46 protein-coding genes and 1 pseudogene are annotated in these 55590 nt (G+C 55.3%); 30 read left to right on the top strand and 17 right to left on the bottom strand.

Annotated features, from left to right (window positions below):
- The first annotated feature begins 484 nt into the window (after positions 1-484).
- The 5 genes from IQ241_RS14235 (at position 485) to IQ241_RS14215 (ending at position 2889) form a co-directional block, all read left to right on the top strand.
- The gene (locus IQ241_RS14235; protein ID WP_193908278.1) at positions 485-823 is read left to right on the top strand and encodes a hypothetical protein; all 339 of its coding nucleotides are present in this window, start codon (positions 485-487) and stop codon (positions 821-823) included.
- Positions 824-965: 142 nt separating this feature from the next.
- A complete protein-coding gene (locus IQ241_RS14230; protein ID WP_193908285.1) occupies positions 966-1397 on the top strand; it encodes a hypothetical protein in 432 nt (143 codons plus the stop codon).
- Positions 1398-1444: 47 nt separating this feature from the next.
- On the top strand, positions 1445-1876 hold the full coding sequence (locus IQ241_RS14225) for a hypothetical protein (RefSeq protein ID WP_228021717.1): 432 nt from the start codon (positions 1445-1447) through the stop codon (positions 1874-1876).
- A gap of 47 nt (positions 1877-1923) precedes the next feature.
- Positions 1924-2397, top strand: a complete 474-nt coding sequence (locus tag IQ241_RS14220; RefSeq protein WP_228021716.1) for a hypothetical protein — start codon at positions 1924-1926, stop codon at positions 2395-2397.
- Positions 2398-2511: 114 nt separating this feature from the next.
- Positions 2512-2889 (top strand): nucleotidyltransferase family protein, encoded by a 378-nt coding sequence (locus IQ241_RS14215; protein WP_193908276.1) that lies wholly within the window; start codon positions 2512-2514, stop codon positions 2887-2889.
- 32 nt (positions 2890-2921) lie between these two features.
- Here IQ241_RS14215 and IQ241_RS14210 read toward each other — a convergent pair whose 3' ends face one another.
- The 12 genes from IQ241_RS14210 to IQ241_RS14155 all read right to left on the bottom strand — a co-directional run bounded on the left by IQ241_RS14210 (position 2922) and on the right by IQ241_RS14155 (position 12405).
- Complete coding sequence (locus IQ241_RS14210; protein WP_193908274.1) at positions 2922-3866, bottom strand: hypothetical protein; 945 nt, start codon at positions 3864-3866, stop codon at positions 2922-2924.
- A gap of 315 nt (positions 3867-4181) precedes the next feature.
- Complete coding sequence (locus IQ241_RS14205) at positions 4182-5366, bottom strand: D-Ala-D-Ala carboxypeptidase family metallohydrolase (protein ID WP_193908272.1); 1185 nt, start codon at positions 5364-5366, stop codon at positions 4182-4184.
- A gap of 88 nt (positions 5367-5454) precedes the next feature.
- Positions 5455-5829, bottom strand: a complete 375-nt coding sequence (locus IQ241_RS14200; RefSeq protein ID WP_193908270.1) for a DUF1818 family protein — start codon at positions 5827-5829, stop codon at positions 5455-5457.
- A 5-nt stretch (positions 5830-5834) separates the two neighbouring features.
- Positions 5835-6239, bottom strand: a complete 405-nt coding sequence (locus IQ241_RS14195) for a hypothetical protein (protein WP_193908268.1) — start codon at positions 6237-6239, stop codon at positions 5835-5837.
- Between the two features lie 80 nt (positions 6240-6319).
- Positions 6320-6544: a DNA-directed RNA polymerase subunit omega gene (locus tag IQ241_RS14190; RefSeq protein WP_193908266.1), complete on the bottom strand. Its 225-nt coding sequence runs from the start codon at positions 6542-6544 to the stop codon at positions 6320-6322.
- Positions 6545-6639: 95 nt separating this feature from the next.
- A complete protein-coding gene (ispE, locus tag IQ241_RS14185) occupies positions 6640-7590 on the bottom strand; it encodes a 4-(cytidine 5'-diphospho)-2-C-methyl-D-erythritol kinase (RefSeq protein WP_193908264.1) in 951 nt (316 codons plus the stop codon).
- Positions 7591-7736: 146 nt separating this feature from the next.
- The gene (locus tag IQ241_RS14180; protein ID WP_193908262.1) at positions 7737-7976 is read right to left on the bottom strand and encodes a hypothetical protein; all 240 of its coding nucleotides are present in this window, start codon (positions 7974-7976) and stop codon (positions 7737-7739) included.
- Positions 7977-7984: 8 nt separating this feature from the next.
- Positions 7985-8848, bottom strand: coding sequence for an ABC transporter permease (locus IQ241_RS14175; protein WP_193908260.1), 864 nt, complete (start codon positions 8846-8848; stop codon positions 7985-7987).
- A gap of 52 nt (positions 8849-8900) precedes the next feature.
- Positions 8901-10259, bottom strand: a complete 1359-nt coding sequence (gene glnT / locus IQ241_RS14170; RefSeq protein ID WP_193908258.1) for a type III glutamate--ammonia ligase — start codon at positions 10257-10259, stop codon at positions 8901-8903.
- Between the two features lie 19 nt (positions 10260-10278).
- Positions 10279-10503, bottom strand: a complete 225-nt coding sequence (locus IQ241_RS14165; protein ID WP_193908256.1) for a creatininase family protein — start codon at positions 10501-10503, stop codon at positions 10279-10281.
- Positions 10504-10507: 4 nt separating this feature from the next.
- A complete protein-coding gene (locus IQ241_RS14160; protein ID WP_193908254.1) occupies positions 10508-11665 on the bottom strand; it encodes an aromatic ring-hydroxylating oxygenase subunit alpha in 1158 nt (385 codons plus the stop codon).
- Positions 11666-11766: 101 nt separating this feature from the next.
- Positions 11767-12405: a Uma2 family endonuclease gene (locus tag IQ241_RS14155; protein ID WP_193908252.1), complete on the bottom strand. Its 639-nt coding sequence runs from the start codon at positions 12403-12405 to the stop codon at positions 11767-11769.
- Between the two features lie 129 nt (positions 12406-12534).
- On the opposite strand from IQ241_RS14155, the gene IQ241_RS14150 reads away from it, so the two are divergent.
- The 4 genes from IQ241_RS14150 to IQ241_RS14135 all read left to right on the top strand — a co-directional run bounded on the left by IQ241_RS14150 (position 12535) and on the right by IQ241_RS14135 (position 15506).
- Positions 12535-13566: an aldo/keto reductase gene (locus tag IQ241_RS14150; RefSeq protein ID WP_193908250.1), complete on the top strand. Its 1032-nt coding sequence runs from the start codon at positions 12535-12537 to the stop codon at positions 13564-13566.
- Entirely contained in the window at positions 13563-14471 is a 909-nt protein-coding gene (locus tag IQ241_RS14145; RefSeq protein WP_193908248.1) for a class I SAM-dependent methyltransferase, read from the top strand. The genes IQ241_RS14150 and IQ241_RS14145 overlap by 4 nt, the downstream gene beginning before the upstream one ends.
- Positions 14472-14630: 159 nt before the next feature.
- Positions 14631-14966, top strand: a complete 336-nt coding sequence (locus IQ241_RS14140; RefSeq protein WP_193908245.1) for a hypothetical protein — start codon at positions 14631-14633, stop codon at positions 14964-14966.
- Between the two features lie 138 nt (positions 14967-15104).
- Positions 15105-15506, top strand: coding sequence for a hypothetical protein (locus IQ241_RS14135; RefSeq protein WP_193908243.1), 402 nt, complete (start codon positions 15105-15107; stop codon positions 15504-15506).
- Between the two features lie 11 nt (positions 15507-15517).
- Here the strand turns inward: IQ241_RS14135 and hisA are convergent, their stop codons facing one another.
- A complete protein-coding gene (gene hisA, locus IQ241_RS14130) occupies positions 15518-16291 on the bottom strand; it encodes a 1-(5-phosphoribosyl)-5-[(5-phosphoribosylamino)methylideneamino]imidazole-4-carboxamide isomerase (RefSeq protein WP_193908242.1) in 774 nt (257 codons plus the stop codon).
- A gap of 234 nt (positions 16292-16525) precedes the next feature.
- Between hisA and tnpC the strand changes: the two are divergent.
- Positions 16526-18038, top strand: a pseudogene (gene tnpC / locus IQ241_RS14125) (IS66 family transposase).
- A 12-nt stretch (positions 18039-18050) separates the two neighbouring features.
- Here tnpC and IQ241_RS14120 read toward each other — a convergent pair.
- Positions 18051-18842, bottom strand: a complete 792-nt coding sequence (locus tag IQ241_RS14120) for a hypothetical protein (protein WP_193908240.1) — start codon at positions 18840-18842, stop codon at positions 18051-18053.
- A 761-nt stretch (positions 18843-19603) separates the two neighbouring features.
- Positions 19604-20005 carry an Hsp20/alpha crystallin family protein gene (locus IQ241_RS14115; RefSeq protein ID WP_193908238.1) on the bottom strand — a complete coding sequence of 134 codons (402 nt, stop codon included), beginning with the start codon at positions 20003-20005 and terminating at the stop codon, positions 19604-19606.
- Between the two features lie 223 nt (positions 20006-20228).
- Between IQ241_RS14115 and IQ241_RS14110 the strand changes: the two genes are divergently transcribed.
- The 20 genes from IQ241_RS14110 to IQ241_RS14015 all read left to right on the top strand — a co-directional run bounded on the left by IQ241_RS14110 (position 20229) and on the right by IQ241_RS14015 (position 52443).
- The gene (locus tag IQ241_RS14110) at positions 20229-21305 is read left to right on the top strand and encodes a phosphotransferase (protein WP_193908236.1); all 1077 of its coding nucleotides are present in this window, start codon (positions 20229-20231) and stop codon (positions 21303-21305) included.
- Positions 21302-22240 carry an ABC transporter permease gene (locus IQ241_RS14105; protein WP_193908234.1) on the top strand — a complete coding sequence of 313 codons (939 nt, stop codon included), beginning with the start codon at positions 21302-21304 and terminating at the stop codon, positions 22238-22240. Before IQ241_RS14110 ends, IQ241_RS14105 begins: the two co-directional genes overlap by 4 nt.
- Positions 22186-23028 (top strand): ABC transporter permease, encoded by an 843-nt coding sequence (locus IQ241_RS26185; RefSeq protein ID WP_322743661.1) that lies wholly within the window; start codon positions 22186-22188, stop codon positions 23026-23028. Before IQ241_RS14105 ends, IQ241_RS26185 begins: the two co-directional genes overlap by 55 nt.
- The gene (locus tag IQ241_RS14095; RefSeq protein WP_228021714.1) at positions 23021-24208 is read left to right on the top strand and encodes an ABC transporter ATP-binding protein; all 1188 of its coding nucleotides are present in this window, start codon (positions 23021-23023) and stop codon (positions 24206-24208) included. The genes IQ241_RS26185 and IQ241_RS14095 overlap by 8 nt, the downstream gene beginning before the upstream one ends.
- A 67-nt stretch (positions 24209-24275) precedes the next feature.
- Complete coding sequence (locus IQ241_RS14090) at positions 24276-25055, top strand: ADP-ribosylglycohydrolase family protein (protein ID WP_193908281.1); 780 nt, start codon at positions 24276-24278, stop codon at positions 25053-25055.
- Positions 25056-25083: 28 nt separating this feature from the next.
- Positions 25084-26115, top strand: coding sequence for a cysteine hydrolase family protein (locus tag IQ241_RS14085; RefSeq protein WP_193908229.1), 1032 nt, complete (start codon positions 25084-25086; stop codon positions 26113-26115).
- A 75-nt stretch (positions 26116-26190) separates the two neighbouring features.
- Positions 26191-26439, top strand: a complete 249-nt coding sequence (locus IQ241_RS14080; protein WP_193908227.1) for a DUF433 domain-containing protein — start codon at positions 26191-26193, stop codon at positions 26437-26439.
- Positions 26440-26644: 205 nt separating this feature from the next.
- A complete protein-coding gene (locus IQ241_RS14075; RefSeq protein WP_193908225.1) occupies positions 26645-29482 on the top strand; it encodes a helicase-related protein in 2838 nt (945 codons plus the stop codon).
- The gene (locus tag IQ241_RS14070; RefSeq protein ID WP_193908223.1) at positions 29479-33492 is read left to right on the top strand and encodes an Eco57I restriction-modification methylase domain-containing protein; all 4014 of its coding nucleotides are present in this window, start codon (positions 29479-29481) and stop codon (positions 33490-33492) included. Before IQ241_RS14075 ends, IQ241_RS14070 begins: the two co-directional genes overlap by 4 nt.
- Before the next feature lie 35 nt (positions 33493-33527).
- On the top strand, positions 33528-34103 hold the full coding sequence (locus IQ241_RS14065) for a Uma2 family endonuclease (RefSeq protein ID WP_193908221.1): 576 nt from the start codon (positions 33528-33530) through the stop codon (positions 34101-34103).
- Between the two features lie 38 nt (positions 34104-34141).
- Complete coding sequence (locus IQ241_RS14060) at positions 34142-34399, top strand: DUF2281 domain-containing protein (protein ID WP_193908219.1); 258 nt, start codon at positions 34142-34144, stop codon at positions 34397-34399.
- A 30-nt stretch (positions 34400-34429) separates the two neighbouring features.
- Positions 34430-35236, top strand: coding sequence for a hypothetical protein (locus IQ241_RS14055; RefSeq protein ID WP_193908217.1), 807 nt, complete (start codon positions 34430-34432; stop codon positions 35234-35236).
- Positions 35237-35293: 57 nt separating this feature from the next.
- A complete protein-coding gene (locus tag IQ241_RS14050; RefSeq protein ID WP_193908215.1) occupies positions 35294-35467 on the top strand; it encodes a hypothetical protein in 174 nt (57 codons plus the stop codon).
- Between the two features lie 9 nt (positions 35468-35476).
- Entirely contained in the window at positions 35477-35800 is a 324-nt protein-coding gene (locus tag IQ241_RS14045) for a nucleotidyltransferase domain-containing protein (RefSeq protein WP_193908213.1), read from the top strand.
- A 316-nt stretch (positions 35801-36116) separates the two neighbouring features.
- Positions 36117-36974 carry a ParA family protein gene (locus IQ241_RS14040; protein ID WP_193908211.1) on the top strand — a complete coding sequence of 286 codons (858 nt, stop codon included), beginning with the start codon at positions 36117-36119 and terminating at the stop codon, positions 36972-36974.
- A 2-nt stretch (positions 36975-36976) separates the two neighbouring features.
- Positions 36977-37699 carry a ParB N-terminal domain-containing protein gene (locus tag IQ241_RS14035; RefSeq protein WP_193908209.1) on the top strand — a complete coding sequence of 241 codons (723 nt, stop codon included), beginning with the start codon at positions 36977-36979 and terminating at the stop codon, positions 37697-37699.
- A gap of 62 nt (positions 37700-37761) precedes the next feature.
- Complete coding sequence (locus tag IQ241_RS14030) at positions 37762-39870, top strand: 3'-5' exonuclease (protein ID WP_193908207.1); 2109 nt, start codon at positions 37762-37764, stop codon at positions 39868-39870.
- Between the two features lie 9 nt (positions 39871-39879).
- Positions 39880-45225, top strand: a complete 5346-nt coding sequence (locus IQ241_RS14025) for a DEAD/DEAH box helicase (RefSeq protein ID WP_193908205.1) — start codon at positions 39880-39882, stop codon at positions 45223-45225.
- A 142-nt stretch (positions 45226-45367) separates the two neighbouring features.
- Positions 45368-48550: a hypothetical protein gene (locus IQ241_RS14020; RefSeq protein ID WP_193908203.1), complete on the top strand. Its 3183-nt coding sequence runs from the start codon at positions 45368-45370 to the stop codon at positions 48548-48550.
- Positions 48550-52443 (top strand): helicase-related protein, encoded by a 3894-nt coding sequence (locus IQ241_RS14015; RefSeq protein WP_193908201.1) that lies wholly within the window; start codon positions 48550-48552, stop codon positions 52441-52443. The genes IQ241_RS14020 and IQ241_RS14015 overlap by 1 nt, the downstream gene beginning before the upstream one ends.
- 225 nt (positions 52444-52668) lie before the next feature.
- On the opposite strand, the gene IQ241_RS14010 is transcribed toward IQ241_RS14015, so the two are convergent.
- Both IQ241_RS14010 and IQ241_RS26180 read right to left on the bottom strand, forming a co-directional pair.
- The gene (locus IQ241_RS14010; RefSeq protein ID WP_193908199.1) at positions 52669-54072 is read right to left on the bottom strand and encodes a GTP-binding protein; all 1404 of its coding nucleotides are present in this window, start codon (positions 54070-54072) and stop codon (positions 52669-52671) included.
- Positions 54073-54081: 9 nt separating this feature from the next.
- The gene (locus IQ241_RS26180) at positions 54082-55545 is read right to left on the bottom strand and encodes a slr1306 family protein (RefSeq protein WP_193908196.1); all 1464 of its coding nucleotides are present in this window, start codon (positions 55543-55545) and stop codon (positions 54082-54084) included.
- Between the last annotated feature and the right edge of the window lie 45 nt (positions 55546-55590).

Below are 55590 nucleotides of genomic sequence, written 5' to 3'. Positions count from 1 at the left end.
CAAGAGGAGCAACGAAGAGTTCGAGAAAGATACCGCAGCGCTGAGGAAGCAGAACGAGCGGCTCGCCGAGCTAGAATCGAAGCTGGATGCCGTGCTGGCCAAATCCGATTCCAGCTTGAGCCCAGCGAAGACCACCGAAGACAGCTAGCCGCCGTTTTAGCCCTGCTGGAGGAATACCGCCAGACGCTTTGAAGGTTGTGTACCGTGATTCCTGGCTGACGTGATGCGATCGCGCCTTCTCACCTCAAAAAGCGTCTTGTCGCTCCCTGGGCTAAAATTAAAGTAGAGATGCCCATTGACTTCCAAACCTTTGTCGCCATTTTTGCGACCCTTCTGGTCTTCCTGACTAGCGTTGTCCTCAGCTATGACACCCTCGAATTCACCGCATACCGAATCCTCCTGCCCCAGTGGGTCGGCCTCCTCCTCGCCACCGTCACGTTTTTCACTGTGGCAGTGGATCAGGTCCTACGGGGGTTTATCCGAGTTGAAGAAGTACAACGCCGAGCTGAGGAAGTACAACGCCGAGCTGAGGAAGCACAACGAAACGCTGAGGAAGCAGAGTTCCGAACTCGCCAAACGAACTTTATCGCTGAGGAAGAGCAACGAAGAATTCAAGAGGAGCAACGAAGAATTCGAGAGGAGCAACGAAGAATTCGAGAGGAGCAACGAAACGCTGAGGAAGCAGAGTTCCGAACTCGGCAAACGAACCTTATCACTGAGGAAGCAGAACGAGCAGCTCGCCGAGCTCGAATCGAAGCTGGATGCCGTGCTGGGCAAATCCGATTCCAGCTTGAGCCCAGTGCCGACCACCGAAGAGAGCTAGTCGCCCTCCTGGCTCTGCTAGAGGAATATCGCCAAACGCTTTGAGTATTATGTACTGTGATTTCTAGCTGACGTGATGCGATCGTGCGCCCTCTCACCTAGAAAAGCGTCTTGTCGCTCCCTGGGCTAAAATTAAAGTAGAGATGCCCATTGACTTCCAAACCTTTGTTGCGATTTTTGCGACCCTTCTGGTCTTCTTGACTGGAGTTGTCCTCAGCTATGACACCCTCGAATTCACCTCATACCGAATCGTCCTGCCCCAGTGGGTCGGCCTCCTCCTCGCCGCCGTCACGTTTTTCACTGTGGCAGTGGATCAAATCCTACGGGGGTTTATCCGAGTTGAAGAAGTACAACGAAGCGCTGAGGAAGTACAACGAAGTGCTGAGGAAGCAGAGTTCCGAACTCGGCAAACGAACCTTATCACTGAGGAAGCAGAACGAGCAGCTCGCCGAGCTCGAATCGAAGCTGGATGCCGTGCTGGCCAAATCCGATTCCAGCTGGAGCCCAGCCCAGCCCACCGAAGACAGCTAGCCGCCGTTTTGGCCCTGCTGGAGGAATATCGCCAGACGCTCTGAGCGCTGCACCGTGACGCTCAACTTCCTGGGTTAAAATCACAGCAGAGATGCCTATTGATTTTCAGACCTTTGTCGCGATTTTTGCGACCTTACTGGTTTTTCTGACTGGAGTTGTCCTCAGCTATGACACCCTCGAATTCACCTCATACCGAATCGTCCTGCCCCAGTGGGTCGGCCTCCTCCTCGCCGCCGTCACGTTTTTCACTGTGGCAGTGGATCAGGTCCTACGGGGGTTTATCCGAGTTGAAGAAGTACAACGCCGGGCTGAGGAAGTACAACGAAACGCTGAGGAAGCAGAGTTCCGAACTCGGCAAACGAACCTTATCACTGAGGAAGCAGAACGAGCAGCTCGCCGAGCTCGAATCGAAGCTGGATGCCGTGCTGGCCAAATCCGATTCCAGCTGGAGCCCAGCCCAGCCCACCGAAGACAGCTAGCCGCCGTTTTGGCCCTGCTGGAGGAATATCGCCAGACGCTCTGAGCGCTGCACCGTGACGCTCAACTTCCTGGGTTAAAATCACAGCAGAGATGCCTATTGATTTTCAGACCTTTGTCGCGATTTTTGCGACCTTACTGGTTTTTCTGACTGGAGTTGTCCTCAGCTATGACACCCTCGAATTCACCTCATACCGAATCGTCCTGCCCCAGTGGGTCGGCCTCCTCCTCGCCGCCGTCACGTTTTTCACTGTGGCAGTGGATCAGGTCCTACGGGGGTTTATCCGAGTTGAAGAAGTACAACGCCGGGCTGAGGAAGTACAACGAAACGCTGAGGAAGCAGAGTTCCGAACTCGCCAAGCGAACTTTATCGCTGAGGAAGAGCAACGAAGAATTCAAGAAAGGAACCGAAGCGCTGAGGAAGCAGAACGAGCAGCTCGCCGAGCTAGAATCGAAGCTGGATGCCGTGCTGGGCAAATCCGCTTCCAGCTTGAGCCCAGCGAAAAGCACAGACGACAGCTAGCAGCCGTCTTGGCCCTGCTAGAAGAATATTATCAAACGCTTTAGCCTATACCGTAATTCATAGCTGCTTGATGCGATCGCGCTTCCTCATCCCAAGAAGCGCCCTGCTTCCTCACTTAAAATACAAGGGAGATATCCTCTTTCCTCTCATTCTGCTCTATGGGTTCTTCTGCTCTAACCTCCCAGGCAATGGCGATTTACCGTGCCTCCGCCCAGCGTCGCAGTCAATCAACTCAGCGGCAGATTATTCGGCGCCGTCAGCGGGCTTGGCTGCTAGCACATCAGGCCGCTGATCTGCTGAAGCAAAACTTCGCGGCGGAAAAAGTTGCCGTGTTTGGGTCCCTACTGTGTCCCTGGTTTTCGCTGAATTCTGATATCGACTTGGCAGTTTGGGGAATTGCTCCTCAAAGCGATTGGTCAGCCGTTGCCCAGCTGCAGGATATTGACTCAGACTTTAAGATTGATTTAGTGGATATGTCCTACTGTCCTGACTCGCTTAAAGCCGCGATCGCTCAAACAGGGCAAGTTCTTTCATGATGAGTGCTTATTAGCTTAGCCCATCGCTACGTTTAATTCTGTTTCTCTACTTGTGACCAAATGAAAGGATGAGATTCTTGGTCTAAATACTCTTCAGAGACTTTTCGATTTAGAGGCTTATATTGTCTCAACAGGGCATCTTTATCATCGGGGGCCAGTATTTCATTGCTGAGCAGCCATTCGGGTATCCATGACACGACGGTTTTAGGACGCTGCCTTTGTAGCGGGTGTAGATAGAGCCAGAGGCACCAAGCTTTCGGCAAGGAAAACCGTTCGAGCAGCCAGCGGTTTAAGAAGCGCATAATTTTTAGCGACTTTCCAGAAAGACTGACATTAAACGCTTTTTTGCCATGGGTCAGCTGACTGGGCTCCAGGGAAATATTTAAGGTCTGCAAGAAATCGCTGATCAGCCAGTCCCGAGGTCGGCTTTCAGGATATATCTTAATAACTAAGTTCTCATCACCAAATACCGTACTCCAGCTTTTAAGAATTTTGTAGTAGTTCCCTCTTTCTTCAAACTCTTCACAAAAATCCTTAATATCTTTTGCATATCCCTTTTTGACCTGCTCAGAATAAAGCGAAAGAAAGAATTTGTCCTGTCTTCTCAGGTATAGAATGATGACGACCTTAAAGCCATCAAACATCTGCTTAACCTGAGCAACCTGCTCGGTACTGAACAAGGAAAAATACTCTGAGCTAATAATGATATTGTCTGCATCATGGGCTTCAATATCTGCTAGTGCTCTTTCTCGAATGTCTCTCAGATCAAAGGTTTTATAGGGGAGAACGTAAAAGTCTTTGTCGTGGGTAAATGACCATGAAAGGGCGATCTGACCGGGGTTATACTTATTGGGAATGCCGATATCGGGATAAAAGTATCCGTTCTCAAGCAGCTTCTGACGATTGGCAAATAGTATCTTTTGCAGCGCTGTCGTACCAGTTTTGAAAGTTCCTATATGAAGATAAACTGTTTTCATAGATTGCCTTGCGCAGGTAAGTACCTGAGCATTAAAATTTACATAGAAGGAATTGTCATTCCGAGCATAGAGAGGAATCTCTCAATCACTGACGCTGCTGGGATAGATGCCTCGACAGGCTCGGCATGACATCAGGCTCTCCTTTGTAAAAAATGTGTAATTAATTTTGTTCGACTACTTATGTCAGCGGTTGACGCTTCCGTCCTCAGCATAAGCGCTCCAAAGGACAGACTCGACCGCCCATCGCCCAGAGGCCTAAATCTTCAGCTGGCCTTAACTTACATTAAGCTAATCTAAAAGTTAATCTAAGATTTTTTAAAATCCATAGCTCCAGCGGGCGTAGTAGCCGCGGGCGTCGATGTGGGTAAAGACCGTAGCGCTGGCCAGACCGCCGCGGGAGCCCCACCAGCTGCTGAGCTGATCGTATACATCATAGGGATGAATGCCCGCCACCACAAAATCGACCGCATCACCGACGATATGGCGGGAACGGCTAGCACCGCCGACGGCCTTGTTCGTCGCTGAGTCACGGTACCATGAGTTAACCCTAATGGGGCGATCGCCTAGCCGCGATCGCACCGCCTCCATCGCTTTGGCAATGCGGATAATGCCATAGACGGCATTGCTATCTACGGGAATGCGGCTGCCGTTTTTAGTGGCTTCGCCCCAGGTAAAGTTACCGTTAGGAAGAATTGGATTAGAGAGATAGAAGGTACTGCTAAAGCCCGGTAGCCGAATGGCGTCACCCGGTGAGGGTTCAGGGGGCGGCGGCGGGGTTTCGTTTTTAGGCTGATTGTCCGGTTCGTTGCCCTCGATAACGACATCTGGGGCGTAGGCATACCAAGTTTTAGCATCGTCAGGTCCCAGGCCGGTGCTGGCTAAGATCACTTTAACGTGATTATTTTCGGCCTTCTCGTGGGCAATCAGCTCGAACGTCGTACCGTTGTTGACAAAATAGCGCTCGCCGCTCGGGAGCTGAGACGACAGCAGCGGTCTAAGCTTAAAAATCGTATCGCTGACCACCTTCAGGGCAATCGTCGAGCCGCTGATTCGCACGTCAGGGCGGTAAACATACCAGGTGTTGCGATTGTCGGGACCAAGGAAAGTATCGGCGATCGCAACTTTCACATGATTGCCCTCGGCCGGCAGGTAAGACTGGAGGTCAAACTGGGTGCCGTTTTTGACAAAGACCTTTTCCGAGTCGGACAGCTGGGTTGACAGGACGGGTCGGAGCTTAAACAGGGTATCGCTGACCACGGCAAGCTTGACCTGAGAGTCGATCACTTTGATGTCGGGATTGTAGGCATACCAGACCTTTTGGTCCGCTGCCAAAGTTTTATTCGCTAGCGCTAGCCGGGTATGGTTGTTGTCTGCTGGCAGATAGGACTGAAGCTCAAAGGACGTCCCGTTTTTAACAAAGACCTTTTCCGAGTCGGGCAGCTCACCCGAGAGCCTGGGGCTAAGCTTAAACAGCGTATTGCTGGTCACGTTGACTTTCATAGGGACACCCCAATCCTGAAATTTACCAAGCTTGAAATTTGAGATTTAGGCTGTGCCCCCATTCATGGCACAGCTCGGCTGCGAACGTCTATTCTGCTTCAAAAAAATTTGAGTTGGCTAGAGCCTGGAGCAGCTGCTTTGTCGCCGCCACCGCCCAGCCACCTTCGCCTCGCCGTCCGGTCAGCAAGATAAACCGCAGACTGTAGCGGTCGGCATAGCCCTCGGCCTCCAGCCAAATGCGCGATGTCTCTTGCTCACAGGTGAGCCGCTCCTGGTCGGATAGCGCTGCCGACATCGCTGCCATGGTTGCCGCTAGCTGAGTGGCCAAGCGACAAAAGTCGGCGAACTCGGCAGCCGTCAGCTCGATCGCCCAATCGTCACCGCCGACTAAGCCCTGGAATTCTGAGGCAGCGCGATCGCACCCCAGCCGCCAGCCCGATCCCGACTGCAAGTTCTTTACCATGTCTGCTAAATAGCAGTAAAGGCTTGAAACAGCGCGAACACCAGCTGATTTCGCTGCTCGCGGCTGAGCGCCGCGATCGCGGCCCTATCCCCTTCAAGGGCGTTGGTCCGCAGCGTCTGTGAACTCGGATAGCGCTCTGGTCGAATTTGCTCAAACGCGCCCAGATAGTCGGCCATGGTTAGCTTCCAGTCAAAGCGAAAGTGGGGCGGACGGTTCTGGATATACAGGTGATAGCGGATCAGCCGACTCACGAGCGTATCCTCCGGCAGGGCAGTGCCGTCCCGGCTGAGGTAGTCATTTTCTAAAGGCAGCTCAGGCAGCTGCTGATAGATTTGTGCCGCAATCTCCTGGGGATTAGAGCGGCGGTAGGCTGGGGCGGGTTGAGATTGGGCCTGGGCGGCTGAGAACATGCCCGCCCCAGTTTGGGGATGCGAAAACCTGCCCCAGACGAGGACGCAAGCTACCGCGCAAGCCGCTAGCCAGAAGCGCTTCATTCCCCAATAATTTCGGGCTGGGTAAGTTCGTCCGACATTTCGACGATGGCCCGCAGCACCGGCTTCATCTTCGACTCATCGATGCTGTCAAATTCCTCATAGCGCCGTCGCTGCGCCCGATTGGCAACCTGTACCGTAATCCGATAGCGGTTGGAGGCCGCGCCGATTAGCTCTTCGGTTCGCCGCATAATCTGCTGATTGTCAAAAGGTAAACGCTTCATACGTGAGTTCAAAGAAAGGATTAGCTGGCCGGAGGGCGTCTCAGAAGATCTATCCGAGAAGCTATCCCGAGCCTGCTGTCCTATCTTAGCAGCCCCTAATCGACCAGACGAATCCCGGTGGGCGAAAACTGGGCCACCCAAAACTTTAGGCTGGGATGGGCGAGCTGCGATCGCACCTGAGTTTGAATCACCTCAGCCTCGGTCTGGGTCTCCGCCAGGGTAAAAATAGTTGGCCCAGAGCCCGTCATCAGCGTCCCCAAACCACCGTAGGCAGCCATCGCATCCCGCAGCTGGGAAACCTCCGGATGGGTTGGCAGTACCACCTTTTCCAAATCGTTGTAGAGGTGCCGGCCAATAGCCGCACCGTCCTTAGCCGAGATGGCGCTGACCATGGGACCAGAGTGAATCCGGGCCTGGCGCTCGGCCAGGGTGCTCTGATCGGAAGCCGAAATGTAGGTGGGGTGAAACTGCTGGCGATAGGTTTTGTAGGCCCAGGGCGTCGCCACCGAGAGGGTCTCAAACTTAGCTAAGACAACCCAGAGGGAGTCCAGGCCAGTCAGCGGGTCGAGCTCTTCGCCCCGGCCGGTTGCGATCGCGGTTCCCCCCATGACGCAAAAGGGCACATCCGACCCCAGTTCGGCCCCCAGCTCTTGCAGCTCCATCTGAGTCAGCCCCAAATCCCACAGCAGATTCAGCCCCACCAGCGCCGCCGCCCCATTGCTAGAACCGCCCGCTAGCCCAGCCCCCACCGGAATCCGCTTATCGATAGTAATTTCGACGCCGCCGCTCTTGTTGGCGACGTCGGGAAACTTTTCCTGTAAAAGCATCGCCGCCCGATAGGCCAGATTGGTGGCGTCAGTCGGCACCTGGGGATGGTCGCAGCGCAGCTGAATCATCGGCATATTCAGCCCCCGGACAGTCACTCGATCCGCCAGGCTGATGCTCTGCATCACCATCACTAGCTCGTGAAAACCGTCGCAGCGATCGCCGAGAATTTCTAAGTAGAGGTTGATTTTGGCTGCGGCTAAGAGGGTGTAGAGGCGCATGGTGGCGTAAAGGGAGAAAAGATTATCTTATAAGGAGCAGGGCGCTGAAAAAAGGGTCGGTAGACCTTTGGCAGCGAAGCCCACAGCTGCTTGGCACTTTCCCGGCTGCGATCGCACAGGCTCCGAACATCTCTCTACTGTGCTTGTCAAGCGCTAGCCACACCGTTTCTTGGCCTTATTGTCCGCAGACGACCATAGCTCGTCTGACATATTAGAGGAATGCTTAATAGCCAAACCAAACACACTACTGTAGAACTTTGTAATAGCTGGGTGAGGCTGTGATGGCGGTGGCGCTCTAGCCAGTCGCTGATGGCGTTGCCGTAGCGCTTTTCAAATTCGGTTTCGGCCACGTGGGGATTGCCCTGGGCATCGTAGGGCTGAGGCATGGTGAGCACTAGTTGCGGGTTTGGTCAGCCCAGGGGGTGAGCATCCTTGAAATAAATTTTAGGCCATAGTCAATCGCCAGGCCAATGATGCCAATCAGAGCGATGCAGAACAGTACCTTATCGGTCTGGAGAAAGCGCTGGGACTGAACAATTTTGTAGCCGAGGCCCTGCTGGGCAGCGACCAGCTCGGCGATTACGAGATAGTTCCAGGCCCCGGAAATGTTTACCCGCAGCGTATCCAGGACGCTGGGGAAGACGGCGGGAACAATTACCCGAGTCAGCACCTCAGCCCGATTTGCCCCCAGGGTATAGGCGACATTGATCATCTCATTGGGAATAAACTTTACCGCATCCGCCACCATGATGGCGTTGTAAAGCACTACGCCGAGGAAGATAATGATGATTTTAGACGGTTCCCCCAGGCCGACCCAGATTACAATCAGCGGCACGAAAGCCATCACCGGCATATAGCGCACCGTCCCCACAATGGGGGCAAACAGGCTTTCCATGCTGTAGAAGGTGCCCATGGCAATGCCGATGGGGACGCCAATAATTCCGGCGACGAGAAAGCCTGCGGCGACGCGAGCGCAGCTCACCAGCACATCAATCACTAGCCCGCCGCTGACGAACATGTCCATCCCCGCGCTGAAAACAGCAGTCGGCGTGGGCAAAAAGGCTGGCGTCACCCAGCCGGCATAGCTGACCAACGCCCACAGCGCGATGGGAACGGCCAGCGCCAGAGCGGAGATCAGCATTCCCAGCCATTTGGGAAAGTCCTGGCGGATACTCCAAAACGTAGAGGGTTCTAGATAGCGCTGTTCTTGAATGGGAGAAAAGTCGTGGGTAGTCGGGTTGATTGTAGATTGAGCCATGGTCAATAGATCTCCCGATCAAAATATTGTTGAAATTGAGGATAGTTGAAGATTAAAAGAACTTGAGATAGCGTTGAATTTCCCAGTCAGAAATGTGAGAGTGGTAGTCTTCCCACTCCTGCCGCTTGAAATCAACGTAGGTGTCGAACATCAGCGGCCCCATCACCGTTTTACTCAGCGGGTCGGCGGCAAAGGCGTCGATCGCGTCTGAAAGCGTTCTGGGCAGGGTCTCTATCCCCTTTTCCTGAAGCTCTGCCTGGGAATATTCGTACATATTTTCCGTATGGGGTTCGCCTGGGTCGAGTCCTTCCCGAATGCCCTCTAGCCCCGCCGCCAGAATCATTGCCGCCCCCAGATAGAGGTTGGTGGCAATATCGGCGGCCCGACATTCCACCCGGCCTCCGGCCATGGGGATGCGCAGCATATTCGTGCGATTGTTGTTGCCATAGCAAATGTAGACCGGTGCCCAGGTAAAGCCCGACATGCTGCCCTGGGGCACCAGTCGCTTGTAGCTGTTAACGGTGGGGCAGGTGACCGCAACAATCGCCGGCGCGTGGCGCAGCACGCCCGCAATAAACTGATAGCCCAGCTGGGAGAGCCCGCAGCGGCGCGGGTCGTCTGGATCTTCAAACAGATTTTCGCCGGTTTTCAGATCGGCCAGCGACATGTTGTAGTGGGCACCGCTGCCGGTGCGATCGCTAAACGGCTTGGGCATAAAGGTGGCGAAATAGCCGTGCCGCCGGGCAATTTCCTTCACCATCAGCCGAAAGAAGGTGAGCCGGTCGGCCATCTTCAGGGCGTCGCAGTAGGTGAAATCGGTTTCAAACTGACCGTTGCCGTCTTCATGGTCAAAGGAATAGACGTCCCAGCCCAGCTGGTTCATCGCTTCGACGATTTCGCTCACCCAGGCAAAGTTGTCGAGCAGCCCCTGCAGGTCGTAGCAGGGTTTGGCTAGGTTGTCGAGATCGCTAACCGGCAGTACCCCCTGCTCGGTCTCTTTCAGAATAAAAAACTCGGTCTCAATCCCCAAATTAAAGCGATATCCCATCTCCGCCGCCTGGGCCAGCACCTGCTTGAGAATGCTACGGCAGCAGGCGTCAAAGGGCCGATCGCCCAGATAGAGGTCGCTGGCAAACCAGACCTTTTCTGAGTCCCAGGGCAGCACCGTAGCGCTGTCCGGGTCGGGCATGGTCGCTACTTCCGGGTCGCTAATCGCCTGCGGCACCCCGTCTAGGGCCGCCCCAGTAAACAGCTCCGACCCGGACATCATCTGCCCCAGGTGAGCCAGGGGCACGACTTTGGCTTTGCACATGCCGTGGATATCGACAAAGCTGGCGATCGCATATTTCACCCCTCGTTCTTCCAGGGAGGTTTTGAGGGACTGGAGTTCAGGCGAAAGCGTTTCAGACATAGGTCTATCCAGTTAGAGTTCAGAACCCCACAGGATTGCGGGGCAGGACGGGGATACCGGTTTCCGCTGAGACCTCCTGAGCGACGGCACTGGCCGAGAAGGTATCGACCCCGACCGGCAGATGCAGGGCGTGCTGCTCGGTGGCGCCCACCGGCAGGATGGCCATATCCATGCCGCTGTCTCGCAGCTGCGCGATCGCGTCCCAGGTCAGTTCTTCCCAGAGCAGAGGAGCAGTCTGAGCCATAGAACTAAGGTGAGACCCCGGCAGCTAATGCCCGCACAATTAGCTCCTGAAACAGGTGCGTCCCCATTTCTCGCCGAGGCGAGAGCCGACCGGGCCGATAGCCGATGGACTGAACCCGCTTTTGGATCTCCGGCAGCAGCGTCAGGTCTTCTTTTTGGATGTCGTCGTAGAACTGGATTAGCGGCTCTAGGTTTTCAGCTGACTTCGCCGCGGGCTGATCGGGCACCAGCCAGTCCCAGCGCACCCTGGTACGAGACGGCCCTTGGGGATCAATCAGGTAGATGATGGCGCAGTTGGGCGCGATAATCCAGGCAAAATTGGGGAAGAAGCTAACGGTAGAAACGCCGGTCATCTCTTTCTCATTTAGCCCGGGCTGAAAGGTGCCCTCGGGATAGACCGACAGGACTTCGCCCGAGTCGGGCAGCACCGGCGTGTATTGCAGGTAGTAGTGATAGCGGGCCTCTGCGGTCACCTGCCGATAGTATTTGGCCAAAATCGGGTGAACGGTGGGCTCGTGGTAGCTCTCGGTATTGTTTTCTACATAGAGCTTCCAATTGGTGTCGGTCCAATAGTCCACACTGTGCGCCCGATGCCAGGTCTGGAGCTGGTAGCGCTGCATCATCTCGGGCAGCTCACCCATCTGCACCGCCAGCGGGTCGGACTCTGGGTCCAGGTTGACGAAGATAAACGGCCCCCAGGTCTCGACCTTCACCGGCGTTAGCGCGTGCTCGGCCCGGTCAAAATTCTCGGCGGCCTCCATGTCGGGCAGCCCGCGCAGGTTGCCTTCCAGGTCAAAGCTCCAGGCATGGTAGAGGCAGGTCAGGCGCTTGCACTGGCCGCTGTCCAAAGCGACCGGCCCGGCCCGGTGGGTGCAGATGTTGAAGAAGCCGCGCAGGGTTCCGGCCTTGTCCTGAACGATGACTAAAGGCTGCTCGGCAATGTCTACGGTGAAGTAGGAGCCTGGCCCATGAAGCTGGCTGAGGTGGCCGACGTAGTACCAGTATTTGCCGAAGATTTGCTGCTGCTCTAGCCGGTAGAGTTCCGCTGAACTGTAGAATTCGGAGGGCAGGGTGAGGGCGGATTGGGAGAGCGATCGCGGCTGCCAGTCCCGCAGCCAGTCGTAAATATCGGCCTGCCTTGGCTGAGTTTCCACAGTGACCATCGCCGTACCCCAAACTTGTCATAACCTGCTTAGGCGCTAGTCTACGGGCTCTGCTCCAAGCTTTTTGTATCGGCAGTTACCCGCCTTAGCCGTAATTTTTCCTACCTGAGCGCCTGAATTCTCCGACGTAAGGCTCGCAAAGCAGGACTTCTGCCAAGCAGAGAGCTCTGCTCAAGCAGCTCTGCCACCAGACCGAGGATCGGCAAGGTCGGAAACGTAGGGCTGACGTTGACTAGCTGGTACTGACCTGCCCGCAAAACATAAATACTGAGCTGTTTCTCATAGCGCCAGAGTTCAGGAACGCCGAGGGCAGCATAGGCATCGAGCTGAGTTTTAGAGGTAACATCGACCTCAATGGCAAGATCGGGTGGCGGGTCAACGGTCAGGTTAATTCGGCGCTTTCCTCGCATTTGCGCCTGATTTTGAATATAAAAACACTGATCGGGTTCAATCCCACTTTGCATCGCTTCCTGCTTGAAGGTCGTCGAGCCGAAACACTCGCAGTCTATCTCTAGCTCATCCAGTAGAATTTTGACCAGGTCACCGATCAGCTCTTTATCAACTTCATGCTCTGGAGTCGGCATCCTGATTTCCAAAGTGCCACGGCTATAGGCAATGCGTGCAGACCGGCTTTCGCCCAGCTCTGCTAAAATGCGCTCGAACTGTTGCCAATCGAGGTTGCGGATCAGCAGCCGCTGACCCGGCGGAACATCGAGCTGTCGAAGCTGGAGGGTGACCATAGTTTGTTCGGAGGCTGGTCTTAAGAGCAGCACCGCCATAGAACAGCAGAATTGTTCTAAGCTAGTATACCGTAAGAAAATATTGAGAAAAGTTTGACAAGATAAAAGACGCTGAGCGACTGCATTAAAATGACATGCCCCAAGAAGACCCGCCGAACGTTTTTAGCAACCAGCCTGACCAGCGCAATAGGAATAGTCGGGTGTTCGGTAGTTCAGCATCAGCAGACATCGTCAATCAATGAAAAAAAGTCTGATACCGCTGCTTTCTCGGCTGATGCTGCGTCAGCCAATCCATGGGTTACGGGATCGAATCCGATGCCCCAGCGGCAGCTAGGGCGCACCGGCACACAGCTGCCAGTTTTAGGATTAGGAGGAGCCGGGCGTACGCCGCTATCGCGATCCAATCAAGAGCAGGCTGCATTAGAGCAGATTCAGCGAGCGCTGGAGTTGGGCATTCGCTATTTCGATACCGCAGCCAGCTATGGACCCAGCGAATCGTACTTGGGTAAAGCCTTACCGCCCTATCGAGCTGAGATCTTCCTGGCGAGCAAAACGGCAATGCGAGATCGCGATGGTGCCTGGCGCGAGCTGGAGCGCTCATTGCAGCGGCTCAACACCGATTATCTCGATCTTTGGCAATTTCATCACGTTTCATTTGCGTCTGAGCTGGAGCTGCTGTTTGGGGCGCAGGGTGCGGTCAAAGCGCTGGAAGAGGCAAAGGAGCAGGGTTTAGTTCGCTTTAGCGGTATCACGGGCCATCATGAGCCTGAGATTATTGCAGCTGGGCTGCAGCGCTATCCGTTTGACCATACCCTGATTCCGGTGAATGCGGCGGATCGCTATCATCCGCGTCCGTTTATTCCTGGCGTACTGCCCCTGGCTCAAGCGCAAAACGTCGGGGTCACGGCGATGAAGGTACCGGCCTATGGCCGCTTGTTTAAGCCCGGGGTGCTAGATGGAATGCACCAGGCGCTAGGATACACGCTATCTCAGGCCGGAGTTCACTGCGCGGTGATTGCCGCAGAATCGATTGCGCAGCTGGAAGAAAATGTGCGAGTGGCGACGGAATTTCAACCCTTAGATGCGATCGCGCTGGCTGAGATTGAGCAGCGCACAGCGGCGGCCTGGCAGGACAATACCTTCTTTCGAGCTTGGACATGAGTGAAGGCGAGCAAGTTGAGGGCTTGAGAAAAGTGCTCGATGCGATGAACACAAACAAAAAGCGCAGCCGAACTTTTAACCAGATTGCTCAGCTCTATGATATGGCTCGGCCTCACTATCCAGCCGAGCTGATGGCAGACCTGTTGGAACTGGCTCAGCTTTCACCGACAGCCCAAATCTTAGAGATTGGAACAGGTACCGGCAAAGCGACCCTTCCTATGGCCCGGCGCGGCTTTAACCTTCACTGCCTAGAGCCAGGCAACAATCTGGCCGCCGTCGCTGCGGAGAATTTGCGTCCCTACCCTAATGCAACCATCAAGACCAGCACCTTTGAAGACTGGCCGCTTCAGACCGAAGTCTATGACCTGGTGATGTCGGCTCAGGCATTTCACTGGGTCGATCCGACAGTCGGCTATGCCAAGGCGGCTCAGGCGTTGAAGCCGACGGGTAACATTGCGCTAATTTGGAACATTGCTTCCAAGTCTGACGATGCGATTTTCCAGCAATTGGATCAGATTTTCATCACTTACGCTGAATGGCGAATTAGGCCATTTGAAGAACTGCAAAAAGAGAGAGAGCAGGAGCTGATTGCCAGTGAATGCTTCGCAGAGCCCATTGTTAAGCGCTATCCCTGGTCACTGCAATACACCACGCAGCAATACCTTGATTTGGTCCGCACTCAGTCGGACTACCTGATTCAGCCAGAGGTGAAGCAGCGGGAACTATTAGACGCGATCGCGACTATCCTCGAAAATAACGGCGGCGGTATCCTCAGGCCCTATGTATCCGTACTCTTGGTGGCGCAAAAGACGTATCTGGCAACGGTTGACCCCCGCAGAACGGGCTCAGAATTTTCGCGCATGGGTTGCTCAGCTTCCCAAAACAGGCGTTTCCTTGGGCGATGAGGCTTTCGACCGCAGCAGAATCTATATCGATAGGGCAGGATAAGTCGCCGTCACTGGGATGATGTATTCTGACGGGAGGCGCAACGTCATATCGGTACGCTTTCGGGAGTGACCTGCTACTGGCGTTTTCGGCCTAAATCCATTTCATCCGCTGAGTTCATGTCTCAAATTACGATCAATCTGGTTCAGGGTTCTGTGCGGTTTAATTTTTCGCAGGCGGCGGCAGCGGAGCTGAAGGGCGCGATCGCGGATCTCATGCAAAGCCTCAAAACCATCGCAGCAGCCAAGTCGAGCGGCGGCATCAAAACGCCAGAGCCGTCGATGGAATATCAGCACACCGGGGACGTGTTTTTAGAAATTTTCTGCAATCCCAACATCTGGCCGAGCCCCTTCGCGGCAAAGCTGCTGATCACCGTGCGCGACGATAAAATGCGGCTAACCACGGAAGCTGAGCTGACCCGGCTGATTGAAGATCTGAACCTGTATCTAGAATGAGCTAATTTTTTTAGCCTCCGAGCTGCGCGTTTATCAGCGCGGGTTGACTTTCCTACATTGGGATGATTAATCGTCGCAAACAGCCCCGCTATACTAAGTTGGCAAGCCCAAACTCATCCCTATTTAGGTAGGCCGATTATGAATCCTGAGACGATTGCAGAACTGATCCAAAAGAGCTTTCGCGTCACCTTAGGCGCTGCGGCCTCAGCGGTAGACGCGGTCCAAAATCCGCAGCAGTCCTCTGAAAAATTTTCGGACATTGGCACAGACTTCGAACGGTTGGCCGATGAGCTCGAAGTGAAGGGAGCGCTGACTGAAAAAGAGGCCCGCGACTTTGTAAATGGGATCATGTCCCAAATGCCGGAGCCGTTCAGAAGCGCCAGTTCTCCCTTCAATAATGGCGATAGCCCTAGCCGGACGACGGTTGACACGACTGCAACGCCAGCCATCAACCCCAGCGTCCAGGCCGAGCTCGAAACCCTGACTGAGGAGCTAACCGCCGTTCGAGCAGAAATCGAGCAGCTTAGCCAGCCGGACTAGGCCCGGTCAGACTAGGTCCAGACAGACTGTCCCAGGTCAGGCGGCACATCCTGCCAGCGGCCCTGGCCAACCGCCCGAATTGCCTGCTTCAGCTCGACGTCGCCCGTATAGAGGGCCTTACCTACGATCACGCCGGTGACGCCGAGCGGCACCAGCCCCAGCAGGCTGAGCAGATCGGTCAGGCTGCTGACCCCTCCCGAAGCAATCACCGGCGTTTTAACCGCGCTGGCCAGCGCTCTCAGCGCCTCCAGGTTGGGGCCTTGCAGCGTTCCATCGCGCTGAATATCGGTGTAGATAATTGCCGCCGCGCCCTGGTCGCCCATTCGCTTAGCCAGGTCGATCGCCGTAATTTCTGAGGTTTCTAGCCAGCCCCGAGTCGCAACTTTGCCATTACGAGCATCGATGCCGACAATAATCTGGCCAGGGAATGCCTGACTGAGCTCGCCGACCAGCTGGGGATTTTCAACGGCAGCGGTGCCCAGGATGGCGGACTGGACGCCGAGGTCAAAGAGGGCAGAGACGCGATCGCGATCCCGCAGTCCGCCGCCAACCTGTACCGGCACATCCACCGCTCGAACGATCGCCTCAATCGCCTGCCCGTTTTCCGGCTGGCCCTGCTTAGCGCCGTCTAAATCGACCAGATGCAGCCGGGTCGCCCCTTCACTTACCCACCGCCGCGCTACCGCTACGGGATTTTCCTCAAACACCTGCGACTGCTCATAGTCGCCCTGGTACAGTCGCACACAGCGACCCGCCAGCAGGTCAATTGCGGGAATGACATTCATGCGTGAAGCCCTATAGATCTTGCAATTTTGTATAGTCTAGGTGAAACCTCTTTACTGTTAACTTTTTTAAAGTTGTAAATTATGTTTCAAGCCATACAGTAGCAATAGTAATAAGTTCTCAAAGTACGACTATAGCAATCCGACATGATTTTTGAGAGGTCTACTGAGGTAACCGTTCAGGGGGGTAAGCAAGGAATAGGGGTCACACCGGGCAGCATCAGGTAAGCTATGGCTATGACGGATGAGATCGAGCTAGCAGGCAGCCGCATAGCGCGGTCCGATTGGGAGGCCACACCGGCGAGCGTAAAGACGCTGGTGACAGAAGTCATGGGTCAGATAGGGCAGTTGCACGAGCGTGTTGCCCATCTGGAAGAGCGGTTAACGAAGAACTCAAAGAACTCATCGAAGCCGCCCTCGAGCGACGGCTTTGGGCCACCACCGGATGCTAAAGCCAAACCGCAGGGAAAGAAGCGCAAACGCGGGGGACAGCCGGGGCATCGGGGGCACCGCCGCGACCTGTATCCGAGCGAGCAGTGCAAGGAGGTCAAAGCCTACTATCCCGAGCAATGTAAGCGCTGCGGCGCAGCGCTGAGCGGGGAAGACCCAAGCCCCGAACGGCACCAGGTAGTGGATTTGCCGTCGATGGCACCAGAGGTGTATGAGCATCAGCTGCATCAGCGGGTGTGCGAGCACTGTGGCAGTGCGACCCGGGCGGAGCTGCCGCCGGCGGTGACGGTGAGCGGCTATGGCGAACGGCTGAGCGCATTCGTGGGGCTGTTGAGCGGACGCTACCGGCAGAGCCATCGGCAGGTGGTGTCACTGCTGAGCGAGGTGTTCGAGATTCGGGTGAGCAGCGGCAGCGTCAACCGGATGCGGCGGGAGCTGAGTGCAGCACTGGCCGAGCCGGTGGCGGCCGCCCAGCAGTATGTGCAGGGCTCAGCGGTGCTGCATAGCGATGAAACTAGCTTCCAGCAGGGCAACGCTGACGGCAGCAACCCGAGCGGCAAGCGGGGCTGGATGTGGGTGCTGGTGACGCCGCTGGTGAGCTTTTTTGAGGTGGCCCTGAGCCGGTCGCAGGCGACAGCACAAACCCTCATCGGCGAGGCGGTGAGCGGCGTTGTGGTCTCGGACCGCTACAGCAGCTACAACTGGATAGCGCTGGCGCAGCGACAGGTGTGCTGGGCACATCTAAAGCGAGACCTAACCGCTATCGCAGAGCGCAGCGGGGTGTCGCAGGCGGTTGGTGAAGCATTGCTCAGACGAGAGCGACGACTGTTTCGCCTCTGGCATCGGGTACGCGATGGGACCTTGAGTCGCGCTGCTTTTAGCCAGGCTATCGTGCCGTTGCAGCGAGGGTTCAAAGCCGAACTCGAAGCGGCAGCCCAAATCTCGATGACTGCCAAGGAGCGGACGCCTTTGGCCAAAACGGTGCGCACCTGTCGCAAGCTGTTGCAGGTCGAACCAGCGCTATGGACGTTTGTCGATACGCCCGGGGTAGAGCCGACGAACAATGCTGCCGAACGAGCTCTGCGGCCAGCTGTGATTTGGCGGCGCACCAGCTTTGGCGCTCAGTCGCAGGCGGGCTCTGAGTTTGTCTCTCGGATGATGACGGCAGTGACTTCACTGCACGCTCCGCAACGTATTAGAGTTCCTCGCTGACGCTTGTGGGGCAGCTCGCTATGGTCATCTGGCACCTAGCCTTTTGCCTGAGCACTCAGATAGTGCCGCATCTAACACTCAACCGTAACCCCCTGAACGGTTACCTATCTAGTATTACACTTTTGATTTCTTCAACATCCTCACTTATCTGCAAACTTTGAGCCTCAATCTGCTCGACTTTTGCATCAATAGGTGATATTGACCGATCAATAAGCCAAGTTGTAATTCCCCCTGCGCCCAGTAAAGCAATTAACCCGGTTACAGAAACATTTACGATAAAATCTCTTTTGCTATTGAGTTTATCCATTAGCATATTTAAATCAGTTTCTAAACTGGATTTTACTTCCCTAATTACACCAGTTAGGCCCCCTTGCCCATCATCGCCAGCTAGTCGCTTCTCCAGCTTTTCTAGTAACTTATTTGAAGCCAACTCACTAGTTAATAATCGACTTTGTTCAGCTATTGCTTTGCCAATAGAATCATCTACGTGCTGCTTAGTAGCAAGGGCTTTAATATTGTCCCTCAGAAAATCAATCTGCGCTGTAAATCCATCGATTCTCTCGTTAAGACCTATCGTTCTTTCGTAAACTTTTTCAAACCTCTCCTTAATTTCGTAAAGTTTGGCATCCGTCTTTGATTGTCCTTCTTCCAGCTGAGAAATAGCGGAATTTACTTCTTCACGAAGTAAAGTATACTCTTCTCTTAAGTCGACAACTGCTGAACCAACTGCTGAACCAATAACATCGGTTAATCTCTCGCTTTCCATTGATAATTGAGTTTGTAATTCTGAGATTCTTCCCTCAAGGTCGTTACATTTATTGACAAATATATCCACAGTATCTGTCAGTCGCTTGATATTTTCAACTATGGCGTCGTGATTAACTGTTGACATTTCTCTGTTAACACATTTATCGTTTGCTACAACGTTATCTCGTCTTCTACAGTAAAAAATATGATAATTTATAAACGTTTATCAGCTTTCAAATAGCGCATATATACTGACGCCAGTGTGTATATTCTATGACGCTGAAACCATTAATCCTTAGCTATTAGTCAGCTAAAAATTTACTCGAAGGTCGGCTCTCAGTCTAGTCTAAGCGTCAATGAAAGTCAATATACTCAGCACTGCATATCAACCAGTTCTGTCTATCGGGTGATAAAGTCGCTTTTGGCGAATGCGCCAGCTCTACCGAGTGCCGTGCGCTGCGAACCTAAGGGCAACCAATCCCATCCTCTGATGAATCTAGTCAATGAACCGCATGATCTGGTCCTGATGGGAATAGTCAACCAGCTGAAGGAATTTGAGCTGGCTATCAGCAGCGGGGGCATATCGAGCAGTATCACGCTACACCACGCTTGTGATATTCAAATCCTGACTTACATACTATACGGTGGCACTCCCCTGCCGAGCCGCATGAATGATCTGACGGGCATCACTGGTCGGACATAGGAAGCTATAGGTTCGCCTACCCTAGAGGTATCCGCTGCTGAACACCTCGGTCTTGCCGTTTCGCTGCGCAGTCCTTCAGTATGCTCACTCTGGCACTGGCAATAGGGGCATTCATAGGCTAGAAGTTGTTCAATATCACTGTTCTATCCATCACCCTCTAGATAGCCAGCGCCAGATCTCTATATTAGAGCCCAGTGAATGCTCTATTGATTCCCCGACGCTTTAGGCAGCTGTAGCCGCAAAATGCCGTGGGTATACTCCGCATGAACTCTGGGACAGTCAATCGCCGTCGGCAGCTGGATCAGGCGCTCAAACCGACCGTAGGTCAGCTCAGTCTCTAAAATGGCTCGATGCCGGTGAGACTCGCAGGCTGGACGGTAGCCGCTGACCAGTACGGAGTCTTGAAATACTTCGATGCTGATATCGCTGCTATCGATTCCTGGCAGGTCTAAGAACACATAGCAGGCATCGGGCGCTTCTTGAATTTCAGCCTGGGGCGAAAAGCTTTCCTGGTAGCCGACCTGGGGCTGGTCGATGCGGCAAACCAGGCGGCTGGTTCGATTGTTAAGCCGATTTTGGGTGTCCTGGGCAAAGTCAATAGCCATCGTTCCTCCAACGGTCTCTGAAGCATAGATTTAATTGCGGCCAGCGATGTCGCTAGCTCTATCTGTGAGCGTAGTCCGGCAATATGAGGAATTTATGAAGCTGGGCTTATCGAAAGGCATAGGTTGCGACCCGCTCTCAGGAAAATTTAAGCCTCTACTTATATCGGGGGTAGTTTAGGCCCGCTATAGTATTCACAGCCTTGCTGCATTCAGTCGGATACTATTGCCTGCCTCAACCTCGCTCAATCTGGGACAGCTTCGGGAGCAGTTACAGCGTCATCTGCGATCGCGGTCTATCGGCACGGAGAGCGATACGTTAGCGCTGCTGGCCCATGGCGAAGCCAACGCCATCTTTCGGCTGGGTCAAGACCGGCTGGTTCGAGTCGCGGTAAATACGCCAAATCAGCGGTTTCAGGGAGACTTCAGCCGCCTGACGACCTTTGAATGGACCATCCTGCGCTATCTCCAGGGCAGCGGCCTGGGCCATCGCCTGCTCGGTCAAAAGCTAGCGCCCAGTGACGACTTTCCCTATACCTATTTGATTACAAATTACATCCCCGGCCAGCCGCTGGACTATAGCCGTCCGCAGCTTCAGCGCTGCGCCGAAACCCTAGCTCGCCTGCATCGGCTGCCGCTGCGGGCAGGCTATGAAAATCTAGCCCAGCTGACGCCCCTGGTGCAGCGGGTGAGCCGTCCCCTAACGCTGTTTTTTGAAGAAGCGCGGGACTATGCCCAGCCCTACCTAGACGCGCCAGAGGCGGAGCCAGAAATCGTGGAGATGCTCCGATCGGTGCTGGCCAAAGCTGAGGCGCGGCTAGCCTCGGAGTCGCTGCTGTCAGACCATTTTCATGAATGCTTGGTGCATAGCGATCACACCTACGAGAACTGGGTGATCGACGACCGGCAGGCATTTTTAATCGATTGGGAGTGGGCTGAGATTGGTTCTCCGGCTGGTGACCTGGGCCATTTTCTATCGCCGGTGACGGTTCGCCGCTTTCAGGGCTATCAGCTGCCGCCAGCAGACCGGCAGTTTTTCCTGAAAATCTACTATGACGCCCTGGAAGATGCCGCGCTAGCTCAGAAAATACGGATTCACTTTACCGTGTTTGGGGCGTTTCCAGCGGTGCGATCGCTCTGCTGGACCGCAGGCTACTGGGTCACCGCCCGCCGCTGGTATGCCGACTCGCTGGCGGAAAGCGCCAGCGCGGCCAGTCGGATGGCGCGGCTCGAAGACAGTCGGCGGCAGTTTCCCCAGCTCTGGGCCGAGGTGATGGACTGGCTGGAGGAACCGCTGCCATGACCAGCGCCCATCCCAAGCTGGTCCGCCAGCGGGGGCGGTTCGGACGGTGGCGACAGCAGCTTTCCGAGATTTCCTGGCAGGCCTACCTGCTGTTGCTGCCCGCCGTCAGTCTGATTGCCGTCCTTTTTGGCGGCGGCCTGATCCTGGCATTTTTGCAGAGCGTTGGGCTGCTGGGGCTCACCAGCGAGGGCAGCCTCTCGCTAGAGGCCTATCGGCAGGCCCTGGGCAGCGGCGAGTTTTGGCAGTCTTTGGGCCTCAGCCTGTACATTGCCCTGACGACGACGGTGCTTTCAACTGTGCTCAGCGTTGGCCTGGCAATGCTGCTGCAGGGGACCGGCCGCTGGGCCAGCTTTGCCTGTCAGCTTACCCTGCCGATTCCCCACCTGGTCGGTATCGCCGGCATTTTGCTGCTGCTCTCCCCCAGCGGACTGCTGTCGCGGCTGCTGTTTAGCCTGGGCTGGATTAGCTCAGATCAGGACTTTCCGCTGCTGGTGAATGACGGGGCTAATTTTGGCGTGATGATCCACTTCTTGTGGAAAGAAATTCCGTTCATGACCCTGATTTTGCTGGCGGTGCTGCGGGGCATTCGGCCGGAGTACGGCATTCAGGCCCGAGCCCTGGGGGCGAACCCCTGGCAGTGCTTCTGGCATGTCACCCTGCCGCTGATGCGACCGGGGATCATTTCGGCTAGCCTGATCGTGTTTGGCTTTATTTTTGGTTCCTTTGAAGTGCCGTTTTTGCTGGGCTCTACCTATCCTAAAACCTTGCCGGTGCTGGTGTATCAGGCGTTCACCGATGTGGACCTGAACCAGCGGGCAGTCGCGATCGCGCTGGGTCTGATCCTTTCCGCCATTTCCATGAGCCTGATCGCCTGCTACCTGTGGCTGAGCTCTGGCAAACCCTACCGCTGGCTGGTCGGGCGGAGGCAGCCATGACCCGAAAGCTAGCCTTACTGCTGATTGTGACGGTGCTGTTTCTGCCGTTTTTACCCCTGCTGATCTGGTCCTTTGCCAAAGGCTGGTATTTTCCGCAGCTGCTGCCTCAGGATTGGACCCTGCAAAACTGGGTCAGTATCTTAGCGATCAGTAGCAAAGTGGGCCAGGGCTTTTTTCAGAGTCTGCTGATTGCCAGCATTTCGACCGGCCTGGCGCTGCTGGTCGGTCTGCCCGCCGGTCGCGCCCTGGGGCTAATGACGTTCCCTGGCAAAGGCGCGATTAAGCTTTTCCTGCTGCTGCCGATTATCGTTTCTCCCCTGGCAACCCTGATGGGGATTCAGTTTATGCTGATCCGCCTGGGGCTGAGCGGCACGATTCTCGGCGTCGTCCTGGTTCACCTACTGCCGACTATCCCCTATATGACCCTCGTGCTCAGCAGCGTCTACGCCAACTTTGACACCGGCTACGAAGCCCAGGCCCGCTCCCTAGGGGCTTCACCGATTCAGGTGCTCTGGCAGATTACCCTGCCGCTGGTCGCTCCCGGCGTCGTCGTGGGGGCTTTATTCGCCTTTTTGATTTCCTGGAATGAGTTTCTGCTGACCTTCTTCGTCGGCAGCGGCAGAGTCTTCACCCTGCCCATGGTGCTGTTTACCTCCTTGCAGGGAGGCAACACCGGCCTGACGGCAGCTATTTCGATTACCTCTATCCTGCCAGCCCTGATCTTTCTGCTGTTTTCCAGTCGGGCTTTGCGAAGCGATGCGGCGATTGGAGGCCTGGGCGATGTTTAAGACCGACTCCCTGCCAACTCCCATGCCCTATCTCTCCCTCCAAAATCTGACCAAAACGTTCCACGGTACTCCCGCCGTCCGGGAGCTTTGGTTGGATGTCAATCCCGGCGAACGGATTTCTCTGCTGGGTCCCTCTGGCTGCGGCAAATCCACGACCCTACAGCTGATGGCCGGGATCCTTCAGCCCGACCAGGGCGACATATTTCTAGAGGCGCGATCGCTGCGCCGGGTGCCGCCGGAAAAGCGAGGAATGGCCCTGGTGCTGCAAAAGGGAATGCTGTTTCCGCACCTGAGCGTCGGCGAGAATGTCGCCTTTGGGCTGAAGATGCGAGGCGTTAGCCGAGTTGAGCAGGCGGAACGCGCGATCGCGATGCTCGACCAGGTGCAGCTCAGCGGCTTTGAAAATCGTAGCCCCTCGGAGCTTTCGGGCGGGCAGGCGCAGCGGGTGGCGGTGGCGCGATCGCTGGTGATCCAGCCCAAGCTGCTGCTGCTGGATGAGCCGCTGTCTGCCCTCGATGCCAGCCTGCGCAGCGATATGCAGGAGCTGATTTTGCGGCTCCAGGACGAAACCGGCGTCACCCTAATTATCGTCACCCACGACCAGAGCGAAGCCATCGTCATGTCCCACCGGGTGGCGCTGATGTTCGACGGCTGCCTGCGTCAGGTCGATACGCCAGAAGCCCTCTACCAGCACCCGGTCGATGAAACCGTCGCCCGCTTTTTCGGCGGCGTCAATTTCTTTCCGGCCGAAGCCCAGCAGCGGCAGCTCCAGCTGTCCGGCGGCGACCGCCTCAGCACCGAGCATCCCCAGCAGGGACCTGTACAGGTCACCATTCGTCCCGAACAGATCCACGTGATGCCCGACCCCATCTGCGGCATCAACCTGCTGCCGGTCACCGTGACCCAAAATCGCTTTATCGGCACCCAGCGCCACCTTACGCTTAAAACCGTTGCTAACCTGGAACTGCAAGCCTGGGTGCCGCCCAGCCAGAACTTTGCGGTGGGTCAAGCCGCGATCGCGCACCTCCCCCCCGACGCCCTCTGGACTTTTCCGGCCCAGGCTGAAGGGGGAGACTGCTCCGAACAGGGCCGGCAGCTGGCGTCAACGAGGTCAAGGCTGGGGAATGGCAACAGCAACCATCAGGCCCCAGATCAGGTCGAAGCGCAGTCGCTGAGCTAAAACGGCTTAAAAGACCCGGTTACAGAATCCAATTTTTGAGTCAAATTGAAATCTAAGGATGAGGCCTATGCTAGGCGCGATCGCGGGTGACATGATTGGTTCGGTCTACGAATTTGCCAATCACAAATCAAAGGAATTTCCCCTGTTTACAGCGCAGACTAGCTTCACCGACGACACCATCCTCAGCGTGGCGGTGGCCGACGTGCTGCTGAACGGCGGCGACTATATCCAGGCGTTTAAGCGCTACTACCAGCGCTATCCCCACCCCTGCGGCGGCTACGGAGCGCGGTTTGGAACCTGGGCCGCGTCGAGCGATGCCGCGCCTTACTATAGCTGGGGCAACGGTTCGGCGATGCGGGTGAGCCCGGTGGGCTATGCCTTTGACGAACTGGACTCGGTGCTGGCCGCCGCCGAGCAGAGCGCCGCCGTGACCCACAATCATCCTGAGGGAATTAAGGGGGCGCAGGCCACCGCGATCGCGATCTTTTGGGCGCGGCAGGGCAAGGCTAAACGCGATATTAAGAGCGGCATCGAATCGCGGTTTGGCTATGATCTCAGCCGTCCGTTAGACAAAATTCGGCCCGGCTACACCTTCAGTGAGTCCTGTCAGGAAACGGTGCCGGAGGCGATCATCGCCTTTTTGGAATCGACCGACTTTGAAGACGCCATCCGGAATGCGGTTTCCCTGGGCGGCGATGCCGATACGCTCACCTGCATTACCGGCGGCATTGCCGAGGCGTTTTACGGCGGCGTTCCCGAACCCATCGCCAGTCAGGTTTGGCAGCGGCTAGATCCGCCCCTGCGGCAGATGACGGCGGCCTTTCGCGATCGCTATTCGCTACCATAATTTCCAACGTTTCTCACCCTGAAGCCCCATGACTCTGCAAACCCGGACCCCCGACTTTTTTGACCCCACCCGGGTCGGCGAAATCTGGCGCGTGCCCTACGAGAAGCGTACCGCCGAGGCCAAGCGCTGGGCGCAGCAGCACGGCATATCCCTGGCCCATACCGACGAAACCCGCATCTGCCTGCTGGCAATTGACGTTCAGAATACCTTTTGCCTGCCCGACTTTGAGCTATTCGTCGGCGGACGCTCGGGCATGGGCGCTGTGGAAGACAACGTGCGGCTGTGCGAATTTATCTACCGCAACCTAGGTGCGATTACTGAGATTGCGCCGACGATGGACACCCACACCGCAATGCAGATTTTTCATGCAGCCTTTTGGGTCAATGAAGACGGCGAGCATCCTGCGCCGATGACGACGCTTTCGGCTGAGGAGGTGCAGCAGGGAAAGTGGCGAGTGAACCCGGCGGTGGCTCAGAGCCTGCCTGATTTCGATTACGATAGTCTGCAAACCTTCGCTCAGCACTACGTCCAGCGTCTTACCAGCGACAGCAAATATCCGCTGACGATCTGGCCCTATCACTCTATGCTGGGCGGCATTGGCCATGCCCTCGTGCCCGCCTTTGAAGAAGCCTGCTTTTTTCACAATATGGCCCGCGATCGCCAAACCCGCTTTGAGGTCAAAGGCGGCAATCCGCTGACTGAAAACTACTCTGTGCTGCGGCCCGAAGTCCTAGAAGACGCCAGCGGCCAGCCCATTGCCGAAAAGAATAATCCCTTTATCGAACATCTGCTGACCTTTGACGCCGTCATCGTCGCAGGCCAGGCCAAAAGCCACTGCGTCGCCTGGACGGTCGATGACCTGCTCAGCGAGATTCAGGCTACCGACCCGGCTCTGGCCCAAAAGGTTTACCTGCTGGAGGACTGCACCTCGCCAGTGGTCATCCCCGACGTGGTCGATTTTACCGACCAGGCCGACGACGCCTATGAGCGCTTTGCCCAAGCTGGGATGCATTTGGTGCAGTCAACGGACGCGATCGCAGACTGGCCGCTAGTCAGATAAGCGCTTCCGGGCTAGCAACATTTCTAGACTAAACCTGTGAGAATGGAACCATAAGCGCAAAACAATTCGCGAATCATGACTCGCCAAGAACTGCTGAATCGCATTTCAATCAATCCCAATATCTGCTTTGGTAAGCCTTGCATTAGAGGCCATCGTATTTGGGTGTCATTAATTCTAGATTTCATGGCCAGCGGCATAACGACCTCCGAAATTCTAGATGACTATCCTCAGTTAGAACCTAACGATATCCTGGCCTGCATTGCCTATGGTGCAGAAATGTCCCGCGAGCGGTTTGTCGAAATTCCTATTGACTCTGTTACATGAAATTGGAGAAACCGAAAAGATTTTCTCAATAAGACTTCCACAGTAAGCGAGAATTAAAGACAAACGCTTCTTCCCTGTCAGCCGAGCAGGTGTTCTTCACGCAAATGGGTACAGTCTCTCTGGACAAAGCTTGGAAAGTAGCTAAGAATACCGGTATAGTGTCTTGGCATAAGGACGCTTAAAAGGACTTACTGTCAGGGCTTGAATGGCTGATCGGTTTATTCCTACACCTGGGTCTGTGGTGACCTGCCGCGATCGCGAGTGGATTGTACTGCCCTCAGAAATTCCTGAGGTCGTCCGGCTCAGGCCGCTCAGCGGTAGTGAAGAGCAGGTTTGCGGCATCTACCGTCCGCTGGAGCTAGAGCCGATTACCTCAGCTCAGTTCCCAGCCCCTGATCCAGAGGCCGTCCAAGACCATACCGCTGCCCAGCTGCTGATGGATGCGGCCCGGCTGAGCCTGCGGAGTGGCGCGGGTCCCTTTCGCTCGCTGGGTCGATTATCGGTGCGGCCCCGGCCCTATCAGGTAGTGCCGCTGCTGATGGCGCTGCGGCTGGAGACGATTCGGCTGCTGGTGGCGGATGATGTCGGGATTGGGAAGACCATAGAAGCTGGGCTGATTGCCCGAGAAATGCTCGATCGGGGTGAGGTTAAACGCCTGGCCGTGCTCTGCCCGCCGCATCTGTGCGACCAGTGGCGGCGGGAGCTACGGGAAAAATTTCATATCGATGCGGTCGTGATCCGCTCGGGAACGGTTAGCAAGCTGGAGCGCGGGCTGCCAGGAGGAGACCACTCTGTTTTTGACTACTATCGCCATATCATCGTCAGCCTGGACTATGCCAAATCGGATCGCCGTCGGGCCAGCTTTTTGACCCACTGCCCCGATTTAGTGATCGTGGATGAGGCCCATACCTGCGCTCGCCCCGGTGGGCAGAGTGCTTCTCAGCAGCGGCATCAGCTGCTTCAGGAAATCGTTCAGCGACAAAGTCAGCATCTGGTCCTGCTGACCGCAACGCCTCACAGCGGGATTGAAGAGTCCTTTCTGTCGATTATGGGCCTGCTTAATCGCAAATTTGAGACCTGGGATGTCAACAGCCTCACCCAGGCGCAGCGGATTGAGCTGGCCAGCCATTTCGTCCAGCGCCGCCGGGCTGACGTGAAGCAGTGGCTGGGCAATGAGACGCCTTTTCCTGAGCGCGACCCCCTGGAGCAGCCGTACAAGCTGTCTACAGAATACCGTGCCCTGTTTGAGCAGGTCTATAACTTTGCCCGGGGGCTGGTGCAGACCACTACCCAGGAGATGAGCTATGCCCAGCGGCGAGGACGCTACTGGGCGGCGTTGGCCCTGATTCGCTGTGTGATGTCTTCCCCGGAAGCTGCCGTGGCAACCCTGACCAAGCAGGTGAGGAAGACGGAGATAGCCCCGACGGCTGAGATTGATGAAGACCTGATGATCGCCTACACCTACGACCCGACCGACCAGGAGCAGGCGATCGATGCCCAGCCAACGATCGCAGTTGAGCAGGGTCAGCGCACCTACAAAGATGCCGATCGCCGTAAGCTCAGGGGGTTTATTCAGGCGACTAGCCAGATTAAAGGCGCTCAGGATGCTAAGCTTCAGGCCGCGATCGCAACCCTCCAGTCCCTGCTGGATGATGGCTTCAATCCGATTATCTGGTGTCGCTACATTGCTACGGCCAACTATGTAGCAGAGCAGCTGCGGGATAAGTTTGAGAAAAAACGGGGCAGCAAAATCCGCGCGATCGCGATTACGGGTGAGCTGTCTGAGGATGAGCGCGAAGTTCGCCTGGCGGAGCTGACCACCTATCCGCAGCGGATACTGGTGGCGACGGACTGCCTGAGTGAAGGGGTGAATCTCCAAGCGTTTTTCAATGCGGTGATTCACTACGACCTGCCCTGGAATCCAAACCGGCTGGAGCAGCGGGAAGGCCGGGTGGACCGCTACGGCCAGACCGCGCCAGTGGTCAAAAGCTATCTGCTCTATGGGCAGGATAACCCGGTCGATGGCGCGGTGCTGACTGTCTTGATTCGCAAGGCGGTAGAAATCCACAAGACGCTGGGAATTACGGTACCTGTGCCGATGGACAGCGCTACCGTTTCAGAGGCCGTATTTAAGTCGCTGTTCGACCGTAAGGCCGATGCAGAGCAGCTTTCGCTGATAGACCTGCTGGATGCAGAAGAAGCCGCTGTCGATCAGGTGCATAAAAGCTGGGACCGGGCGGTGGAGCGAGAAAAGGTCAGCCGCACCCGGTTTGCCCAGCGGGCGATTAAGCCGCATGAGGTGGAGCAGGAGCTGGTAGAGTCGGAACAAATTTTGGGTAGCGAAGCCGACGTAGAGCGCTTTGTGAAGGCCGCCTGTGGTCGATTGAATGCGTCCCTACAGCAGAAAAAGCAGGGCTGGCGGCTGCCGTCGATTCCCCTGCCGCTACAGCCTATATTAGGGACGGAACCGCGCATGATCACCTTTAGTACTCCCGCGTCCGAAGGGGTTGAGTATGTGGGGCGCAATCATCCGCTGGTGGAGGGCCTGGCCCGCTATCTGCTGGAGGAGACATTGGTAAACCGGCAGGACCCGATCGCGGCTCGCTGTGGCTTTACGATTACCGATGCGGTGGCGCAGCGCACAACGATTTTGCTGCTGCGATCGCGCTATCTGCTCAGCAGCCCCCGAGTCGAGACGCTGCTAGCTGAGGAATGCTTTGTCGCTGGGTTTACCGGCCCCCCTTCAAATCCGCTATGGCTGGAGGAAAATGCGGCGCAGCGGCTGCTCCAGCAGGCGGAACCGGTAGGGGATATCGCCCCGGCCCTGAAGCGGATGGAAATGGAAAGTTTGGTTAACAGCCTGGGCCAGCTTGAGCCGGAGCTAGCCGCGATCGCCCAGGGGCGCAGCCAGTCACTCGCCCAGTCCCATCGGCGCGTCCGCAGCATCACGAAGGAGGGCCAGATCCGGGTGAAGCCCCAGCTGCCGATGGATGTCCTGGGCCTGTTCGTGCTCCAGCCCGGCCAGCGGAGGGAAGCGGGATGAGGAATCCAGTCGATATGCCAGTCGGGGTGGATATTCAAGGCAATCTGATTGCGCCGGATCTGACGGCGGAAATTTTGGCTGGCGAGGCTCGGGGCCAGTCTCCGGAGGACTTTGGCCTGGATCGGGGTGACAAGCTGGCGGATGAAATCGCGATCGCCTGGGGCGATGCCAAAGCCTACTGGTCAGCGTTTCAACGAGCCGTTTCCCGACTGCCGGAGGATGACCCGGCGACCTCTGCGACTCGCGAGCAGTGGGCGGTGCCGCTGATGATGAGCCTGGGTTACAAGCCGGTCTACACCGCTAAAGCAGAGGTAGTCGAGGGGCAGACCTATGCCATTTCGCACCGGGCCGAGCGGGGCGAAAATAGGCCCCCGGTGCATATCATCGGCTGCCGCCTGCGGCTAGAGCAGCGGCCTCCCAGCGGCACGCCTCGGCTGTCGGCCCATGCGCTGGTGCAGGAATATCTGAACCGGACTGAGCATCTCTGGTCGGTGGTGACGAATGGGCTACGGTGGCGGCTGCTGCGAGACTCTACGTTGATGACGCGGCTGACCTATGTGGAGTTTGACCTAGAGCAGATTCTCAACGGGGAAAATTTTGCTGAGTTTGGCCTGTTTTATCGGCTGTTCCATCGCTCTCGCCTGCCGCAGGGCATGGAGGATGCCGACGACTGCCTGCTAGAGGTTTATCACCAGGCGTCGGTACAGCAGGGCGGTCGGGTGCGCGATCGCCTGCGAGACGGCGTGGAGTCGGCGCTGAGGACTCTGGGGTCAGGATTCTTACAGCATCCTAGCAACCAGGCTTTGAGGGATAAATTCCCCTCTTTTACTGCTTCCCGGCCCTCATCCCCTAGCTCCTTCTCCCCGGGGGAGAAGGGGAACCAATCCAATCTCCCCTCGCTCTCTGGGAGAGGGGTCGGGGGTGAGGGATTAACAGATACTGCTTACTACCGGCTGCTGCTCATGCTGATCTACCGGCTGCTGTTCCTGATGGTGGCGGAGTCGCGCAGTCTGCTGCTCTCTGCCGATGACCCGGAGCAGGCAAGAATCTATCAGGACTACTACAGCATTGAGCGGCTGCGAACCCTGGCAGAGCGACCCAGCTGGCGGCGGGAAGGCTTTCAAGACCTGTGGCAGGGGCTGCGGGTCACTTTTCAGCTATTTGACGAAAACTGGCGCGGCCAGATGCTGGGCCTGACGCCGCTGGATGGCGATCTGTTCGGCTCCCACACGCTAGCCGAGCTAGACGGCTGTGCGATCGATAACCACGATTTGACCCTGGCGCTGCGGCAGCTGTCGCTCTATGAGCAGAAGGGCCAGCGGCGGCGGGTGAATTACGGCGCGCTGGATGTGGAGGAGCTGGGCAGCGTCTACGAAAGCCTGCTGGACTTCCATCCTCAGGTAGTGCAGCGGCAGGGGAATTGGGAATTTCAGCTGGTGACGGGGAGCGATCGCAAAACGACAGGGTCCTATTACACGCCGCCGGAGCTGGTGGGGCAGTTGATTAAGAGTGCGCTGGAGCCGGTGATTGAGGAGCGGTTGCGGAATCTAAATCGCCAACAAGCCCAATCCCAAGCCCTCCTCTCCCTAAAAATCTGCGACCCCGCCTGCGGCTCTGGCCATTTTCTCCTCGCTGCCGCCCGCCGCATTGGCAAAGAACTCGCCCAAGTCCGCACCGGAGAAGCCCAGCCCGGCCCGGAACCCCTACGAGTGGCTATCCGCGATGTCATCCAGCACTGCATTTATGGCGTCGATTTGAATCCTTTGGCAGTGGACCTCTGTAAGGTGGCGCTATGGCTAGAAGGGCTCTGCCGAGGTCTGTCGCTGAATTTTTTGGACCATCGGATTAAGTGCGGCAATTCGCTGGTGGGGGTGCTGGATCTGGACTGTCTAAAGGAAGGGATTCCGGATAATGCCTTTAAGCCGGTGACGGGGGATGACAAGAAGCTGGCCTCTCAGTTCAAAAAGCGCAATAAGCAGGAGCGCGAAAGCTCGGCAGCGGGGCAGTTTGAGCTGGTGTTTGAGAACTTTGAGCGCGATCGCGAAACCTATGCCAAGGCATGGCGCGAGGTGGAGGGAATGAAGGATGACGACCCGGCGGCGGTGCGGCTAAAGCAGGCGAAGTATGAGCGCAGTCGGCATCTGATGTCGTGGTTGAGGGACCGGTCGGCCTGCAATCTGTGGACAGCGGCGTTTTTTATGCCGCTGACGGAGCAGAATCTACAGCTGTTGCCAACTTCGGCGCTGGTGAAAAATCTGCTCCAGGGCAACAGTCGGCTGGATCAGGTAGTAGATGCGGCAGATCGGCTGGCAGAGGAAAAGCGGTTTTTTCACTGGCCGCTGGAGTTCCCGGAGGTGTTTGAGCAGGGTGGGTTTGACTGTATGTTGGGGAATCCACCTTGGGAAAAAATCCAGGTTGAGGAGAAGCCTTTTTTTGCAGTTAAAGTCCCGGAGGTTTCAAAGGCTACAGGCTCTAAACGCAAGAAAATGATCGAGAGCTTAAGGCAAGAAAGTCCTGAGACTTACAGACAGTTTGAAGATTATAGGAAAGAAGTTGAGTCAATTGATAAATTCATTAAGCTCAGCCTTCGATTTCCACTAACTGGTAACGGAAAGCTGAATACATATTCAATATTCTCAGAACTTTTCCTCAATGGAATTTCGCTTTGCGGAGCAAGTGGCCTGATCGTGCCCTTGGGAATAGCAACAGATGATGGAAATAAGCAATTCTTTTCACATTTAATAGAAGATGAAAGACTAATGTCGCTCTGGGGATTTGAAAACGAAGAGTTTATGTTCCCCGAGGTGCATCATGCATTCAAATTTGTTTTGATGTCAATTTCAGGAAAAGCGGCTATGAAGAACAAAGGTGTTAGTTTTGCATTCTACTGTCGTAAGTCTGGAGATATAAGCGAAAAATTGAGGCAGTATGAGATGCTTTCTCCAGAAATTATCTTGGTGAATCCGAATACAAAAACATCTCCTATCTTCAGAACTCGTGTTGACGCTGACCTAACAAAAAAAATATATGCCTACACTTCAGTTATTAGAGATAACAGCAAAGATTCAAATCCTTGGAAGATTTCAATTCATAGGATGCTCAACCAAACTGATGATTCCGAGCTTTTTATCACAAAAAAGGATTTATCCAGCCGAGGCTATAGCTCTAGCATGAATTCTTTAGTGTGTAAAGAAAAAACATTTCTACCTGTATACGAAGCTAAAATGATTCACCAGTTCGATCATCGATTCGGAACTTATAAAAATCAATCTAAAGCTCAGGAAAACCAAGGTAAGCTTCCAGAGCTGGACGACGATCAGCATAAGCAGGTAAACTTATTTTCTATTCCAAGATACTGGGTTGAATCGGATTTTCTTTCGAAATTTATTTCTCATCACACAAAAAAAAGGTGGCTTCTAGCTTTTAGAGATATCACAAGCTCGGGAGTCTTCAGAACTGCAATCGCAGCTTTCATACCCAGGGTTTTTGCATCTGAAACTTGCAAGATTGTATACTTTGATGAAAGTGTAAAGACCGCTCTTGTATTATGTTTCCTAGCCTGCATCAATTCTCTGGTGTTTGATTACTGCGCGCGACAAAAAGTCAGCGGCAATCATCTTTCAACTTTTATCTTTGAACAACTCCCTGTTATCCCCCCAAACAGCTACAGCCGTGCCGACATCGACTTCATCGCTCCCCGCGTCCTCGAACTCACCTACACCGCCTGGGACCTGCAACCCTTCGCCCAAGACATGGGTTACGACGGTGAGCCCTTCATCTGGAACCCAGAGCGCCGCGCCCTCCTCCGGGCCGACCTCGACGCCTATTACGCCCACCTCTACGGGCTCAGCCGCGACGAGCTGCGCTATATCCTCGACCCTGCCGACCTCTACGGCCCCGACTTCCCCAGCGAAACCTTCCGCGTCCTGAAAAATAATGAACTCAAGCAGTTCGGCGAATACCGCACCCAGCGCCTCGTCCTCGCCGCCTGGGATAAACTAGGGTTTTAGACCCGCCGGATCGGCATTGCCAACTCCCACCGCCTATGATTTTGTCAACCCTTGATCTCAACCCCGTCATTGACCTCACCGATGAGCAATTCTATCAGCTGTGTCAGGCCAACCCCGAGGTCAAATTCGAGCGCAATGCAAACGGCACCCTAGTGATTATGTCCCCCACCGGTGGCGAAACGGGCAATCGCAATTTTGAAATCGGCGCAGATTTTGCGATCTGGAATCGTCAAACCCAGTTGGGGATTTGTTTCGATTCTTCCACCGGCTTCAGGCTACCCAACGGAGCCCAGCGATCGCCCGATATCGCCTGGATTAAACAAAGCCGCTGGCAGGCCCTCACCCCGGCCCAGCGAGAACGATTTCCCCCCATCGCCCCCGACTTTGTGCTGGAACTGCTGTCGCCCTCCGATACCCTGCCAGCCAGCCAAACCAAAATGCAAGAGTATATCAACAACGGAGTTCAGCTGGGATGGCTGATCGAGCGCAAAACTCGCACCGTCCAAATTTACCGCCCTGGCAAACCGGTAGAAACGTTAAATAATCCCAGCCAGCTATCCGGCGAAGCCATCCTACCCGGCTTCACCCTCGATATGTCCCTCGTTTGGTAAACAGACAGCCCTATGCAGCTCAGATAAAACATAGTCCTATGCTTGACCTCAACCACATCCAATCCGATATCGCCGTCTTACCCGAGGAAGCCCAACGGCTTGTCCTCGATTTCGTCAGCTTTCTCAAACAGCGCTATTCAGAGCCTGCCCAACCAGAAGACAAGCCTGAGAAAAGCACGTACCAAAAATTTAAGGAAAGCGGACTGATCGGCTGCGTCTCAATCGAAGAAGACCTCTCTATCACCTATAAGCAAACTCTCACCGAAGAGTTGACCGCTAAATATGATCATCAGTGATACGGGCTCTACCAAGTTTTGAGAAGAGAAATGACTAAAGTGAGTCCCATCCGAATTTTGGCAGCCGCTATTGCGTACCGTGCCGATCAGGATACTCGAAATGAATTATATAACGGAGTTATAGCAGGCGAAGATGACTATGTATCTGCCTTGGCCAATGAAATACGAAGGACATGGAAGGCTTTCAACCTTCGTTGTTATTTACATTCACAGAAGCTCAATAGACTACAAGAGAGCACCTTCGGTTGCGATGCATTAATTTTATTTAAGGAAGCTGCCAAGGCAAAGCTATGTTTATTTGAAGCAAAATATCCTCGCATTTGTTCTCAATCATATTACCAATGGGACAGCATGCAGACATCTTCCCAAATCTCTCATTTTAGTGACCAGCTACGTCGTCAGGCTCGATGGATTCATTTAGCAGCAATTTGGGAATTATTTGTTCTTGAGTGCAAGCCAGGAGTAAGACATAGCCATTTTGACATTTGGGGCTCTACCTGCATTTGGCATAATCCAGTTTTGAAGTACGACCACTTCTGCCGCACCTCGGATAAGTGGAATAACGACCAGCTAATAGACTTGTTAAGAAGAGTTAAGAAGCCGCCATTTAGCACAAGGCAAGCAAACCTTTTTGATGTATTGACTTCAGTGCTTTCCTGCAAAGCAGGATTCCCAATACCAATCGAAAATGGTTTTCTAAGAATTACCTCTTCTGACAGGGTTTCTGAGGTCAGAGTTCCATCAAATCTTGAAAATATGGAGCAATCTATACCTAATTTTTGTGAAGAGTACGGTGTTAAACATTTTCTGTGTTTAGAACTCAACGACGAAGCTTAAGCAGAGTCTAAATAATATATTTATCTGTACCCCCGAAGAACTTATGGAAGATGAACTATGAAAGATGACCCAATCGTGCAAGAAATCCGCGCTATTCGCGACGCCTATGCCGCTGAATTTAACTATAATCTCGAAGCTCTATATCAAGACATCAAGAAACAAGAGCAATCGAATCCGAAGCCTCATCACCGTCTAGCCCCAAAACGATTACAAACTCAGCATGACATCTAACTCATACCCATGCAGCACCCTCAACTTAAGTCAATCCTTCAAGCAGTCAAAGACCATTTGTCATCTTATTATCGAGAGCGGTTAAAAGCGCTCATATTGTATGGATCTCAGGCTAGAGAGGAAAGCCATGAATTTTCAGATATCGATATCCTAGTAGTTCTAAAAGGATCTATTAATCCATATCAAGAAATTGATAATACAAGTCAATTCATAGCTCAAATTAGTCTTGAACATGACGTTCTTATTTCTCGCCACTTTGTCTCCTTTGATAAATTTGACTCTAGCGACACCCCTTTTCTTCATAACGTCAAAGCGGAAGGAGTTTGGTTATGAAAACTGAAACACCTTCGTTTTCGTCAAAGTGAGCAGTTCATTCAGCTGGCAAACAGAATTCTAATCACCGAAACGTAACCAATCAAAAACCTGATTGAGGCTGCCGTCATGGTTAAAAGCATCCTTATCCTACAAACTGATTTTATGAGAAGCCTGTGCCCCTGATCCCCCAGCCCCTTCTCCCCAAGGAGAAGGGCAGCCAGATTCAAAGTCCCTCTCCCCAGGGAGAGGGATTTAGGGTGAGGGCAATCAGAACGCTTACCAAAGCAGAATACGCCCCAAGCCCCATTCCCAAAAAGCCGTTATAAAAACACCCATGAAAACGATCGCGATTTACCACAATAAAGGCGGCGTCGGCAAAACCACCACCGCCGTCAACCTCGCCGCCGCCTTCAAGAATAAGGGCAAGCGAGTGTTGCTCATCGACATCGACGCCCAGGCAAACTCTACCTTTGCCACAGGGCTAATCAAATTTCAGTTCGAGGAAGAAGATGACATCAAAGGCAAGAACGTCGTACAGCTGCTCAGCTCCAGCGAATTTGACTTCATCCCCGAAATAGTCCGCAAATCACAGGAATTCAATACTCCAGAAATCGACATTATCCCCTCCCACATTACGCTAATTGATGTGCAGCAGCAGCTAACCCGCTTTGCCGCTAGCCGCCTGCGCCTCAATACCAAACTTCAGCGAGTAGAGGATGACTACGATGTTGTAATTGTCGATGCGCCTCCCTCCCGAGATCTCTACGCCGAAATTGCCCTGATTGCAGCCGATTACCTGATCATCCCCTCTGATATGAAACCTTTTGCCAATCAGGGATTGAGCAATGTTAAAAACTTTGTTCAGGAAACCAATGAAACCCGCTCCAGCATTGGCAAACAGCCTCTGAAAGTGCTCGGGGTGCTGCCCTCCAAGGTGCTCACCAATTCAAGATATCTGGACTTTGTTTTTCCTAAACAAAAAGAAGCCGTGATTCAACGCTATGGGTTTCCGGTACTTGATACTGTCATTTACGAGCGGGTGGCCCTGTCCAACTGCGTCAATAAAACTCTGACCATGGGCAATTTAGAAGTTCCCGACCCAAAATCCATCTTTGAGTTTGACCGTAACTGTGACTCGGTCAAAGAGTTCAGAAACCTTTCCTTCGAAGTCATGCAAAAAATTGGAGCCTAGCCATGAGCGAATATTATCAGGTAGACGTCAAGAGCATTACCTCAGGGGCTCCGCGCTCAAAGTTTAAAGAAGCCGAGCTGGAGACCCTGGCCCAGAGCATTCTGGCAGCGGGCGGGCTGCTGTCTCCCCTGCTGCTGAAGCAAACCGGGATAGAGTCCTACGAAGTGCTGGCGGGCGATCGCGAATATTACGCCGCCGTCAGAGCCAAAGAAATCAACTCCCGCGCTGGGGAAATGGTCAACGCTTTTGTCATCCCAGACAAAATGGCAGAACTTGCCATTGACCAGTTTGCCGCGCTGCATCAGTCACCGCCTACGAGCCCGCCTGAAGCCTCAGCAGAAACTGCGACCCCAGCCGCGACATCCACCACAGAGCAGCGCCTGACCAATCTAGAATCTCGACTGGATGGAGCCCTGCAAGACATGAAGCAGGCCCACCAGCGCGACATCAGCCGATTGGAGCAGCAGCTCACCCAGCTCCAGCAGCAAATTCCTCAGAAAGTTGAGCCGTTGGAGATTTTCAATACCTCCAGCACCTCAGCCCTCCTGCAAAAGCTGGCGGCTATCGGTATTCGCGGCAAAAATGCAGAAAAGCTGATCCAGGGCATCGAGCAGGCTCGCGAGCAGTCTGCCTTTACCTCATTTACAGATGTCGTCAGCCGCGTCAAAGGCTTAGGCGATAAGCGAATGCTGACTATTTTAGACGCTTGGGGAGGCATGTATTAAGCCTCTCACGCATTGCCTTGATATCCTTAAAACTCCTGCGTCGCTACCCACCGTAAATTGCTATGACCCCCTGGGCGCTATCCTTCACCGGAACCTTTTACAGCGAGCTGCTGAATCTTCCTAAAGCAGTTCAAAAGAAAATCAAAAAAACGCTGAAGGTGCTTGAAGCCGACCCGATTTCTGCCCAGGGCGATGCCAAAAAGCTGAGAGGCTATAGCAATAACGTTTACCGCGTCCGCATGGGCGACTATCGCCTGTTCTATAGCTTCGGTCAGGGCTGGGTAAAGCTGCTCAGCGTGCGCAAGCGCGACGAGCGCACCTACGAAATCGAGCTATCCGAAGTTGATGACCCAGCACCACCGCCCGAGAGCAGCGTTTTAGACCCCCAAGCCATCGAGGTCGTGCCGTCAGACCCTGCGACCGTTTCCCCAACGGCCACAGCTGAGGCCGCTGGGGCCGACGAAGCGACTTCTTTAATCCAAACCTCACTCCCTTTTGAGCTGACTGATGCTGTCCTTCGGCAGTGGCAGCTTCCGCCCGAATACTGGTCAGCTATCCAGGCGACCTCCCATTCCGAAGCCCTGCTGGAGCTGCCCGTTCCCGAGCAGTATATCCAGCGCATCGTTGACAACCTCTATCCCAAACCTATAGAAGACATTATCGAAGAGCGCGAGTACGTGCTCCAGCAGCCCGAAGACCTCGAACGCTTTGTCGCAGGCAGCCTCACCCATTTTCTCCTCAAGCTCGACCCAGAGCAGGAAAAGCTCAGGGATTTTGGCAAGCAAGGCCCGATTCTGGTCAAGGGCGGCCCCGGCACGGGCAAATCTACCCTGGCCCTCTACCGGGTTCAGAATTTGCTAGCGCAGGGGTTCAAGCCCGTCCTATTTACTACCTTTACCAAAGCTCTGGTCACCTACTCCGAGCAGCTGCTGAGTCAGCTCTTGGGCCAACCCCTCGACCGGGCAGGCGTCAAAGTGGCGACCGTTGACGCCCTCGCCCGTCGCTACTACGTCCAAACCCACGGCGAGCCTCAGTTTGCCGACAAAGCTCAGCGGCTCGCGCTACTCAGAGAAGCCCTCCACACCACAGCTATCCCAGCCAAAAATGCCTTTGATCTCCAGGTCCGCCGCCAGACCTTAGAGCGGCTGGGGCTGCCCTACCTGATGCAGGAAATCCAGGACGTGATCGACGGCTGGGGCCTAACCACGCTGGACGAATACCTGGCCCTGGAGCGGCGGGGGCGCGGCGTCCCGCTCCAGGCGACCGTGCGAACGGCGCTGTGGAGCGTCTACCAGACCTGGCGGCGGCTGATGCAGCGGGACGGCTGGACCACCTGGCCGCAGCTTCGCTGTCAGGCCCTGGCCGTAGCAGAGCAGCTGCCAGACCCCCCTTACCAAGCCATCGTGATTGACGAAGCGCAGGACCTATCGCCCGTGGCCCTGCGATTTCTGCTGGCCCTGGTGCCGTCGCTCAAGGGCTTCTACCTCACCGCCGATGCCTCTCAGTCTCTCTATCAGCGCGGCTTTAGCTGGAAGCAGATCCACACCGATCTGAAGGTATCGGGGCGGACGCTACAGCTGAAGCGAAACTATCGCAATACTCGGCAGATCATGGCGGCCTGCCGCACGATTTTAGCAGACACCGCTGCCGGAGACGCAGACAGCCTCAGCCTGGAACCCTCTGCCTACCAGGGGGCTACCCCGACCCTCGTCCTCACCGATAGCGTCGAGCAGGAAAGTCGGCTGATCCTTGCCTTTTTTAAGGCGGCGGCCAAACGCTTTCGCCTGCCGATATACGGCGGCGCGGTGCTGTGCCCGCGCAAAGATATGGGAACCGCGATCGCGCAGCGCCTGGTAGACCAGGGCACAGCGGCGCAGTTTGTCTCAGGTCGCGATATTGATCTACAGGGCACCTACATCAAGGTGCTGACCCTCCACTCGGCCAAAGGCTTAGAATTTCCCTTCGTGGCAATCGTGGGGCTGCGCCAGGGCATACTGCCTTACATTAGTGCCGACTTGCCCGACGATGAGCTGGCGGCGGTTTCAGACGAGCAGCGTCGTCTGTTCTATGTGGGCTGCTCCCGAGCCATGCGAGCCCTGCTGGTCTGCGGCTCACGCTCAAATCCCTCATCGTTTTTGGACCCGCTTACAGACCCCGACTGGCAGAGGTAGTCATTCTCGATGAAAGTTCCGATTCAGCTCCAGGAGCTGCTCCAGCAAAGCGAAGACCGGATCAGGCCGTTTTCTATCCTGATCGCCCAGGGCGATGCCTGGTTGGACTGCACGGGCGTGGAAGAGCTTCAGCCAGCGCAGCTGAATCTACTCTTCGCGGCGATTCCGCCCGCCTGGGATTCGATAGACCTGGCTGAAGTGATCAATACAGACACCCTAACCGAGGGACTGGCGGCGCAGCTGGCGCAGTGGATGGATCAGCGCCAGGGCCGCACCCCTGCGGAACCGATTCTAGAACCGCAGCCGATTGAAGCGCCTCAGCCGACCCTGGATATTTTCAATCTGCGGGATGCAGTGATCGGGGACTATCGGGAATACATTCAAAGCTTTCTCAAGATTCGCGATCGCCGGGTTGAAGCTTTCGTCAATCAGGAGCTGGATAAGGGCGAACTCTGGCCCGATCCGTTAGTGCAGCTCAACCCGTCATTTCAGCGCGGGGCTAATTTACCGAGCCTGGTTAACGAAGGCATCTTGCATCGGGAGTGCGATCGCTATTTCCCCGACTACATTTCCAAATACACCTTTCATCGGCATCAGGAGCAGGCATTTCGCCAGGCCCATCGCCAGCAACCCTATGTCCTGACCACCGGAACCGGGTCGGGCAAAAGCATGACCTACGTGGTGCCGATTTTCGATGATCTGCTGCGAAATCCAGGTGTAAAAGGCGTTCGGGCGATTTTGATCTATCCGATGAACGCCCTGATTAATTCCCAGAAAGAAGAGTTCGACAAATATCTAAACAACGTACCCGGGTCACCGATTCGAGTTGAGCAATATACCGGCCAGGAGAGCCTGGCGAAAAAAACGGAGATCCAGAACAATCCGCCGCAGATTCTCCTGACTAACTACATGATGCTAGAGCTGATGCTCAGCCGCAATCAGGAAGAGAAGCTGGTCGCTTCCCCCGACCTGAAGTTTCTGATTCTCGATGAGCTACATACCTATCGCGGTCGCCAGGGAGCCGATGTGGCGCTCCTGATCCGCAAGCTGCGGCAGCGCTGTGGCCAAACGCTGCTCTGCATCGGCACCAGCGCCACCATGTCCACCGAAGGCACGCGGCCTAGCCGTAATCAAACCGTGGCCGAGGTTGCTAGCAAGCTCTTTGGGGCCGAGGTCAAGGTCGATAGCGTGATCGATGAGACCTTGGAACGTGCGATTCAGCGCCCAGACCCGACTCAGGCAGAGCTGAAAAGCGCGATCGCGGCAGGACTCCCTCCAGCCGATCAGCAAACCCTGGAAGCCTTTCAAGCCCATCCCCTGGCCGCCTGGATCGAGATGACCTTTGGCCTAAAAAAAGTAGAAGAGGCGCATTTGGTGCGTCGCACCCCAATTTCCCTTCAGAACGGAGCGGCTCAGCTAGCAGCCGAAACGCAGGCTGACTCGCTGCACTGTCTTGAGATTCTGCGGCAGATGTTTCTCTGGGGCAGTAAGACCAAAAAAACTCGGGAGGGGCTGGCCTTTCGCCTGCACCAGTTTGTCTCCCAAGGCGGCAGCGTCTATGCTACGGCTGAGCCGCCTGAGCAGCGCGAGCTCACCCTGGAGGGCCAATATTCCACGACCGGCGATCGCCTGCTCTATCCGCTGGTGTTCTGCCGGGAATGCGGTCAGGACTATTATCTGGTGCATCGGGATCGCGATCGGCAGGAGGTTAGGCCGCTGCTGCCAACTGCCCTCAGCTCCCTGGAAAATGACGAGGTGCAGGAAGGCTACATCACCCTGGATGAGCCGGGACTCTGGGACGAGAAGGAAGAAGACCGCCTACCCGATACCTGGTTCAACGAAACCAAACGCTACGGCAGAGTGCCTAAGAAGGACTACGCCAGGTTCATTCCTCAAAAGCTGCGAGTTTTGCCCAACGGTCGGATTACCTCCTCGATGCTGGAAGGGACTGCCTACTGGTTTACCCCCAAGCCCTTCCTCACCTGTCTGAGCTGCGGCGTCGTCCATGACAAGCGCAAAAATGAGTTTACTAAGCTGTCGCGCCTGAGTAGCGAAGGCAGAAGTACCGCGACAACGCTGCTGTGCCTTTCAACGGTCAACCGACTGAAAAGCAGCGGGGCGGTTCCGGCCCAGGCGCAAAAAATCCTCAGCTTCACCGATAATCGTCAGGATGCCTCACTCCAGGCAGGCCATTTTAACGACTTTGTCCAGACGAGTTTGCTGCGGGCTTCCTTAAACGGTGCGATGCAGGCAAAACAGCAGCTCACCCATACCCAATTAGCCCAGGCCGTCGTTGAGCAGATGGGGCTAGCTCAGGCTGACTATGCTAGGCAAGTGGCCGACTATGGCCCCGGTAAGCGGCGGAACGAGGAGGCTTTTCGCAATCTGATCGAGTATCGGCTCTATGAAGACCTCCGCAAGGGCTGGCGAATTGTGCAGCCCAACCTGGAACAGTGTGGCCTGCTCGCGATTGAATATCAGGATCTTCAGGGAGTCTGTCGAGCAGAAGAGTTCTGGCAAAAGCATCCCCACCCAATTTTGCTTCAGGCATCGCCGTCACAGCGAGAGGCTGCGATCCGGGCTATGCTCGACCAGCTGCGTAAAGACCTGGTGCTCGATGCCGAACTGCTCCAGCCCCAGCGGCTAGAACAGCTCAAGCGCGAGGTCAGACAGGCGATCAAAGATCCCTGGAGCTTTGATCCCTACGAAAAGCTGCATGAGGCCCGATGGGCCTCGACTGCGACGGCGTCAGAGCCTGGGCAAGGCGGAATGAAGCTCACGGCTCGGAGTAAAATTGGCCGATTTCTGCGATCGCCCCGAGCCTGGCCCTGGCGGTCTGAAAATATATCTGAGGCGGACTATACCAGCCTGATCCGAACGCTGGTGATCGCCCTGGCAGATGCGGGCTACCTGCTCCAGGAAGGGCAGGAGGTGCAGCTGCGAATCGACGCGCTCCTATGGACAGCTCAAAAAGCAACCTACATTTCCCCCGATCCGATGACTTCCAAGCGCTTACAGGGGAGTGAGGATGCCCAAATAGCAGTCAATCAGTTTTTTCAAGATTTCTACACCCAAAGCGGGTCGAGCGTTCAAAACATGGAGGGCCGGGAACATACGGGCCAGGTCAAGAATGAGGCCCGCCAGCAGCGAGAATCTCGGTTCAGAAATGGAGAACTTTCAACCCTGTTCTGCTCACCCACCATGGAGCTGGGAATCGATATTTCGGACCTGAACGTCGTCCATATGCGAAATGTGCCGCCCAGCCCGGCCAACTATGCCCAACGCAGTGGTCGAGCCGGACGCAGCGGCCAGGAAGCACTTGTGATCTCCTATGCTTCGGTGGGCAGCGGTCACGATCAGTATTTCTTCAAGCGACCTGAGCAAATGGTGGCTGGCGTCGTCGTGCCTCCTAAGCTAGAACTGGGCAATCAGGACCTGGTGAAGTCGCATATTCACTCGCTCTGGCTGGCCCACACCGGGCTTTACCTGGAGCATTCGATGAACCAGATTCTTGATCTAGAGACGGATAGCTTTCCACTCAAGCAGAGCATTCGAGACCAGCTAACTTTAGGTATCGATGCGCTGGAGCGCTGCTTCCAGGCCGCCAAAGCGATTCTAGAAGACAGTTTTTGCCAGACCGACCTGCAAAGAGCCCTATGGTATACCGAAGATTTCCTCCGCCAGGCGATTGAAAATGCTTTAACTCGCTTTGATCGAGCCTGCGATCGCTGGCGCAATCTCTATCAAGACGCGGTAACCCAGCGCGAAAATTCGCGACAGATCATCGATCGGGCGACCAAGGGTTTAGTATCCCAGGAAGAGCGTAAAAACGCCGAAGCCCTGGAGTGGGAAGCAAAAAGGCAGATTGATCTCTTGGTTAGTCAAACGAACCAGGGAAAAAATCAGTCTCAGCTGGAATTTTATCCCTACCGATACTTTGCCTCTGAAGGTTTTCTCCCCGGCTACAACTTTCCTCGACTGCCGGTACGTGCTTATATCCATGCCGGAAACGATGGCGAGTTTATCTCTCGCCCCCGAGTCGTTGCCATTCGCGAATTCGCGCCTCAAAATATCCTCTATTATGAGGGCAGCAAGTTCCAGATCTCGAAAACCCGAATTCCCGTCAAAGGCATCGAAAGCGGCTACAAGCGGGGTGCATTCTGCCCCCGGTGTGGCTATCTGCATCCCGGCGATGACTGGCAGCGCGACCTCTGCGAAAACTGTAGCGCCAAGATCGGCTCCGATAGTTTCGGAAACCTCGGAAAGCTCAGCCGCGTTTTGAGCATGGAAACGATGCTTACCAAGCGGCGTGAGCGCATCACCTGTGATGAAGAAGAGCGCCTGAAGTACGGCTATAACGTCACCACCCATTTCCGCTTTGACCCGCAAAAGCGCGAACAGGCATTGGTCACCGCCGAAGATGGAACAAAGCTGCTGGAGCTCACCTACGGAGATACCGCCAGCATTTGGCGAATTAATCGAGGCTTGAGAAGCAGTCAGGAAAGCGGCTTCAAAGTTGATAGCGCCACCGGCGTATGGGGTGACTCGCGCGGAGAAGAAAGTTCGGATACTTTGCAGCGCGAGGTCCATCTGATGGTTGACGATGTCTGCAATGTGCTTCTGATCCATATTCCCATATCTCAGCCGGAGTCATTTCTAGCCAGCTTCCAATCCGCTATGGAGCGGGCAATCCAGGCTGTCTATAAGCTGGAGGAAAATGAACTCGCCTCAGAACGACTGGGTCAGGGGCAATATATTCTCTTCTGGGAAGCTTCGGAAGGCGGTGCTGGCGTTTTATCGCAGATTGTAGAAAATCCTACGGCGTTCCAAAAGTTAGCCAAAGAAGCGCTAGATATCTGCCACTTTATTGACGAGAAGGAGAGCTGCACTAAGGCTTGCTATGAGTGCCTTCTTTCCTACCGCAACCAGTTTGACCATCCGCTATTCGATCGCCATGCGATTCGAGGATACTTAGAACAGCTCACCGCCAGCACAATCCATCGCCACAGTCAGGGTACATCTCGCGAAGAACAGTATCAGCAGCTCCGGTCCCGAACCGACCCAAACTCAGCCTTCGAACGAGAAGTCCTGGATGAGATATACAGCCGGGGACTGAAGCTACCCGACGCCGCTCAGGAGCTGATTCCCGATGCCAATGTCAAACCCGACTTTCTTTATCGCAGCGCAAAAGTCGCCGTTTTCTGCGATGGCTCAGCCCACGACCACCCCGACCAGCAAGCCCAGGATCGGATTGCTCGGGAAAATCTCCAGTATGCAGCGGGCTACTGTATAGTGACTTTCCGCTACGACGACGAAGACTGGCGCTCAAAATTGCATGTCCTCAATTCACTTTAAAAAACATGCCTCCTTCATAAGTCTTCACGAATGGGACTTGACAACTAGGGAATAATCGGTTTACCTGTTATTTGATCCCACTCCTCTGGTTGGTCATCAGGGCGGGTGAAGCAGCCTTGGGCTGAGAAGGAGGACCGGCAAAATGAATACTCAGGACAGAGGTGCCAACATTCAGGCACCTTCAAATCAGCCATCTGTGAATCTAGCGAAGCTGATAGAGCTTTTAGCAGATTCAGTAGCTGTTAGCGGGAATTTTTCCAGGTTTGAAGACCCAGATCCGAAGCAGCGATCGCTCTTTCTATTCAACCCCCAGCGCAATCGCTTAAGAATCTGCACCTCGGCTGTTCTACTCAGGCTGTTTTCCCATCCTCAGTTTTGCGAAGCCTTTAAGTCGGGCGATTCCAGCGGCTTCATTCGCGACTTTGAGCCTCCCTCATTTGGCTTGCAGGCAAAACTGGGGGGAGAACTTACTGCAGGCAATCGGGAACGGCTGCCAGGCCACCTCGATCGGCTGATGGCCACGATTAACCAGGTGCTAGACCTAGCACTGCCGGAAGGCGAGCTGTCCAAGCTTTTGCTAGACGATCCGGTCCAGCAGCTAAGAACGCTGGCGTCTGCTGCCGAAGCTAAGTTTAGAGACGCCCCCCACCAGGCCAAACTCCAAAGCCTGAAGTTTGCTCCCGGTGCTCAGAAGGTTCCCGATTCGGCGGTGGCCAAGGTGCTATCGGCGGTAGAGCGGATCGAGGCGGATGACTGCTTTACCCGAATGCAGGACGCGATCGCGGTTCACCTTGAACAGCGGGACGCTGAAGAAGACGAAATTGAAAGCGCGATCGCCAGTCTGGTCGCCGAACGCGAACGAGCCGATAGCCAGATTGTCCGTTTTTTAAATTTCCTGGACAGCGAGGCCCTGGCCCGCGTCAGGCTTAGCGTCGCAGTGAGGCTGATGGAAGCGATCGCAGATCATGCCCGCAGCAGCACGCAGGCGAAGAACCAAAAACTGGTTGAGTATGTAGACCGGGTAGTTGCCCTGATAGAGACTAGTAAGGCAGGCGAGCTATATATTGACCTGACGGCCTTTTACGGCGAGAGAGGCGAATTTGACCTCCAGGAGTTTCTGAATCAGGCTACGTTCTTCCACTGTCTGTCCGTCTGGCCCGAGGGGAAGGCTCAGATGTTTGAAAAAAAGGGGAGCAGCCAGGCGAGCTATGGGGTGCAGCGAGAGGTGAGCTACCGATTTCGGATTAACGGTAATAATCCTGAGACTAAGAAGCCAGCCTTTGACACCCGGCTTGATAAGCTCGAAGAGGCTTTGTTGGGGAAAAATAGGGTTGGAAGTTTTTCCCGTCGTCGGCTGGCTGAGCTGCTGGTGCTAGATGCGGTTATCCCTAGCCGCACCGAGGCAAATCCGGAAACTTCAGTAGGCGCGATCGCGGCAGCCATCCAATCTCGAATCAGTACCCTGAAGCAACAGGAAAATCCTTCCATTCAAGCCTTCGTTAGAGATTTGCTTCAAGACTTGCGGAGCCGCGCCAGCACTATGACTGAGATTGCCAATGCGCTGATCGACCTGCTCAAGCGCAAGGGCAGTCAGATCCTGGCTCAGACTCAGCGACGAACCGCGCAGCAGTTCATCTGCGTGAAGCATGGCATCGTAGCCTGGAACCGCCTGGAAGGGGCAGAGCCCGGCGTGAGAGACCTGCTGAAGAGTTCTCAAAACCAGTCAGAGGAAAAAATTGAATGGTTTAAGTACCTTGAGATTTCCGATAGCCCTGACGTTCCGCAGCTGCTGTTTTCGGTAAAAGTTACGACCGAGCTGGCCGAGCATAATCTAGTTATAAAAGAACAAGAGGCTCAGACTATTCAAGCCCAGCGGCGGTTTTCTGGACGGCTTTTGCAAGTTCTCTGGGTGCCTTATGAAGCTTCAAAGAATAAGGAATACGTGCTGACGGAATCTGCGAAAATAGCTAGATCTTGGGCACTTCCAGCCGCTGTACAGGTCGAGTATGAGATTCGGACTTTAGCTCGTAATAAGAAGAATTCGAATGAAAACACCCACCAGCTGCACGCAGCCGCTATCACTGCCTTCACTGTTCTGACTTACTGCTGCTTATGGCGGCTAATCAAGCGTCTTCAAGCCTTGCCCCTAGACGATTCCCATAGTTTCACCACGCTGATGCTACGTCTCCAGGAAGCTGGAAAAGATAGCGAGAGTGAAGGCGACAGTTATGTCTACGCAGCAGCTCAGTCCATAGAAGCGATGCTGGCTCAGGATACTGCCATCCGGATGCAGGGAGTGACTTTGAAAAACCTGACTTCCGGCGACAGCTCCGTTCGCTATGTAAAATCGGGCTCTTTTGATGCCATGCTCAGCAGCTTTCCCCTGAGGGTTGCTACCGAAAATACACCTGCGGTTGAGCAGATTGGCCTGATTTCCTACTCAACCCGTCCCTGTGACGAAATGCCGTTTCTGGATCGCGACAGCAGCAATCATTTGTTGATGACCCAGAGCTACACCGCTTCTGCCATAAACCAGCCATTTCCAGGCTATGAGTTGAAAGCCGAGCGGATGCAGTCTGATATTGTCAGCTCCCAGGAAGAGCTGCAAAAGCAGCGGTTAGTACGGGAAGAAATTGGACATTTGAAAGGGTTGGGCTGCCAGCATATTATCCTCATCTCCCACGCCTACGGCAGTCGTCATCTCAATCGTGCAGCGGATTATAATTCTTTGCTAACGCCCGTTGCCTTTCTCGAAGAAGTCTTCCAAACTTTTCCCGAGCTGACCATTTATCCTATGCTGAGGGACGTTTTTCCGGCCACCCGGCTCCGCAAACGCGGAAGCGGAGAAGCGGCCTTTGAGATCCGGAATGCGGGGGACCACATTGACTTCCAGCGCAATCTCCCGATAGACAGTGACCGGGACATTATTCCCATCTACACCTTTGCGACGTTACATGTAGTTGAGGAGGAAAAACGACCGCAGTCTGGATTTTGTGCCTACTACCTGGTGTCAGACCGGCGGGTGACTGACATTACCTGGACTGAGCGAGCCCGTCAGCACCTGCTAAACCCCGAGGGAAATTCTCCCGTTCACCCCTGCCTGGTTTCGGTTCTACGCGGGCTGCACTTTATGGAAGCTGAGCGGGGGGTAAAAGGCGGACAGCTGATGCCAGTTCTAGACCCCTTTAGCTGGATTTCTCCGACAACCAAAGCAGCCGCTGGTGAAGTTGAGATTCTCCAATCTCGGCGCAAAGGCCGGAGCTACCTGAGCTATCCGGCAATTCTGACCCATGTGGCTCAGGTCCTGCATCGGAGGCAGCAGTAATGGAAAACAATTTTCTCGACCAGGCGTCTGTCTGGGGTCGCGTTTTTGAAATTGCGGTGCAGCGAGGCGTGCTGGCTCAGCTCATGCATCAAGGGCTGCTGCTGCCCTCCCACCCGGCTTTGAAGGAATGGCACGAGCACAGAATCGCGGACATTACGAAAGGCGTTAACGCCGCTCTCAAGACGACTGACCCTAATGCAAAGGAATGGACTGAGTCCGGCACTCGGCATCTGCTGGTATTTGGCTATGGGCTGGGCTGGAGCACGATGCGAGCCTGCCTGGCGCACAATGCGCCTAAGCAGCCCAGGATTGAAGCAATTTGGTGCCCGCTGACGCTGCCCGGCGCGGCTGAATCGCCTGTCGATGTGGAAAGTGACCAGGATGCGCTTGCCTTCAAAACGGCGTTTAATCTGCCCGGTCCGGCTGACCATGATATGCTCCAGACAGGCTATCCCGGCAGAGCGGACTTCCTGCTATGGCTGAAGTCTGGCAGTCCTGCCGTTAACCGTAAAAATCAAAAGCCCCAAGATCTGATTCTCTGTTTGGAGTTTTCCTGCAATGCCCTGCCTGAGCTGGCCGATTTCAGAACTGAAGCCCCTCACTGTGATGAAATTCATCGCTATGCCCGCTACATGGAATCGCGGGGCGTCTTTGCCCGAGTCTGTGCCGAGGTCGGAGGCAGCGAGCTAAAGCTGAGCCACCAGCTCGCCGACCATCTGAAAGCTTTCAGCGGCAAGGATAAGCCACTCTATAAGCTCTGCCAGGCGTCTTCCTATACTGAGCGGCTAGTCCATGTGCTAGTCAAGCAGGGCCGTTTTCAACGCTGCAAGGCCAGCGCGATCGCGGTCACCTCCAACGGCCTGGAAAGCATTTCTGCTGCCTTTGCAGAGCCTGACGCCGACCTAGATCCCAGAGTCCAGCTGATGGCCTCACTGGGCCGCGCCTATCGGCAAGCCAGCCAGCGGCGCGATATCTCACCGGCTGACCTACAGAGTGAGATTCGGTTGGTGTTCAATAAGCTGGTGCGATCGCTGCCGTCGGATTTCAGAAAGCAGGCCAGGCAGATTGGCGAAACGCCCGACCTGGACGGGCCGCTAGAATTCAGGCTGACTGAGACGGTTGAGGACTTCTATAAGCCGATGCAGCAGCTGTCAGTGGAAGCTGCGATCGCGTCCCTTCAGTCAACCCCAGCCCTGGAACAGTTCTTCGGCAGCGACCCCCGCTCCCATCTGGCTTCAGCCCTAAATCAGCGGCTATCACTTGAAAGCAATATCACCTTGAGGAACGCCCATGCAGCAGCAGTTGTCGCTGGGCTCAAAGCGGCTCAGCCCGGCAAACTGAACGTGATTGCGCTAGAAGGCAATCCCGGCATTGGCAAAACAACCGCTGTTACTCAATTTCTCTCTGAGCAAACGGAAGGCTACTGCTTTCTCTACGTCAGCCCGCGAGTAGTGATCAATCGCGACGTTACGGCCAAACTGGCCCACAATTCTGAGGGACAGCCCAGAGGTATTCTCACCCTCACGTCCAATGCCAAGCTGATTTCCGCCGCGCCGCAGTGGCATGAGCAACAGACCAGGGAGCAGCCCGCTCAAAGGCGGCAGATCGATGGCGCTGTTGTGGTGGATGGAGTCACCCATCTCAAACACCCCATTTGCAATACCCTGTTTATCTCGCCGGATGATGAGCAGAAGATTGACACTGATATTGTCTCATCTAAAAAGTATAAACAGTCGCTAAATGAACGCGAAGACAGCGTCCGATCAAAGGAGCGACCCGGTGTCCTGAGAACGCTGGCGACCTCTGCTCGCAAGCTGCTAAAGGAAAATCCAAAGGTAAACCGGCTAGTGATGACAGCGGCAATCCAGGGCTACCGCGCCTTGAAGAATCGCACCACTGTCGATGCGCTGAGTAAGTTGTTTAAAAACAAAGCAGATACTCGCTTAGGCATACAAGAGCGAAAAGCCTTTGCCCAAAAAATACCTACTATCATTGCGATGGTCGATGAGGTCGCCGGAGATGGGGCCGGGGCGCTATTTTGTCATAGCCTGGCGGAGTGGCTCAGCGAGCAGTTTATCGCGCCCTTTGAAGGCGAAGACTGTCCCTTCCGGGTCGTGCTGATTATCTCTGATGCCTCTTTGAGCAATGAGGTCGTGCTCAACAGCTATTTGAATTCTGGCGATCGCGCCCCAGACAAAATCCTAATCAGCCCGACGGCTGGTAGCGCTCCCTTTCGGGTCACGGGTACCAAAATGAAAGTCGGATTGAGGAAATATCCGACCCTGCATGTGATGACCAATAGCTACCCGGCCTCTACGCTCCAGATTGACTACAGCATTCGGCTGGCCTCCATCACGCCAGGTCTCACCGACGACGGCCAGCTTCAGTCCATTCGCAAAGCGGTGCGAGACCAGGCCGGTGAAGAATTGCTCAAAAATGCCCAGGCCGAAATTGAGCTTGCCCTAAAAGCGGGCGCAGAGCAGATTATTTACTTCGCCCAGGACAAAGCCTTTTTGCGCCAGCTGCGCGAAAGCCTCACGGCTGGAGGGAAAGAGGCCATCCTACCTGCCGAACAGGTGAAAGTTTTAGACCAGAGCGTCCCCGAGGCCGATCGGCTGAAGCTGGTACAGGAGCCGCAGCGGGATGACGTACGCGTCTTCCTGATGACCTCTTCTGGCGCGAGGGGCGTTTCCTTCCCTAAAACGGACCGGATCATTGCCTCAGTGCCCCGGTTCAACGTGGAAGCGGCGCTGATGGAAGTGGCCCAGCTGATCTATCGGGGTCGGGGCTGGTATACCGATCCGGCAACCGGTGAGCAGCGGTCGGGAGATGACAAGGCCAGACGGCTGGTAATGCTGATCAATGATTTTGTGATTGACGATGGGGCGACGGATCGCGATCGCCGCTGGCTACGCCAGTCCAGCGATCTGCTAACGCTGCTGGTCATGCTGCGCTCTACCATTCACACCCGGATCAAGGGTGACGCTGGGTTACGACGGCAGCGCATTGCTTTTGTGCCAGTCGGTTTTGTCGGTGACGAAGAACTGCTTAGCCTCCTGTCTACCGACTTACGAGACTTCTTGCAGGAAGCCCAGGTTTTCTTACATGATAGCTACAGCGATGAAGAGAAAGCCTTAGTCACCAAAGCTTCCCAGCTGGTGAAGCGACTGTTCGCCCATTTCCAGCTCAAAGGGAAGTCTCCTCACCAGAAAGGCTCGTCCTTCGTAGACTACGATCTAATCGAGGGACTATCGAAAACCGTCTCTCGCCCCAACAGCAGCCTGCTGGCAATTCCTGACCAGAAAGCTCTGATCATTCCCCCAGAGCTGACCTGCGCAGGCCCTTTCTGGATTGAAGACTGGCGGGGACGAAGGTCCGAAGAGAGCTTCAGCTTTGAGTCCTGGCGCAGAGACATCAACGAAAGTAGAGGCTCACTACTTGGGCTGCTGAGGAAAATTTTTGAGAATAGAAGGTTGCCTTCCAAATTAAAGCATCCGGCTAAGGAGCTCCACCGCCTCCTAATTCGCGAAAAAGAGGCTTCAGTGCGGGAATACTCTACGCTACAAGATACCCAAACCGACCATATGCTTGTGGCCTTACCCATTGACTATCCCCATTTCTGGCGCGAACAGACTGAGGATGGCGTTAGGCAAAAGCTGCTGGAAGACCCCGCTACGTGGCGAAATGCGCTGGGCAGGGCTTTGATTCCCCAGGGCGTTGTGATGCCTGTCGTGGCCAGGTACGAAGGCTTTCCCTGGGCTGCCGTGGCCGGGCAGCGAGCGATTAGTCAGTTAGCAACCGTGTTTGATAACCGATACTTTATGGCGTCTAGCGAATTAAATTTGCTAAACACGATTCTACTAGAAGATATTGCAGGCTCGGCATCTGAGTAAACTTCTGGATCACATTGCAGAACGGCATGATTAGTAATGGGTCTAATAATGGTGGCTAATCCCAATCGATTGGTGGTACCGCCTGAATACGACACTCGGTCGGCGGCTGAAGCTGACAGTCAGCCAGGATTAAATGTAGGTGTTATGGTACCGCTAGTCATGCTTATCGCTGCTTCTGCCCTAGTGCTCCTGAGAAAGCGGCGCTGACGTCTGCCCATAGCTGCCCTATCTCTTAACCCCAATCGTCTCGCGGATTTCCTGGCGGAGGCGATCTAGGGTTGAGTCTTGCTTTGACTGGGCCACAATCTCTTGCATGATGGTGTTTACGCCCTGGGGTCCCCAGCTACAGCCCTGCTCTAGGTAGACCTTAGCAGCCTGGCCAACAGCGTAGGTACCATAGCCTGCCGCCCCGGCTTGGGCCGCCATTACCCCAGCGTAGGCGGTGAACCCCGAGACGCTTTCAAAGGCGCTCCAGATTGCCGCGCCGCTCTTGCCAAAGCCCAGCAGCAGGCCGCCGCCCAGCTCGCTCAGCAGCAGCACACCGGAGCTACGGACAATCGCCTGCCAGAGGCTGCTGGCTTCAAAGCCAGTCATGGGGAAGCCGTAGAGTTTGGCCAGGGAGCGGATCATCACTAGGTCAGAGGTGATGCCGCCGAGCAGGTCGAGGATGGCGATGGGGTTGAGGGAAACCGCGATCGCTTTATATTTTGCATACTGCCAGATAATCTGCTCGGCATCGCCCTGATTCAGCGCCGTAGTGGCCTGGGCCAGAGATTGCTCAATCCGCTCGGCCTGCCGCAGCGCGTTCAGGGCCACCAGCGTTGGCCCCTCAGTCTGCACCAGGCGAATCAGCGCCTGCCTCAGCGACTCGATCTGCGCCGGGGGCGTTTCCCACTCTTCGGTGACGCGACCGTCGGGCCATTCGACCCGCACCGGCACGGCCCTGGGCTCAGCCGCCACCAGAATGATGTCATCGACCAGACTGCCAGTCGGCAGGGCGGCCCGCTGCTCAGACTGCTGCCACAGCGCCTGGAGATTCTTGGCGACAGCCTGTCGGTCGGTTTCGGGATAGAGGTCAACTTTGTTAAATACCAGCAACAGCGGCTTTTTGGTGTCATGGAGCTGCCGCAGGGCCTGATATTCGGTGCGGGTGATGTCGCCGGAAACTACAAACAGAATCAGGTCGGCCTGCCGGGCGATCTCCTCGGCCATTTTGCCCCGCGCCTGCCCGGCCACCTCATCTAGCCCCGGCGTATCAATCAGCTCAATTTTAAGCAGCTGCCCCGGTGAGTGAATCGTTTCGACCAAAGGTGTCCAGTAAATGGAGCGGGGCCACTGGGTCACTCCGTTGAGCGGGCCGGTTTCCAAGATTTTTTCGCCCACTAGGGCATTGAGTACGGCTGACTTGCCTCGGCTGACTAGGCCAAAGACCGCAACTCGCAGCAGGGAGCCGTCAAGCTTGCCCATTAGGCTGGTGAGCTGGTCAATACCCTGTTTAACCGCCGCCTGCCGCTGCAAGCCAACATCGTCATGACGGGCCAGCTTCAGCTGCGGAATAAAGCGGTCAACGGCCTGTCGCAAACTGCTGCGGGCCTGCTTAACCAGGGGATGGGGAGAAGACGGCGTCATGGCGTTGGGCTAGAGAGACGCGGCTGAGGCATCTACCGTCACCGCCTGCGAGCTGGGCAGATGCTTCAGAGCCTGGCGGGCAAAGGTCTGAAGTCCCGTGCCCTGCTGGAAGAGGGCCTGGAGCCGGGGGCCAAGCTGGGCAAAGGTGAACTGGCGATCGCGGGGGTCGAGCTGGCTTTGGGCTTCGAAAAAGTCAATCAGGCTGAGCCCGGCCAGATGGGTCAGATAGGCTGCGCTGACGCCCTGGAGGACGCCGCCCGCGACGTAGGTGACGGCGTGGCTTTTGAGCAGGCTGCTCAGGGCCTGGCTGGTGAGCTCAACCAGGCCGAGCTTGACGGTGAGCTCGGCCAAGGTACCCGCGGCGGCTTTGGCCTGCTCCAGGGAGAACTTCTGACCGTAGACCGCTCCCAGGTCGAGGATCAGCTGGGCGTTGATAGCCGTCGTCGCGAGCAGATCTAAGGTCGGCAGCGGGCTGGCAAAGGCGGTTCCGGCAGCAATCCACTGGGCCTGTTCGACCAGGGGTAAGGCCTGCTGGCGGCGCTGGTCGTTGAGCAAGGCCTGGGCAGATACTTTCAGCGCTTTGGCCTGGCGCAGGGCCGTGGCCATCACTAATGTCTGAGCTTCCTGCTCAACCTGCTGGGTCAGCTTTGCGGTCAGGGCGTCTAGCTCAGGTGCGGGCTGCTCATAGGTTTCTTCCACCTCGCCATTGGGCAGATGACGGCGGACTTTGATTGGGCTGGGGACGGTCGCGATCGCGACTCCCTCCACCCCTAATTCCGCCATCTGTGCCTGCATACGCTGCAAAATCTGGGCTCGCTCCATCGGCGCATACTGGTCTTGCTTATTGAAAACTAGCAGCAGCGGCTGTCCCGCATCGACGAATGTCCGGACCTGCTGAAATTCTGAATCGGTCAGGTCGGCAGCGGCGACGAATAGCACTAGGTCGGCAGCAGCCAGCTCGGCGGTCTGGGCTTCGCCTATGTCCAGCAGGGTAATTTGGGATTGTTCAGCTTGCCAGTTCGCGGTCAGCTGGGCGGCTAGCGCAGTCTTCCCAACGGCCTTGCCGCCGGTGATGGCCAGCGTTAGATCCGTCCGGTCTAAGCCCCGGTCTAAACCCCGGTCTAAGCCTTTGAGAATGTCAGCCTGGGCCTGGCGCTGGGTGGCGATCTGGGATTCAATCGCAGTCAGCGATGAGGGGTTGAATTCGGCTTCAGTCGCCAGGGCTTCTAAAACGGCATTGACTTCGGCTAGCGCGGCTTCCACGGCAGCGCGGTCTGCGGCGGCGGGCTTTTCCCAAACGGGAACGGTTGGCTTGCCCAGATTTTTTAGCCACCAGAGCCCAGAGCCGAGCGCGATCGCGCCCATCATCATCGAGCTATCCACCGGCGACTGCTCCACCACATCCAGCAGCCATAGCCCAGCCGTCAACCCCAGTCCACCCACCAGTACCGGACGCTTCAGCGCAATACCCACAACCCTCTACCCTCTACCCATCTACCCCTCTATTCTACCCACCCC

This window comes from Vasconcelosia minhoensis LEGE 07310, from assembly GCF_015207255.1.
Taxonomy (GTDB): Bacteria; Cyanobacteriota; Cyanobacteriia; order Phormidesmidales; family Phormidesmidaceae; genus Vasconcelosia; species Vasconcelosia minhoensis.
Note: the sequence above shows the minus strand (reverse complement) of the source record. Positions and strands in the feature narration are given on the sequence as shown.

Bases quoted from the DNA above. Each gene is read 5' to 3' on its own strand.
- IQ241_RS14230 (WP_193908285.1), top strand. From the start codon at position 966: ATGCCCATTGACTTCCAAACCTTTGTTGCGATTTTTGCGACCCTTCTG.
- IQ241_RS14225 (WP_228021717.1), top strand. From the start codon at position 1,445: ATGCCTATTGATTTTCAGACCTTTGTCGCGATTTTTGCGACCTTACTG.
- IQ241_RS14220 (WP_228021716.1), top strand. From the start codon at position 1,924: ATGCCTATTGATTTTCAGACCTTTGTCGCGATTTTTGCGACCTTACTG.
- IQ241_RS14215 (WP_193908276.1), top strand. From the start codon at position 2,512: ATGGGTTCTTCTGCTCTAACCTCCCAGGCAATGGCGATTTACCGTGCC.
- IQ241_RS14210 (WP_193908274.1), bottom strand. From the start codon at position 3,866: ATGAAAACAGTTTATCTTCATATAGGAACTTTCAAAACTGGTACGACA.
- IQ241_RS14205 (WP_193908272.1), bottom strand. From the start codon at position 5,366: ATGAAAGTCAACGTGACCAGCAATACGCTGTTTAAGCTTAGCCCCAGG.
- IQ241_RS14200 (WP_193908270.1), bottom strand. From the start codon at position 5,829: ATGGTAAAGAACTTGCAGTCGGGATCGGGCTGGCGGCTGGGGTGCGAT.
- IQ241_RS14195 (WP_193908268.1), bottom strand. From the start codon at position 6,239: ATGTTCTCAGCCGCCCAGGCCCAATCTCAACCCGCCCCAGCCTACCGC.
- IQ241_RS14190 (WP_193908266.1), bottom strand. From the start codon at position 6,544: ATGAAGCGTTTACCTTTTGACAATCAGCAGATTATGCGGCGAACCGAA.
- ispE (WP_193908264.1), bottom strand. From the start codon at position 7,590: ATGCGCCTCTACACCCTCTTAGCCGCAGCCAAAATCAACCTCTACTTA.
- IQ241_RS14180 (WP_193908262.1), bottom strand. From the start codon at position 7,976: ATGCCTCAGCCCTACGATGCCCAGGGCAATCCCCACGTGGCCGAAACC.
- IQ241_RS14175 (WP_193908260.1), bottom strand. From the start codon at position 8,848: ATGGCTCAATCTACAATCAACCCGACTACCCACGACTTTTCTCCCATT.
- glnT (WP_193908258.1), bottom strand. From the start codon at position 10,259: ATGTCTGAAACGCTTTCGCCTGAACTCCAGTCCCTCAAAACCTCCCTG.
- IQ241_RS14165 (WP_193908256.1), bottom strand. From the start codon at position 10,503: ATGGCTCAGACTGCTCCTCTGCTCTGGGAAGAACTGACCTGGGACGCG.
- IQ241_RS14160 (WP_193908254.1), bottom strand. From the start codon at position 11,665: ATGGTCACTGTGGAAACTCAGCCAAGGCAGGCCGATATTTACGACTGG.
- IQ241_RS14155 (WP_193908252.1), bottom strand. From the start codon at position 12,405: ATGGTCACCCTCCAGCTTCGACAGCTCGATGTTCCGCCGGGTCAGCGG.
- IQ241_RS14150 (WP_193908250.1), top strand. From the start codon at position 12,535: ATGACATGCCCCAAGAAGACCCGCCGAACGTTTTTAGCAACCAGCCTG.
- IQ241_RS14145 (WP_193908248.1), top strand. From the start codon at position 13,563: ATGAGTGAAGGCGAGCAAGTTGAGGGCTTGAGAAAAGTGCTCGATGCG.
- IQ241_RS14140 (WP_193908245.1), top strand. From the start codon at position 14,631: ATGTCTCAAATTACGATCAATCTGGTTCAGGGTTCTGTGCGGTTTAAT.
- IQ241_RS14135 (WP_193908243.1), top strand. From the start codon at position 15,105: ATGAATCCTGAGACGATTGCAGAACTGATCCAAAAGAGCTTTCGCGTC.
- hisA (WP_193908242.1), bottom strand. From the start codon at position 16,291: ATGAATGTCATTCCCGCAATTGACCTGCTGGCGGGTCGCTGTGTGCGA.
- IQ241_RS14120 (WP_193908240.1), bottom strand. From the start codon at position 18,842: ATGTCAACAGTTAATCACGACGCCATAGTTGAAAATATCAAGCGACTG.
- IQ241_RS14115 (WP_193908238.1), bottom strand. From the start codon at position 20,005: ATGGCTATTGACTTTGCCCAGGACACCCAAAATCGGCTTAACAATCGA.
- IQ241_RS14105 (WP_193908234.1), top strand. From the start codon at position 21,302: ATGACCAGCGCCCATCCCAAGCTGGTCCGCCAGCGGGGGCGGTTCGGA.
- IQ241_RS14095 (WP_228021714.1), top strand. From the start codon at position 23,021: ATGTTTAAGACCGACTCCCTGCCAACTCCCATGCCCTATCTCTCCCTC.
- IQ241_RS14090 (WP_193908281.1), top strand. From the start codon at position 24,276: ATGCTAGGCGCGATCGCGGGTGACATGATTGGTTCGGTCTACGAATTT.
- IQ241_RS14085 (WP_193908229.1), top strand. From the start codon at position 25,084: ATGACTCTGCAAACCCGGACCCCCGACTTTTTTGACCCCACCCGGGTC.
- IQ241_RS14080 (WP_193908227.1), top strand. From the start codon at position 26,191: ATGACTCGCCAAGAACTGCTGAATCGCATTTCAATCAATCCCAATATC.
- IQ241_RS14075 (WP_193908225.1), top strand. From the start codon at position 26,645: ATGGCTGATCGGTTTATTCCTACACCTGGGTCTGTGGTGACCTGCCGC.
- IQ241_RS14070 (WP_193908223.1), top strand. From the start codon at position 29,479: ATGAGGAATCCAGTCGATATGCCAGTCGGGGTGGATATTCAAGGCAAT.
- IQ241_RS14065 (WP_193908221.1), top strand. From the start codon at position 33,528: ATGATTTTGTCAACCCTTGATCTCAACCCCGTCATTGACCTCACCGAT.
- IQ241_RS14060 (WP_193908219.1), top strand. From the start codon at position 34,142: ATGCTTGACCTCAACCACATCCAATCCGATATCGCCGTCTTACCCGAG.
- IQ241_RS14055 (WP_193908217.1), top strand. From the start codon at position 34,430: ATGACTAAAGTGAGTCCCATCCGAATTTTGGCAGCCGCTATTGCGTAC.
- IQ241_RS14050 (WP_193908215.1), top strand. From the start codon at position 35,294: ATGAAAGATGACCCAATCGTGCAAGAAATCCGCGCTATTCGCGACGCC.
- IQ241_RS14045 (WP_193908213.1), top strand. From the start codon at position 35,477: ATGCAGCACCCTCAACTTAAGTCAATCCTTCAAGCAGTCAAAGACCAT.
- IQ241_RS14040 (WP_193908211.1), top strand. From the start codon at position 36,117: ATGAAAACGATCGCGATTTACCACAATAAAGGCGGCGTCGGCAAAACC.
- IQ241_RS14035 (WP_193908209.1), top strand. From the start codon at position 36,977: ATGAGCGAATATTATCAGGTAGACGTCAAGAGCATTACCTCAGGGGCT.
- IQ241_RS14030 (WP_193908207.1), top strand. From the start codon at position 37,762: ATGACCCCCTGGGCGCTATCCTTCACCGGAACCTTTTACAGCGAGCTG.
- IQ241_RS14025 (WP_193908205.1), top strand. From the start codon at position 39,880: ATGAAAGTTCCGATTCAGCTCCAGGAGCTGCTCCAGCAAAGCGAAGAC.
- IQ241_RS14020 (WP_193908203.1), top strand. From the start codon at position 45,368: ATGAATACTCAGGACAGAGGTGCCAACATTCAGGCACCTTCAAATCAG.
- IQ241_RS14015 (WP_193908201.1), top strand. From the start codon at position 48,550: ATGGAAAACAATTTTCTCGACCAGGCGTCTGTCTGGGGTCGCGTTTTT.
- IQ241_RS14010 (WP_193908199.1), bottom strand. From the start codon at position 54,072: ATGACGCCGTCTTCTCCCCATCCCCTGGTTAAGCAGGCCCGCAGCAGT.